The organism is Endozoicomonas sp. Z74 (assembly GCF_057680865.1).
This window is the reverse complement of record NZ_JBLYZI010000020.1, coordinates 1-56,985: the sequence shown is the minus strand read 5'-3', so window position 1 is coordinate 56,985 and position 56,985 is coordinate 1. Positions and strand designations below refer to the sequence as shown.

General features: G+C 50.0%; 56 protein-coding genes (1 of these 56 only partly in view). 32 read left to right on the top strand and 24 right to left on the bottom strand.

What is annotated here, in order from left to right:
- The 7 genes from ACNRUY_RS08260 to ACNRUY_RS08230 form a co-directional block, all read left to right on the top strand.
- On the top strand, window positions 1–681 hold the 3' portion of the coding sequence (locus ACNRUY_RS08260; protein ID WP_488111177.1) for a glycerophosphoryl diester phosphodiesterase. Its footprint begins 42 nt before the window's first position; only the last 681 of its 723 coding nucleotides appear in the window; its start codon lies off the left edge, out of view; the stop codon is at window positions 679–681.
- Window positions 682–747: 66 nt separating this feature from the next.
- Window positions 748–2,058, top strand: a complete 1,311-nt coding sequence (locus tag ACNRUY_RS08255) for an MFS transporter (protein ID WP_488111176.1) — start codon at window positions 748–750, stop codon at window positions 2,056–2,058.
- 305 nt (window positions 2,059–2,363) lie between these two features.
- Window positions 2,364–3,275 carry a glycine--tRNA ligase subunit alpha gene (gene glyQ, locus ACNRUY_RS08250; RefSeq protein WP_488111189.1) on the top strand — a complete coding sequence of 304 codons (912 nt, stop codon included), beginning with the start codon at window positions 2,364–2,366 and terminating at the stop codon, window positions 3,273–3,275.
- Entirely contained in the window at window positions 3,275–5,377 is a 2,103-nt protein-coding gene (gene glyS / locus ACNRUY_RS08245) for a glycine--tRNA ligase subunit beta (protein WP_488111175.1), read from the top strand. Before glyQ ends, glyS begins: the two co-directional genes overlap by 1 nt.
- A 92-nt stretch (window positions 5,378–5,469) precedes the next feature.
- Window positions 5,470–6,072 (top strand): D-glycero-beta-D-manno-heptose 1,7-bisphosphate 7-phosphatase, encoded by a 603-nt coding sequence (gene gmhB / locus ACNRUY_RS08240; RefSeq protein WP_488111174.1) that lies wholly within the window; start codon window positions 5,470–5,472, stop codon window positions 6,070–6,072.
- Window positions 6,072–6,830, top strand: coding sequence for a lysophospholipid acyltransferase family protein (locus ACNRUY_RS08235; protein ID WP_488111173.1), 759 nt, complete (start codon window positions 6,072–6,074; stop codon window positions 6,828–6,830). Before gmhB ends, ACNRUY_RS08235 begins: the two co-directional genes overlap by 1 nt.
- A 138-nt stretch (window positions 6,831–6,968) precedes the next feature.
- Window positions 6,969–7,187, top strand: coding sequence for a FitA-like ribbon-helix-helix domain-containing protein (locus ACNRUY_RS08230; protein ID WP_488111172.1), 219 nt, complete (start codon window positions 6,969–6,971; stop codon window positions 7,185–7,187).
- Between the two features lie 22 nt (window positions 7,188–7,209).
- Here ACNRUY_RS08230 and lpcA read toward each other — a convergent pair whose 3' ends face one another.
- The 5 genes from lpcA to dnaA form a co-directional block, all read right to left on the bottom strand.
- Window positions 7,210–7,800, bottom strand: coding sequence for a D-sedoheptulose 7-phosphate isomerase (lpcA, locus tag ACNRUY_RS08225; protein WP_488111171.1), 591 nt, complete (start codon window positions 7,798–7,800; stop codon window positions 7,210–7,212).
- Between the two features lie 164 nt (window positions 7,801–7,964).
- Window positions 7,965–10,379 carry a DNA topoisomerase (ATP-hydrolyzing) subunit B gene (gyrB, locus tag ACNRUY_RS08220; protein WP_488111170.1) on the bottom strand — a complete coding sequence of 805 codons (2,415 nt, stop codon included), beginning with the start codon at window positions 10,377–10,379 and terminating at the stop codon, window positions 7,965–7,967.
- Entirely contained in the window at window positions 10,372–11,589 is a 1,218-nt protein-coding gene (gene recF, locus ACNRUY_RS08215) for a DNA replication/repair protein RecF (protein WP_488111169.1), read from the bottom strand. The genes gyrB and recF overlap by 8 nt, the downstream gene beginning before the upstream one ends.
- A gap of 17 nt (window positions 11,590–11,606) precedes the next feature.
- Window positions 11,607–12,710 (bottom strand): DNA polymerase III subunit beta, encoded by a 1,104-nt coding sequence (gene dnaN / locus ACNRUY_RS08210; protein WP_488111168.1) that lies wholly within the window; start codon window positions 12,708–12,710, stop codon window positions 11,607–11,609.
- A 69-nt stretch (window positions 12,711–12,779) separates the two neighbouring features.
- Window positions 12,780–14,435, bottom strand: coding sequence for a chromosomal replication initiator protein DnaA (gene dnaA, locus ACNRUY_RS08205; RefSeq protein WP_488111167.1), 1,656 nt, complete (start codon window positions 14,433–14,435; stop codon window positions 12,780–12,782).
- 744 nt (window positions 14,436–15,179) lie between these two features.
- On the opposite strand from dnaA, the gene rpmH reads away from it, so the two are divergent.
- The 8 genes from rpmH (at window position 15,180) to ACNRUY_RS08165 (ending at window position 22,101) form a co-directional block, all read left to right on the top strand.
- Window positions 15,180–15,314, top strand: a complete 135-nt coding sequence (gene rpmH / locus ACNRUY_RS08200) for a 50S ribosomal protein L34 (protein ID WP_081622094.1) — start codon at window positions 15,180–15,182, stop codon at window positions 15,312–15,314.
- 14 nt (window positions 15,315–15,328) lie between these two features.
- On the top strand, window positions 15,329–15,700 hold the full coding sequence (rnpA, locus tag ACNRUY_RS08195) for a ribonuclease P protein component (RefSeq protein ID WP_488111166.1): 372 nt from the start codon (window positions 15,329–15,331) through the stop codon (window positions 15,698–15,700).
- Window positions 15,701–15,875: 175 nt separating this feature from the next.
- Window positions 15,876–16,202, top strand: a complete 327-nt coding sequence (yidD, locus tag ACNRUY_RS08190; RefSeq protein ID WP_488111165.1) for a membrane protein insertion efficiency factor YidD — start codon at window positions 15,876–15,878, stop codon at window positions 16,200–16,202.
- Window positions 16,178–17,845 carry a membrane protein insertase YidC gene (gene yidC, locus ACNRUY_RS08185; protein WP_488111164.1) on the top strand — a complete coding sequence of 556 codons (1,668 nt, stop codon included), beginning with the start codon at window positions 16,178–16,180 and terminating at the stop codon, window positions 17,843–17,845. The genes yidD and yidC overlap by 25 nt, the downstream gene beginning before the upstream one ends.
- 211 nt (window positions 17,846–18,056) lie before the next feature.
- Window positions 18,057–19,655, top strand: coding sequence for a FimV/HubP-related protein (locus ACNRUY_RS08180; RefSeq protein WP_488111163.1), 1,599 nt, complete (start codon window positions 18,057–18,059; stop codon window positions 19,653–19,655).
- Between the two features lie 164 nt (window positions 19,656–19,819).
- Window positions 19,820–21,196 carry a tRNA uridine-5-carboxymethylaminomethyl(34) synthesis GTPase MnmE gene (gene mnmE, locus ACNRUY_RS08175; protein ID WP_488111162.1) on the top strand — a complete coding sequence of 459 codons (1,377 nt, stop codon included), beginning with the start codon at window positions 19,820–19,822 and terminating at the stop codon, window positions 21,194–21,196.
- 84 nt (window positions 21,197–21,280) lie between these two features.
- Window positions 21,281–21,478, top strand: coding sequence for a YgdI/YgdR family lipoprotein (locus ACNRUY_RS08170; protein WP_488111161.1), 198 nt, complete (start codon window positions 21,281–21,283; stop codon window positions 21,476–21,478).
- A 128-nt stretch (window positions 21,479–21,606) separates the two neighbouring features.
- Window positions 21,607–22,101, top strand: coding sequence for a hypothetical protein (locus tag ACNRUY_RS08165; RefSeq protein WP_488111160.1), 495 nt, complete (start codon window positions 21,607–21,609; stop codon window positions 22,099–22,101).
- Between the two features lie 89 nt (window positions 22,102–22,190).
- On the opposite strand, the gene ACNRUY_RS08160 is transcribed toward ACNRUY_RS08165, so the two are convergent.
- From ACNRUY_RS08160 to ACNRUY_RS08145, 4 genes are all read right to left on the bottom strand, one after another.
- A complete protein-coding gene (locus tag ACNRUY_RS08160) occupies window positions 22,191–23,591 on the bottom strand; it encodes a tryptophanase (protein ID WP_488111159.1) in 1,401 nt (466 codons plus the stop codon).
- Window positions 23,592–23,918: 327 nt separating this feature from the next.
- A complete protein-coding gene (locus ACNRUY_RS08155) occupies window positions 23,919–25,076 on the bottom strand; it encodes an ABC transporter ATP-binding protein (RefSeq protein ID WP_488111158.1) in 1,158 nt (385 codons plus the stop codon).
- Window positions 25,073–26,671, bottom strand: coding sequence for an ABC transporter permease (locus tag ACNRUY_RS08150; RefSeq protein ID WP_488111157.1), 1,599 nt, complete (start codon window positions 26,669–26,671; stop codon window positions 25,073–25,075). Before ACNRUY_RS08150 ends, ACNRUY_RS08155 begins: the two co-directional genes overlap by 4 nt.
- Before the next feature lie 39 nt (window positions 26,672–26,710).
- On the bottom strand, window positions 26,711–27,724 hold the full coding sequence (locus ACNRUY_RS08145) for a Fe(3+) ABC transporter substrate-binding protein (protein ID WP_488111188.1): 1,014 nt from the start codon (window positions 27,722–27,724) through the stop codon (window positions 26,711–26,713).
- Between the two features lie 812 nt (window positions 27,725–28,536).
- On the opposite strand from ACNRUY_RS08145, the gene mnmG reads away from it, so the two are divergent.
- On the top strand, window positions 28,537–30,417 hold the full coding sequence (mnmG, locus tag ACNRUY_RS08140) for a tRNA uridine-5-carboxymethylaminomethyl(34) synthesis enzyme MnmG (protein ID WP_488111187.1): 1,881 nt from the start codon (window positions 28,537–28,539) through the stop codon (window positions 30,415–30,417).
- Between the two features lie 83 nt (window positions 30,418–30,500).
- On the opposite strand, the gene ACNRUY_RS08135 is transcribed toward mnmG, so the two are convergent.
- From ACNRUY_RS08135 to ACNRUY_RS08105, 7 genes are all read right to left on the bottom strand, one after another.
- Entirely contained in the window at window positions 30,501–31,091 is a 591-nt protein-coding gene (locus tag ACNRUY_RS08135; RefSeq protein ID WP_488111156.1) for a YhgN family NAAT transporter, read from the bottom strand.
- 92 nt (window positions 31,092–31,183) lie between these two features.
- Window positions 31,184–31,420: a hypothetical protein gene (locus ACNRUY_RS08130; RefSeq protein WP_488111155.1), complete on the bottom strand. Its 237-nt coding sequence runs from the start codon at window positions 31,418–31,420 to the stop codon at window positions 31,184–31,186.
- A gap of 133 nt (window positions 31,421–31,553) precedes the next feature.
- A complete protein-coding gene (locus tag ACNRUY_RS08125; RefSeq protein WP_488111154.1) occupies window positions 31,554–33,266 on the bottom strand; it encodes a GAF domain-containing protein in 1,713 nt (570 codons plus the stop codon).
- A 147-nt stretch (window positions 33,267–33,413) separates the two neighbouring features.
- Window positions 33,414–34,145 carry an OmpW family outer membrane protein gene (locus ACNRUY_RS08120; RefSeq protein WP_488111153.1) on the bottom strand — a complete coding sequence of 244 codons (732 nt, stop codon included), beginning with the start codon at window positions 34,143–34,145 and terminating at the stop codon, window positions 33,414–33,416.
- Between the two features lie 72 nt (window positions 34,146–34,217).
- Window positions 34,218–34,766 carry a gamma carbonic anhydrase family protein gene (locus ACNRUY_RS08115; RefSeq protein WP_488111152.1) on the bottom strand — a complete coding sequence of 183 codons (549 nt, stop codon included), beginning with the start codon at window positions 34,764–34,766 and terminating at the stop codon, window positions 34,218–34,220.
- Between the two features lie 213 nt (window positions 34,767–34,979).
- Window positions 34,980–35,261 carry a type II toxin-antitoxin system RelE/ParE family toxin gene (locus ACNRUY_RS08110; RefSeq protein ID WP_488111151.1) on the bottom strand — a complete coding sequence of 94 codons (282 nt, stop codon included), beginning with the start codon at window positions 35,259–35,261 and terminating at the stop codon, window positions 34,980–34,982.
- Window positions 35,258–35,509, bottom strand: coding sequence for a CopG family ribbon-helix-helix protein (locus ACNRUY_RS08105; protein ID WP_488111150.1), 252 nt, complete (start codon window positions 35,507–35,509; stop codon window positions 35,258–35,260). The genes ACNRUY_RS08110 and ACNRUY_RS08105 overlap by 4 nt, the downstream gene beginning before the upstream one ends.
- A gap of 251 nt (window positions 35,510–35,760) precedes the next feature.
- On the opposite strand from ACNRUY_RS08105, the gene prlC reads away from it, so the two are divergent.
- Window positions 35,761–37,788, top strand: a complete 2,028-nt coding sequence (prlC, locus tag ACNRUY_RS08100) for an oligopeptidase A (RefSeq protein ID WP_488111149.1) — start codon at window positions 35,761–35,763, stop codon at window positions 37,786–37,788.
- Window positions 37,789–37,882: 94 nt separating this feature from the next.
- Entirely contained in the window at window positions 37,883–38,137 is a 255-nt protein-coding gene (locus ACNRUY_RS08095) for a YheV family putative zinc ribbon protein (protein WP_488111148.1), read from the top strand.
- A 30-nt stretch (window positions 38,138–38,167) separates the two neighbouring features.
- Here ACNRUY_RS08095 and ACNRUY_RS08090 read toward each other — a convergent pair whose 3' ends face one another.
- Window positions 38,168–38,818: a hypothetical protein gene (locus tag ACNRUY_RS08090; protein WP_488111147.1), complete on the bottom strand. Its 651-nt coding sequence runs from the start codon at window positions 38,816–38,818 to the stop codon at window positions 38,168–38,170.
- A 1,122-nt stretch (window positions 38,819–39,940) separates the two neighbouring features.
- On the opposite strand from ACNRUY_RS08090, the gene coxB reads away from it, so the two are divergent.
- From coxB to ACNRUY_RS08070, 4 genes are all read left to right on the top strand, one after another.
- Window positions 39,941–41,131, top strand: coding sequence for a cytochrome c oxidase subunit II (gene coxB / locus ACNRUY_RS08085; RefSeq protein WP_488111146.1), 1,191 nt, complete (start codon window positions 39,941–39,943; stop codon window positions 41,129–41,131).
- An 11-nt stretch (window positions 41,132–41,142) separates the two neighbouring features.
- On the top strand, window positions 41,143–42,738 hold the full coding sequence (gene ctaD / locus ACNRUY_RS08080) for a cytochrome c oxidase subunit I (RefSeq protein ID WP_488111145.1): 1,596 nt from the start codon (window positions 41,143–41,145) through the stop codon (window positions 42,736–42,738).
- Between the two features lie 40 nt (window positions 42,739–42,778).
- Window positions 42,779–43,357, top strand: a complete 579-nt coding sequence (locus tag ACNRUY_RS08075) for a cytochrome c oxidase assembly protein (protein WP_488111144.1) — start codon at window positions 42,779–42,781, stop codon at window positions 43,355–43,357.
- A gap of 78 nt (window positions 43,358–43,435) precedes the next feature.
- Window positions 43,436–44,326 (top strand): cytochrome c oxidase subunit 3, encoded by an 891-nt coding sequence (locus tag ACNRUY_RS08070; RefSeq protein ID WP_488111143.1) that lies wholly within the window; start codon window positions 43,436–43,438, stop codon window positions 44,324–44,326.
- Window positions 44,327–44,332: 6 nt separating this feature from the next.
- Here ACNRUY_RS08070 and ACNRUY_RS08065 read toward each other — a convergent pair whose 3' ends face one another.
- Window positions 44,333–44,548: a DUF2909 domain-containing protein gene (locus ACNRUY_RS08065; protein WP_488111142.1), complete on the bottom strand. Its 216-nt coding sequence runs from the start codon at window positions 44,546–44,548 to the stop codon at window positions 44,333–44,335.
- Window positions 44,549–44,611: 63 nt separating this feature from the next.
- Between ACNRUY_RS08065 and ACNRUY_RS08060 the strand changes: the two genes are divergently transcribed.
- The 5 genes from ACNRUY_RS08060 to ACNRUY_RS08040 all read left to right on the top strand — a co-directional run bounded on the left by ACNRUY_RS08060 (window position 44,612) and on the right by ACNRUY_RS08040 (window position 48,799).
- Entirely contained in the window at window positions 44,612–45,355 is a 744-nt protein-coding gene (locus ACNRUY_RS08060) for an SURF1 family protein (protein WP_488111141.1), read from the top strand.
- A complete protein-coding gene (locus ACNRUY_RS08055; protein ID WP_488111140.1) occupies window positions 45,348–45,944 on the top strand; it encodes a hypothetical protein in 597 nt (198 codons plus the stop codon). Before ACNRUY_RS08060 ends, ACNRUY_RS08055 begins: the two co-directional genes overlap by 8 nt.
- 138 nt (window positions 45,945–46,082) lie before the next feature.
- On the top strand, window positions 46,083–47,153 hold the full coding sequence (locus ACNRUY_RS08050) for a COX15/CtaA family protein (RefSeq protein WP_488111139.1): 1,071 nt from the start codon (window positions 46,083–46,085) through the stop codon (window positions 47,151–47,153).
- A 21-nt stretch (window positions 47,154–47,174) separates the two neighbouring features.
- Entirely contained in the window at window positions 47,175–48,131 is a 957-nt protein-coding gene (gene cyoE / locus ACNRUY_RS08045) for a heme o synthase (protein ID WP_488111138.1), read from the top strand.
- Window positions 48,132–48,166: 35 nt separating this feature from the next.
- Entirely contained in the window at window positions 48,167–48,799 is a 633-nt protein-coding gene (locus ACNRUY_RS08040; RefSeq protein WP_488111137.1) for an SCO family protein, read from the top strand.
- A 64-nt stretch (window positions 48,800–48,863) separates the two neighbouring features.
- On the opposite strand, the gene ACNRUY_RS08035 is transcribed toward ACNRUY_RS08040, so the two are convergent.
- The 5 genes from ACNRUY_RS08035 to ACNRUY_RS08015 all read right to left on the bottom strand — a co-directional run bounded on the left by ACNRUY_RS08035 (window position 48,864) and on the right by ACNRUY_RS08015 (window position 53,718).
- Window positions 48,864–50,294 carry a hypothetical protein gene (locus ACNRUY_RS08035; protein ID WP_488111136.1) on the bottom strand — a complete coding sequence of 477 codons (1,431 nt, stop codon included), beginning with the start codon at window positions 50,292–50,294 and terminating at the stop codon, window positions 48,864–48,866.
- A 204-nt stretch (window positions 50,295–50,498) separates the two neighbouring features.
- Window positions 50,499–51,284 carry a zinc ABC transporter permease subunit ZnuB gene (gene znuB / locus ACNRUY_RS08030; RefSeq protein ID WP_488111135.1) on the bottom strand — a complete coding sequence of 262 codons (786 nt, stop codon included), beginning with the start codon at window positions 51,282–51,284 and terminating at the stop codon, window positions 50,499–50,501.
- Window positions 51,284–52,114, bottom strand: a complete 831-nt coding sequence (znuC, locus tag ACNRUY_RS08025) for a zinc ABC transporter ATP-binding protein ZnuC (protein ID WP_488111134.1) — start codon at window positions 52,112–52,114, stop codon at window positions 51,284–51,286. The genes znuB and znuC overlap by 1 nt, the downstream gene beginning before the upstream one ends.
- A gap of 15 nt (window positions 52,115–52,129) precedes the next feature.
- Window positions 52,130–52,612: a transcriptional repressor gene (locus ACNRUY_RS08020; protein WP_488111133.1), complete on the bottom strand. Its 483-nt coding sequence runs from the start codon at window positions 52,610–52,612 to the stop codon at window positions 52,130–52,132.
- Between the two features lie 116 nt (window positions 52,613–52,728).
- Entirely contained in the window at window positions 52,729–53,718 is a 990-nt protein-coding gene (locus ACNRUY_RS08015; protein ID WP_488111132.1) for a homoserine kinase, read from the bottom strand.
- A 39-nt stretch (window positions 53,719–53,757) separates the two neighbouring features.
- Here ACNRUY_RS08015 and ACNRUY_RS08010 point away from each other — a divergent pair, with 39 nt between their 5' ends.
- Entirely contained in the window at window positions 53,758–53,904 is a 147-nt protein-coding gene (locus ACNRUY_RS08010; RefSeq protein WP_488111131.1) for a hypothetical protein, read from the top strand.
- On the opposite strand, the gene ACNRUY_RS08005 is transcribed toward ACNRUY_RS08010, so the two are convergent.
- The gene (locus ACNRUY_RS08005; RefSeq protein WP_488111130.1) at window positions 53,878–54,282 is read right to left on the bottom strand and encodes a DUF2782 domain-containing protein; all 405 of its coding nucleotides are present in this window, start codon (window positions 54,280–54,282) and stop codon (window positions 53,878–53,880) included. The two genes, ACNRUY_RS08010 and ACNRUY_RS08005, sit on opposite strands and share 27 nt — an antisense overlap.
- 466 nt (window positions 54,283–54,748) lie before the next feature.
- Here ACNRUY_RS08005 and ACNRUY_RS08000 point away from each other — a divergent pair, with 466 nt between their 5' ends.
- The 4 genes from ACNRUY_RS08000 to ACNRUY_RS07985 form a co-directional block, all read left to right on the top strand.
- Entirely contained in the window at window positions 54,749–54,988 is a 240-nt protein-coding gene (locus ACNRUY_RS08000) for a type II toxin-antitoxin system CcdA family antitoxin (RefSeq protein WP_488111129.1), read from the top strand.
- Window positions 54,975–55,265 (top strand): CcdB family protein, encoded by a 291-nt coding sequence (locus tag ACNRUY_RS07995; RefSeq protein ID WP_488111128.1) that lies wholly within the window; start codon window positions 54,975–54,977, stop codon window positions 55,263–55,265. Before ACNRUY_RS08000 ends, ACNRUY_RS07995 begins: the two co-directional genes overlap by 14 nt.
- 411 nt (window positions 55,266–55,676) lie before the next feature.
- Window positions 55,677–56,243, top strand: a complete 567-nt coding sequence (locus tag ACNRUY_RS07990) for a hypothetical protein (RefSeq protein ID WP_488111127.1) — start codon at window positions 55,677–55,679, stop codon at window positions 56,241–56,243.
- Window positions 56,244–56,346: 103 nt separating this feature from the next.
- Window positions 56,347–56,985: transposase (locus ACNRUY_RS07985; RefSeq protein ID WP_488111126.1), on the top strand; the 639-nt coding region annotated here is incomplete at its 3' end.

Here is a 56,985-nt window from a genome sequence, read left to right as displayed (position 1 = left end):
AAGTGCCGTGACTATGGCATTAAGTGGCTGGAGTGTGATGTCGATATTCTCGCAGACGACACCATTGTGATCTCCCATGACGACACACTTGACCGGTGTACTGACAGAAGCGGAAGCCTCTACCACCTCACCAGAAAGGATCTTGCGGACATTGACGCAGGCAGCTGGTTCAGCGGTGAATACACCAACGAGCGGATACCGACGTTTGAAGCGTTCATTGACCTGGTTAATGAACATGAATTGAACGTCAATATCGAAATCAAGTCCTGCTCCAACGGCTGGAGCAAAACCCTTAAGCTCATCGAAGGGGTTATCAAAGGACTGGAAAAACTCAATATTGACCGGAAAGTGATTGTTTCCAGCTTTAACCATATTGCCCTCTATGAATTTAAACGGCGATGCCCTGATATCCCCGTAGCCTGCCTGTTTGTTCATGAAAATCTGTGGGGTGACTGGGAGTCCATCTTGCAGGCCTGCCAGGCAGAGTACATCCACCCCGAAGACAAGGGGCTGACCAGAGAGATGGTTCAGGGCTTCAGGGAAAAGGGTTACAAAGTCAATGTATACACCGTCAATGACCGAGCTCGTATCAATGAGCTGTTCAACTGGGGCGTCGACGGAATATTTACCGATATAGCCCAGCAATTACCCGAACATTATAACCACCAGCACAGTGGCTGACGGCTCAGCCTCAGGCACTTCATTTGACTCGAACACAGCATCATCGAAGGGCGACAGGTTAACTTTATGGAAAAGTTGATTGGCAAAATAGGGTTCAGCAGCAGAAACCAGTTTTATGGTTTTTTGTCTGTTGTCTTCTCCGGACAAATCATTTATTCCGCTTTTGAAGCATTTAAGGGGACTTTCTACAACTTATTGCTGGACGTTCTCAGCATTGATAACACCCAGATGGGGATCCTGTTCACCCTGATCGGTTCGGCCATGTTTTTCTACATACCGGCAGGCTGGGTCAACAATCGCTTCTCTGTTCGATCCATCCTGATGTGCAGCCTGATGGTGCGGTTTGTCAGCATGATGGTCATTGTCCTGTTCCAGCCCGACTTTATGGTGCTTGCCGTGATTGCCGGAATCTGGGGACTGACGGATGCCGTATTCTGGCCTGCGGTGGTCAACGGCGTGAGCCTGATGTCCGGTGAACACAATAAAGGAATGGCGTTCGGGTTGCTGGAGTCTATTCGCCGCGCAATGGAAATGAGCATGAATGCCGCCATTGTGGGTGTTATGGCCTTGCTGGGTGGTTCCATCCTGATCTTCAAAGGCTCCATACTGGTTTATACGTTGCTGATTCTTCCCATGATTTTCATGGTCTGGAAGTTTGTTCCTGAAAATAATATTGAACCCACCCAGGGCGAATCCAAAAACACAGCCGCTCTCAAAGGCTTGATCCAGGTCCTGAAAATGCCCACCGTCTGGCTGGCCGCCTTGACCTCACTCACCGTCTATTGGGTCTATATCACTCTTATCTACACCGTTCCTTACCTGCAGGCTGTGTTTGGGCTGTCCACTTCCCAGGCAGCTCTTTTCGGGATTATCAATACCGGTGCAATGGGCGTCGTCGCAGGCCTTATCGCAGGCTCTCTGTCTGATTTCCTGTTCAAGTCATCCATCAAGATGATGATGTTTGCCATGGCTCTGACAGCCATCTGCCTTGGGGTCACCATTTTGCTGCCCAAAGGTCCGTCAATGTTGTATGCCAACATGGCCCTTCTGATGGCATTCTCCTTCTCCATATTCCTTGCCAAAGGCATTATTCTGGCGCCGGTCGCGGAAGCAGGGGTTCCAAAACAGTTCAGTGGTGCCGCCATGAGTGTTGGCTCATTTGCTGCCTACGCCTCCGTCTTCTGGGCTTACGCCCTCAATGGCTGGATCATTGATAACTTTGAACCTGTACAGGCCTATCAAACCATTTTCGGAATCGGCCTGGCCGTTGCTCTGACCGGTATGGTCTGTGCTTTACTGCTGATCTCCCTGAAAAAACGGCAGCAGAAAAACAGTCCCGCAACCCACTTTTCTGATGCACAACAGACCCCAGCCTGACCCCTGACCGCCTTCTTGAGTGGCAGAACTCCCTGAGAGTCTGCCACTCTTTCCCTTCCCATTAATTCACCCGTTTCTCACAAGTTATCCACAGCCTTATACTTAGCCGCGCAAACCGGTATAATCCCCCTTCTATTTTCGACCCTGAGTGAAGGCCCACCCTCAAATCAGGGAAACCATGCCAAGAGCGCTGACAGCCCGCCTCTCTGAATTCAAATAGAGGGACTGGCCTGTTGGCATTTGAGCCTCCAAGAGGTAGTACAGTGACTTCCCAGAGCACGCCAGACATCAATACTTTTCAGGGGATGATCCTTGCCCTGCAGAACTTCTGGGCCCGGCAGGGCTGTGTCATCCTGCAACCACTGGATATGGAAGTGGGTGCAGGCACCTTTCACCCTGCCACTTTCCTCCGCGCCATCGGTCCCGAGAACTGGAACTCCGCCTATGTGCAGCCAAGCCGTCGCCCCACCGACGGTCGCTATGGCGAGAACCCCAACCGGCTGCAACATTACTACCAGTTTCAGGTGGTCATGAAGCCTTCTCCGGACAACATTCAGGAACTGTATCTGGACTCCCTGCGGGAAATGGGCGTCGATCCTCTGGTGCACGACATCCGCTTTGTGGAGGATAACTGGGAATCTCCCACCCTTGGCGCCTGGGGCCTGGGCTGGGAAGTCTGGATGAACGGCATGGAAGTTACCCAGTTCACCTACTTCCAGCAGGTGGGCGGCCTGGAATGCTATCCGGTGACCGGCGAGATCACTTACGGTCTTGAGCGTCTGGCCATGTACATCCAGGGTGTGGATAACGTTTATGACCTGGTATGGACGGTTGGCCCACAAGGCTCTGTCACCTACGGTGATGTGTTCCATCAGCAGGAAGTGGAGATGTCCACGTTCAACTTTGAGCACGCCGATACCGAAGAGCTGTTCAAACAGTTCGACTTCTTTGAGCGTGAGTCTCATAAACTGGTGGAAACCGGCCTTCCCCTGCCTGCCTACGAATACGTACTAAAGGCTTCCCATACCTTTAACCTGCTGGATGCCCGACACGCGATTTCCGTCACCGAGCGTCAACGCTTTATCCTGCGCGTCAGGACCCTGGCCAGAGCGGTAGCCAGAGCCTACTTTGATAAACGACACGAACTGGGCTTCCCGCTGGCGGACGACCGTATCCGCAACGATGTTCTGGCACAACTGGCTCAGGAGGAGAAGTAATGAGCGCGACGATTTCCAGAGAAGATTTCCTCGTTGAGCTGGGTACGGAAGAACTGCCACCCAAAGCATTGAAAAGTCTGTCTGAAGCCTTCACCCAGGGCATTATCAGTGGCCTCGAAAAAGCCCAGGTGGCCTTCTCTGAGTACCAGGCATTTGCCGCCCCCCGCCGTCTGGCCCTGCTGATCAAAGGGCTGGAAACCGCCCAGCCAGACCAGAACCTGGAACGCCGGGGGCCAGCGGTCAAGGCAGCCTTTGATGCAGAGGGCAACCCCAGCAAAGCCGCCCTTGGCTTTGCCCGTTCCAATGGCGTTGAATTTGATGCCCTGGAGCAACTGGAAACCCCGAAGGGTGCCTGGCTGGTCTACCGCTCCATTAAAAAAGGAGAGCAGACCTCATCCCTGCTGCCAGAGATTGTCTCCCAGTCCCTGGCTGGACTACCAATCCCCAAACGGATGCGCTGGGGAGCAAGCCGCACCGAGTTTGTCCGTCCGGTACACTGGCTGCTGATGATGCTGGGTAATGATGTCATTGACTGCGAAGTGCTTGGCCTTAAATCCGGTAACACCACCCGTGGCCACCGTTTCCATGCCAACCGTGAACTGCCTGTTTCCGCTCCTGCTGATTACGAAAAATGCCTTCAGGAGCAGGGAAAAGTCATGGCCGGTTTTGAAGCCCGCCGTGAAACCATCAGGGAGCAGGTGCAGGCTGTAGCCGCCAATATAGGTGGCACTGCCGTTATTGATGAAGACCTGCTGAATGAAGTCACCGCTCTTAATGAATGGCCAGTCGCTCTGTCCGGTCGCTTTGATGATGAGTTTCTGGCGGTACCGTCCGAAGCCCTGATTTCCTCCATGAAAGGCCATCAGAAGTACTTTCATGTGGTGGATGGAGAAGGCGCCCTGTTGCCTCACTTCATCACGGTTTCCAATATTGAAAGCTCTGAACCACGCCATGTGGTTGAAGGCAACGAAAAAGTCATTCGTCCCCGTCTGGCCGATGCCAAGTTCTTCTACGACACTGATAAAAAACAGACTCAGGAAGCCCGCCGGGAAAAACTCAAACCGATCGTTTTTCAGGCGCAGCTGGGTTCTGTCTTCCATAAAACAGAGCGTGTTGCCCGACTGGCGGCGTATATTTCAGCCACCGAGGGTGGTGATGCAGAGACCCCAAAACGTGCGGGCCAGCTCTGCAAGTCTGACCTGGTTTCAGAAATGGTGCTGGAATTCCCTGAGCTTCAGGGGATCATGGGTCAGTACTACGCCGAAAATGATGGTGAACCGGCAGACGTATGTAAAACCCTGAATGAGCAGTACATGCCCCGCTTTGCCGGTGACGAGCTGCCTTCCACCCTGACAGGGTGCGCTGTCGCCATTGCCGACAAAATTGACACCATTGCCGGTATCTTTGGCATTGGGCAGCTGCCCACTGGCAGCAAGGATCCTTTTGCCCTGCGCCGTGCCAGCATCGGGGTCCTGAGAATCATTGTTGAGAAAAAACTGAACCTGGACCTTGAGGCTCTGGTGGCTGAAGCCATGGCAGGCTATCAGGAACAGGGCGTTGAGCTGCCGGAAGCGGACCAGCTGAATACGACGGCCGTCAATTACATGCTGGAACGGTTTGACGCCGCTTACCAGGAAGAAGGGGTCTCTGCTGAAATCATCAATTCAGTTAAGGCTCTTCGTCCCACAAGGCCTTTGGACTTTGACCTTCGGATCAAGGCTATCAGCCGCTTTAACCTTCTGGATGAAGCCGATGCCCTCTCTTCTGCCAACAAGCGGGTATCCAATATTCTGGCCAAAGCCGGGGATATCATCATTCCGGACAGCGTGGATGAAACTCTGTTAACGGAAGCCGCAGAAGTTGAGCTGGCCAAGGTGTTATTCGCCAAGAAAACGGAGGTGGCTCCCGCTCTGAATGAAGGTCTGTATGCCATGGCGATGGAAAGCCTGGCAGCCCTGAAAGAGCCGGTGGACCGCTTTTTCGACCAGGTGCTGGTGAACGCTGAGGATGAATCCGTACGCCTGAACCGCTATGCCCTGCTGAAGCAGCTGCGCAGCCTGTTCCTGCATGTGGCGGATATCTCGTTGCTGCAGAAGTCCTGAGCCTGACTTTCTGGCCGGTGCTTTGCTGAGTCCCGGCCAGAAGTCGCTCCAGCCATTTCTCTGGACCGATCGATTCGAGAATGGAAAGCGCTATGGAACCCCGTACGCAAATTCGAACAAAACAGCAAAAACTCATTATTCTTGACCGGGACGGTGTCATCAATGAGGATTCGGACAACTATATCCGATCCGTTGACCAGTGGATTCCGATTCCTGGCAGTATTGAGGCCATCGCCAGGCTTTCCCGTGCCGGTTTTCAGGTGGCAGTGGCTACCAATCAGTCAGGTCTGGCCCGTGGCTATTTCACCATGAATGACCTGAAGGCAATGCACGACAAGATGATCCGCCTGGTTGTAGAACAAGGAGGACAGCTGAGTGACATTTACTTTTGCCCTCATGGCCCGGACGACCATTGCCGCTGCCGAAAACCCAGTCCCGGCATGCTGGAGCAGATCCTGGAGCAAACCCAGGCTGAGCCTTCAGATACCTGGGTGGTGGGGGACTCACTGAGAGACCTTGAGGCGGGTCAATCTGCCCGGTGCAAAACAGCTCTGGTTTTGACCGGAAAGGGTGGGATAACACAATCAATACTTAATGAAAAAAGGCAATGTGGTAACGTAACCAGGGTTGGGAACACTCCGGTTTTTGAAAATCTGGCCCACTTCACAGAAGAACTACTTTCAGAGGGAATTTAATGTCGTCGGTTGCCAGCCCTTCTTCTTTTTCTCGCACTTTCTCAAAACTGTTCTGGCCTGCCAGAACCCTGGTCTTTTACCTTGCCCTGGCCTTATGGACTGTTATCTGGACACCATTGATGATGGTGCTGATCTACCTGACGCCTTTCCGGAAACGCCATTTTTTCGTAAAAACCTGGTCTATTGTTGCCATCACACTCTGTCGCCTGATCTGCGGCATTCGCTGGCAATTAAAAGGAACTGAAAACATCCCGGACAACGCCTGCGTGATCATCAGTAACCACCAGAGCACCTGGGAAACGTTTTTTATTCAGACTCTGGTCACCCCACAGACCCAGGTGCTCAAGCAGGAACTGCTGAAGATTCCCTTTTTTGGCTGGGCACTGGCGGCTACCCGGCCCATCGCCATTAACCGAAATGATGTCAGACTGTCCCTGCAACAGGTTCGGGACCAGGGTAAACAATCCCTGGATCGAAATATCCGGGTACTTATTTTTCCTGAAGGTACAAGAACTGCACCGGGCACATTAGGTAAGTTCTCAAGGGGGGGAGCAGGGCTTGCCAAAGCTGCCGAAGTGGGCATTCTTCCCATCGCCCACAATGCCGGAAGCTACTGGCCCAGCACTTCATGGATCAAGAAACCCGGAACCATAAATGTTGAAATAGGCCCGGTTATAGATACGGAAAACCTTACCCCGGCACAAGCCAATGACCAGGCAAGGGCCTGGATCGCCCAGTCGATTGAGCGTATGACATAGTTCATCTTTCCAGGCTGGTCATCCCTGGCCAGCTTAACTGTCCAGACAATTCCTTAAAGCCCTGACTTATTCTGTTTTCTTGTATCAGATGATATCAATGCCATCATTCAAACTAATCATCACTGGGAGAGCGGAATAATGGCAAACCTTATCGTTAGGAATATTGACGAACGTATTGTCGCGGCCCTGAAACAAAGGGCAGGTAAAAATGGTCGTAGCGCCGAGACCGAACATCGAGAAATCCTCACATCAGCCCTTCTGAAACCTCAAAAAAGAAGTTTTGGGGAGTTTTTGCAAGACATTCCAGATGTTGGCCGTGATGAGGATTTTTCAAGGTCGGAAGACACAAGCCTGTAAATGCCTGGGCAGTAAGCTATTCTCACTGCCCTTCCATATACTTTTCCACCAGTTGAATCATGATATGGATGGCTTTGATATGCACTTCCTGGATACGGTCCGCATACCCGAAATGGGGGACCCGGATTTCCACATCCGCCATGCCAGCCATTTTTCCACCGTCTTTGCCTGACAGCAGGATCACCTTCATCCCTTTGGCTCTGGCCGCCTCTACCGCCTTTAGGATATTCCCTGAGTTGCCACTGGTACTAATCCCCAGAAGGACATCCCCTTCACTGCCAACAGCCTCAACATAGCGGGAAAAAATAAATTCATAGCCAAAGTCGTTTGATACACACGACATATGACTTGGATCGGAAATCGCGATAGCAGGATAGCCAGGACGATTTTCTCGAAACCGGCCGGTCAGCTCTTCGGCAAAATGCATTGCATCACAGTGGGAGCCACCATTTCCACAGGAAAGAACTTTTCCACCCTGCTTGAAAGAATCAGTCAATAGTCGTGCAGCGCTATCGATCGCTTCAAGATTATTTTCATTATCCAGAAAACGGTTTAAAACACTTACTGCTTCTTCCAGCTCTGCTCTGACAATGGACGTAAACTCAGAAGACATACGACACCTGAATTATAATAAAGCTAAGATTAAGTACTTTACCGAGAAAAAGAGGTTGCCTCTGGTTTAAAAAAAAACAACGCAAAATCTTTTTCTTTCGCTATGGACATTCGAATAGCACAGACAGCAACCACTCTGTTACTGCCTGCACTTTGAGCCAGAGATTAGATGTCGAGGTTTGCAACCTGAAGAGCGTTGCTCTCAATAAACTCTCTTCGAGGCTCCACATGATCCCCCATCAGGGTATTGAAGATCTGATCAGCCGCAATGGCATCGTCGATGGTCACCTTGAGCATCCTCCGGACATCGGGATCCATAGTGGTCTCCCAGAGCTGGTCCGGGTTCATCTCCCCAAGTCCCTTATAACGCTGAATGTAATGGCGCTTGGTGGATTCACTCATCAGCCAGTCCAGGGCTTCTTCAAAGGAAGTAACTTCCCGTTTGCGCTCCCCTTTCTGGATAAACGCCCCCTCTTCAATCAGGCCCTGAAGCTGCTGGCCAAGCCCGGTAATACGGCTGTAGTTAACAGAAGAGAAGAAATCAGCGTTCCAACTGTATTCGCTGGGAATACCATGGGCAATGATGGTCACTTTCGGAAGCCAGGCATTCAGCTCCTTATCTTCCGTTAATTCAAAGGACATCGTACTGCCAGACACCTTCAGCTCTTCTATCCTTTTGGCCAGCTCTTCAACCCACTGTTGCATGGTGTCACGATCCGTCAGGCTCTGCTCTGTAAGCGCAGGCATGTAGATCATCTCACGAAGTACCTCAACGGGGTAAACCCTGGAAAGCCGGTCTGCAATGGCATGCACTTCCCGGAAATCCTTCACCAGCTCTTCCAGAGCCTGGTCGGCAATGCCCGGAGCATTTTCATTCACATGCAGGCTGGCATTTTCCAGTGCTGACTGAGTCAGGTATTCATCCAGGGCCGGATCATCCTTGAGGTATTGCTCCTGCTTACCCCGCTTCACCTTATAGAGTGGAGGCTGAGCGATGTAGATATAGCCCCGCTCAATCAGTTCAGGCATCTGCCGGAAGAAGAACGTCAGCAGCAGCGTACGAATGTGAGAACCGTCCACATCCGCATCAGTCATAATAATGATGTTGTGATAGCGAAGCTTATCGATATTAAATTCTGTCCGGCCAATCCCGCAGCCCAGCGCAGTGATCAAAGTACCCACTTCCTGGGAAGACAGCATCTTGTCAAAGCGGGCTTTTTCCACATTCAGGATTTTACCCTTCAGGGGCAGAATGGCCTGGGTTTTCCGGTTTCGCCCTTGCTTGGCAGAACCTCCTGCAGAGTCACCCTCCACTATGTAGAGTTCAGACAGGGCTGGGTCTTTCTCCTGGCAATCAGCCAGCTTTCCAGGCAACCCGGCAATATCCAGTGCACCTTTACGACGGGTCATTTCCCTCGCCTTACGAGCAGCTTCCCTGGCCCTGGCAGCGTCCAGCATTTTGCCGACAACCGCTTTGGCTTCCTGAGGATTTTCAATCAGGTAATCACCCAGGTACTTACTCATTTCCTGCTCTACCGCCGACTTCACTTCCGAGGAAACCAGCTTGTCCTTGGTCTGGGAAGAGAACTTGGGATCCGGCACTTTGACCGAAATAATGGCCGTTAACCCTTCCCGGGCATCATCTCCGGAAGTAGCCACTTTGGCGTTTTTCTGGAAGCCTTCCCTTTCAATGTAAGTGTTCAGGTTTCGGGTCAGCGCCGCCCTGAAACCTGCCAGGTGGGTTCCACCATCACGCTGGGGAATGTTGTTGGTGAAGCAGAAAATGCCTTCCTGAAACCCGTCATTCCACTGCATCGCCACTTCAACACCGATCCCGTCTTCACGGGTCATATTGAAATGAAACACCTTATTGATCGTAGTTTTGTTCTGGTTCAGGTGCTCAACAAAGGCTTTCAATCCCCCATCATACTTAAAGTCATCCACCTTTCCAGTTCGCTCATCGGTGAGCTGGATATAAACACCGGAGTTCAGGAAAGAAAGCTCCCTCAGCCGCTTGGCCAGGATCTCGTAGCTGAACTGGATATTGGAAAAAGTATCAGGAGAGGGGATGAAATGGACCTCGGTACCGGATACATCGGTCTCTCCAATGACCTTCATGGGCTCCTGAGGGACACCCTGTTGATAAATCTGCTGGTGTACCTGCCCATTACGACGAATCGTCAGCTTTAACTGACTGGACAGTGCGTTAACCACAGAGACGCCAACCCCGTGAAGCCCGCCGGAAACTTTATAGGTGTTGTCATCAAATTTACCGCCTGCATGAAGCACGGTCATGATCACTTCCGCTGCAGATACCCCTTCCTCTTCATGGATATCCACGGGAATGCCCCGGCCATTATCTTTAACGGTAATGGACTCATCCGGATGAATGATTACAGAAATCTTGTTACAGAACCCCGCAAGCGCCTCATCAATGGAGTTATCCACCACTTCAAATACCATGTGGTGCAGGCCGGTGCCATCGTCGGTATCGCCGATATACATCCCCGGGCGCTTGCGAACCGCATCCAGGCCCTTCAGGACCTTGATATTGGAAGCGTTGTAATTTTGTTCACTCATGCTCTATCTCCAAAGATTCAGCCTGGCGAAACGTCTGCTGACCAGGGTTTTCATCCAATTCAATTTGCCCATGTTTCACGTGAAACACTTTTACCTCTGTTTCGGGCAACCAGCAATTTTCCAGTGCCGCCTTCTCAACACAGGTGATGAAGGTCTGACATTTCATTTTTTGAAACAGTCGACAAAGCGCCTGCCTGTGGGGAATATCAAGCTCAGATGGCAGGTCATCAACAAGAAAGACACATTGCCTGCCGCTCAGTTCCCGGTACAAAAAGCCTTGAGCCAGTTTCAGTGCGCAAACCACCAGTTTCAACTGCCCACGGGATAAAATATCCACCGCATTGGCTTTCCCCAATCGAACTCTCAAATCAGCCCTTTGTGGACCTGAATGGGTGTAGCCCGATTGAACATCCCGAGAAAGGCCATCCTGCAAAACATCCAGCAGGTCTCGCTCTCGATCCCAGCCTCGATAGTAACTAAGTGATAAGTCACCTGGATCGCAGAGCTCGGATAGTACTTCATGGAATACCGGGAGCAGCTGCTTCATGTAGTTGTCACGCAACTGATCAATCGCACTGGCCGATTTTACAAACTCCAGATTCCACGAAGGCAATTCAGAACCGTTTATTCTACCATGTCGAAGCAAACTGTTCCGCTGTTTCAGTGCTTTCTGCATTCTTTTCCAGAGAGGGAAAAAATCCTGATGTTTCACGTGAAACACTCCCCAGTCGATAAAATTTCTCCTCGACTTTGGGGATCCTTCAAGCAACTTGAACGTATCAGGATTCACAACCTGAAGCGGCAACAACCGGGCAAGTTCAGAGGTGGACCGGAGACTTTCCCCGGAAACCCGAATTTGCAATGACTCATCCCTCAGGTTTCGAGAGACCCCTACAGGTATAACCCCACCGGACTGCTGAGTCACTTTGGCAAAAACCGTGCACTGCTCAGAGTCACGATTAATCACCGGTTTGATTTTTGTTGTTCGAAAGGATCGGGCAACGCCCAACAAGTGTATGGACTCAAGCACACTGGTCTTGCCACTGCCATTAAAACCATAGAGAACATTTACCGAAGGAGATGGAGCCAGAGAAGCGGAAGATAAATTGCGAATATTGGAAATGGTAAGCTGCTGAATCATAAGGGTATTGAATGTCGACTCGGGTCGCCCTGCCAGTAAGCCCAAAAACAGGGAAGCCCGGCTTTGCACCGGGCTTCTCTGTTTACTTAGAGGCGCATAGGCATAACAACATAAGTGGAATCTCCCGATTCAGACTCTTCCAGCAGGGCACTGCTATTCGGATCTGAAAGGGTGATTTTCACTGACTCACCGGAAAGCACTGAGAGAACGTCCAGCAGGTAGCTGACATTGAAACCCACTTCCATAGAATCGCCATGGTAAGCCAGATTTAACTCTTCTTCTGCTTCTTCTTGTTCCGGGTTGTTGGCGATCACTTTCAATTGCCCATCGGAAAGGATCAAGCGAATGCCCCGGTACTTTTCATTAGAGAGAATCGATGCCCTCTGAAAAGCCTGACGGAGCTCCTGTCGATCACCAATGATGATTTTATCCCCGCCTCTGGGAAGCACTCTTTCATAGTCAGGAAACTTGCCGTCCACCAGCTTTGAGGTAAACATGAAATCACCGGTTTTGGCCCGTATATGATTGGCTCCCAGGGTGATGTGTACGCTCTCTTCTCCCTCTGTCAGCAAGCGGGCCATTTCCAGAATTCCCTTCCGTGGCACGATCACCTGATGAGTATCCTGCTGATTGATATCCGCATCCACACTGCACATGGCAAGACGATGGCCATCAGTAGCCACTGCTCGCAAACAGTTCTGGCTGACCTCGATCAACATACCATTAAGGTAATAGCGGACGTCCTGCTGCGCCATAGCAAAGCCCGTGCGATCAATCAGACGGCGAAGACGGGACTGGCCAATGGTAAAGTTCATTGAGCCCGCTTCTTCTTCGATGCTGGGGAATTCATTGGCAGGAAGCGTCGACAGTGTGAACCGGGAACGCCCGGCTTTCAGCTTGACCCGCTGGTCATCCTGATGAACCTCAATCATTGTGTTTTCAGGCAATGACTTGCAGATATCCATCAGCTTTCTGGCAGGAACCGTAATCTCACCGGACTCGGACACTTCTTCCAGGGCTACACGCCCCACCAGTTCAACCTCCAGATCGGTACCGGTCAGAGATAACTGGTTGCCATCTACAACCATAAGCACGTTCGACAGAACAGGCAGGGTCTGCCTGCGTTCAACCACGCCGGCAACAAGCTGCAGTGGCTTAAGCAATGCTTCCCGATTGATGGTAAATTTCATCGCTTTCCTTTCTCTTGGCTAGCCGAAAGGCCTGTAATGCCCTTCTCGATAAACTTGAATACAGCGTAATTAACTGGTCAGGGACCGCAATAAATTTTTGTAGTCACCACGGATTTCACCATCCGCTTCCACCAGCTCCTTCACCTTACGGCAGGCATGAAGAACCGTAGTATGATCGCGGCCTCCATAAGCATCCCCTATTTCGGGCAGGCTGTGGCTGGTCAGCTCTTTGGAAAGGGCCATGGCGATCTGGCGAGGACGGGCAACAGAGCGGCTGCGTCGCTTGGACAAAATATCAGCTACTTTGATTTTGTAATACTCTGCAACAGTCCTCTGGATATTATCTATACTGACCTGTTTATCCTGCAAAGCCAACAGGTCTTTCAGGGATTCCCGGATCAGGTCAATATCAATGCGTCTGCCCATAAAGTGCGCACTGGCAATCACCCGCTTCAATGCCCCTTCCAGTTCACGAACATTGGAGCGAATTCTCTGGGCAATAAAAAATGCCGCTTCATGGGGCAGCTCAACTTTCTGCTGCTCCGCTTTCTTCATCAGAATGGCTACCCGGGTCTCCAGTTCAGGAGGCTCAACGGCAACCGTCAGCCCCCAGCCAAAACGGGACTTGAGGCGCTCTTCAACCCCATTGATCTCTTTGGGGTAACGATCACAGGTCAGAATCATCTGCTGACCCCCTTCAAGAAGCGCATTAAAGGTATGAAAGAACTCTTCCTGGGAGCGCTCTTTTCCGGCAAAAAACTGGATGTCATCAATCAGCAGGGCATCAACAGATCGATAGTACTTTTTAAAATCATTGATGGCATTCAGCTGTAAAGCCTTGACCATATCAGCCACAAATCGCTCTGAATGCAAATAAACGACTCTGGCATTTCGATTCTGTTTGACCAGGAAGTTACCCACTGCGTGCATCAAGTGAGTTTTACCCAGGCCAACCCCGCCGTATAGAAACAAAGGGTTATAAGAAGCCCCGGGATTTTCAGCCACCTGACGTGCTGCCGCCAGAGCAAGCTGGTTGGATTTACCTTCTACAAAGGTTTCAAAGGTAAACCCGGTATTCAGGGAGCCATGGTGCTTTATGGATCCCTCAACCTCAACCTGGCGCCCCCCGGGCGCGGGCTGCTCCTCAGGAGTCCTGGCGGAGTCAACCTCTTTCAATGGATTGACTTTTACAGGGACTTTTTCCTCAACCAGCCTCTCCTGCTCAGGCCTTACTTTGGCAAGCTCCGATACCAGATCCGGTTCCGGGGTTTTGTCTGTGGCCACAGGCAGCGTGGAGACCAGCTCATGGGTCACCCTTGATGTCTCAACAGACTTGCGTCTCAGGGGGTTTCCACTGACTTTTGGTTTTTCAACCGCTTTACTTTGCTCAGCCATTGCTACAGGCGCTGCATCCGGCTCGGAGAACCGGCTTGGTCTTGCAGGAGCAGGACCTCGCTTACTTAACGACGGAGGACGTCTATTTGAAACCGCCAGCGCCACAGCTGGGGAGTCGCCCTGAGAGAGGTCATCAAGAATCTCCTCTATTCGAGGCAGAAACTTTTCCTTGACCCAGTCCGCCACAAACCGGTTGGGGGCCAGCAGACACAAATCATGTTCATCCCCCATCACTTTCAGGGGACGAATCCAGGTATTGAACTGCTGTGAGGACAGCTCATCCTGCAACATATCAACGCATTTCTGCCAGAGCTCAAGGGGCACAGGCACTCTCCTGATACAGATCCGATGGCGGATAGCACTGAAGCCGGTCAGACAGCCTGCTGAAGACCTTCAGGGTGCAAATTCAGAATGGATAAACAAACCCAAATTGTATCCTGTTCAGAAAAAGTTATCCACACCTCCCAAAAATCGACACTATCAGTTAGACACTGATATTTTACTTTAATATCAATATGTTAAAAGAAATTCCCAGGGAAATATTACCCCTGATTTTATGGTTTTCAATTGTGGGCAGGGTTGTTCATCAAAGCCATGGAAGTACCTGTTCATCCTGTGAGTAAATAAGGATTGTTTTGAGTTGTGGATAAGGCAGCCAGTTATCCACACCCTGTCAGCAACAAAAAAACAGGGTAACTTCTGGATTTATACAACCTGATCAACAAGCCGCAACCCAGTATTTTCAAGGGCAAATGCAACTTATCCACACCTTGCGTGCCCCCTAATAGTTATATCTAAAACTAAACACACACAAGTAAAGAGATACTATTTCATATTTATTTGATAGAGGTAGTGCTCAAAACAGCACAGTCTCATTGAGCTTCCTTTGTGAATCCTGACCTGACTTTTCAGGTGAGCAGGTCTTCCTGTAACCACCTATATATAGATGCGAAGAAGACTAGTTAGAACGACGGATAGAAATGTGGCTGTTCTTGACAAATGCAAATTGACGCTAATCCAGCAATTACTTAGAATGCCCGTCTTTTGTAAGTCCATTAAAGACGAGTAACCAAGATGAAAAGAACATTTCAGCCAAGCAACCTGAAGCGCAAGCGTAACCACGGCTTCCGTGCACGCATGGCTACCAAGAATGGCCGTGCGGTTATCAACCGTCGCAGAGCAAAGGGTCGTAAGCGCCTGTCAGCCTGATTGAGGCTATCAGTGTGAGCTACTCTTTCGGTCGTGAATTGCGACTATGCTCCGCGGCTGATTTCAAGCAGGTGTTCGATACAACGGATATCAAGGTGTCCAGCCGGCAGCTCCTGATCCTGGCAAAGGTTAATGAGCGGCCTCACCCCAGACTGGGGCTGGTTGTTGCCAAAAAGAATATTCGTACTGCCGCAGGCCGAAACAGGGCCAAGCGCCATATCCGGGAAACCTTTCGTCTACAGCAGGATGAAATAGGTAACCTGGATATTGTTGTGCTGGTCCGAAAAGGCTTTGGTGAACTGCAAGACAGTGAACTGAACCAGATTCTGGCCAGGCAGTGGGCTAAGTTGAAACGGCGGCACAGTGAGTGGCAAGCCCCGGCGTAATTTTCTGACTTCCCTGATATCCTCAAACCTGAACGAATCAGCCAACTGAGTAGCAGGAAAAGCAGGCTTCACCTTTCCTGTTTTACTCTTCCAGGTTTTTTCACCCTGTATTACTCAGAAGCTTCTGTTGCCAACAGGTTCTTTTGAGAGACTCTGACACGCTACAGGCATTGACATGGTCAGACTGGCAAGTATCCCCCGGCACCTGGCAACCGGGTTGATCAAGGTATACCGCTATGCGCTGAGCCCTCTGCTGCCCAGCCGTTGTCGCTTTTATCCTTCCTGCTCTGCCTATGGCCTGGAAGCTCTAGATCGTCATGGTTTTCTGACAGGCAGCAAGCTTATCTTGCTCCGACTACTCCGCTGCCATCCCTGGCATCCAGGAGGCTTTGACCCGGTACCGGAAAAGCACTCCGGTGATCATCGGACACAATCAGACAATCATATTCATTCACCTGAATGTGTGGCCCGGAACTCATGGATTTCCAAAGAACACTCTTGATCGGCGCCATTGCTGTAGTTGGTGTAGTAACACTAAAGCAATGGAATGAAGACTACCCCAGCACGGCAAAGTCGGCACCGGTAGTTCAATCCGTATCCAGCAGCAGTGCTGGTACTGACATGCCTGCCCTGGGCGAATCCTCTTCTGTTCCTGTAACAGAGGCTGGCGCCTCAAAACCTTCCGCCCAGCTAATCAGTGTCAAAACCGATACCATTGATGCACTGATTGACCCGGCCGGTGGCGATATTATCAACCTGACCCTGCCCAAATACCCCAGCTGGCTTCCTGAAGAAGGTGAAACTTCTGTGCCCTTCCAGCTTCTGGTGAATAATCCGGACTGCAATACAGAAGCCACTTGTGTTTTCACCGCCCAGAGCGCTCTGGCAAGAACCGATGGGCCGGATGCCGATAATCAGCGGGGCCTGTACCGTTCCAGTCAATCAAGCTACACCCTTGTTCAGGGGGAGAAGCAGTTGGTGGTTGACCTGCACAAGAGCAAGGACGGTATTGATATCACCAAACGCTATACCTTTGACCGTGGCAGTTATGGCATCCAGGTGGATTATCTGATTGCCAACAACAGCGACAAAGAGTGGAAAGACCAGTTTTACGCCCAGTTAAAGCGGGATAACTCTGAAGACCCCAGCCAGGCGAATTCAAAAGCGCCCATGAATACTTTCCTGGGGGCTGCTGTCCGCTCTAATGATGAGCCTTACAGCAAGCATTCGTTTGACGATATTGCCAAGAAACCTTTTGGAGAAAAGGTCGAGGCTGGTTATGCCGCGATGCTTCAGCACTACTTTGTCAGTGCATGGGTACCCAACCAGAATGAATCTCATCAGTTTTACACCAAAAAAAGCAGAGACGGTGCCTATAACTTTGTGGGGTTCTATGACCAGCCGTTTTCTCTGAAGCCCGGTGAGACGGCGAAATTGGGAGCCACTCTTTATGCGGGGCCCAAGAATCAGGAGACGTTGAAATCCCTGGCCAGTGGCCTGGAGCTTACCGTGGATTACGGTATGTTGTGGTTCCTGGCACAGCCTCTGTTCAGCATCCTGAAGTGGATTCACTCTGTGGTTGGCAACTGGGGCTGGTCCATTATTCTGCTGACGGTGCTGGTGAAAGGGGTATTCTACCCCCTGAATGCTACCAGCTTCCGGTCCATGGCCAAGATGCGCAAACTGGGGCCAAGGCTTCAGCAAATGAAAGAGCAGTTTGGTGATGACCGTCAGAAAATGTCCCAGGCGATGATGGAGCTCTACAAGAAAGAGAAGGTTAACCCCATGGGGGGCTGCCTGCCCATTCTTGTGCAGATGCCGGTGTTTATTGCCCTGTACTGGACGCTGCTTGAGTCGGTTGAGTTGAGGCAGGCTCCCTGGCTGGGATGGATTCAGGATCTGTCCCAGATGGACCCCTACTTCATCCTGCCGTTGATCATGGGGGCGTCCATGTTTGCCCAGCAACTGCTGAACCCGACACCTCCTGATCCCGTTCAGGCCAAGGTGATGAAGATGATGCCAGTGATATTCACCTTCTTCTTCCTCTGGTTCCCTGCCGGGCTGGTTCTGTACTGGGTGACCAACAACGTTCTGTCGATTATCCAGCAGTACATCATTACCAAAAAAATAGAAAAAGAGAGTTGATCAGGAAAGGGCGGTAATACTACCGCCCTTTTTCTTTTTCCCTCCTTTACCGGCTTTTCTGCCACTTTTCTGACATTTTTACCATCCGGTATACCGTCTGTCGTCTCCTTCAGAAGGCTGGGTTCTTTTGCCTGCAGCAGGCAGTTGAAGGCCCGATACCCCTCAATAGCAAAATACGCCTTTAAAGAGCTAACCAATACAGACCAGAGCCATGCTGAAAAAACTGATAGTACCCATCGCCTTCAGTTACAGCCTGATCAATGCCGGGCATGCCGCAGAGCTGGGGCCACTGCAACTGAACTCCGTCAGGAACTCTCCCTTTGATGCGATTATTCCTATTGGCGCACTGAGCAGGGATCAGGCCAATGAGAAAATGAAAGTAAAGCTGGGGTCGATCACTGACTTCTATCGATATCAGGTAGATTACATGCCGGAAGCCGCCAGGCTTCATTTCCGGATGGCAAGAAATGCCCGTGGAGAGCCCTATATCAAGGTGAGCTCTGATAAGGAAGTCGATGTTCGAAGGCTGAAGTTGGTGGTGAAGCTGTCCGTTGGCAGGGAGAAAGTATATGGAACCTATGATTTTTCTCTCCCCGTCAAGAAAATGGAGAACAGCATCGCCTATAACCTGATCAACACTGAACGACCAGAACCCGGAGAAGAGGAACTGGCAGAAACCTCACACTCAATGGTTTCCAGTCAGGACAGCTACTTTCAGGATATGAAGTCCAGGGTCAGAAAGAAGCAACGCAGAGACGATGATCTTCAGCAAAGCACGGATGCCATTGAACAGTCACTGATGGGGCGATACCCGGTCCGGCCTGGCCACTCAATCAGCCAGATCGCTATGGAAGTGCTATCCCACTATCCTGAATTTGGCAGCTGGCGAATCATGATGAGGGAACTGGTTGCCCTCAATCCTCAAGCGTTTATCGATGGAGATATCAACCGGCTCCGTTCTGGTGTCATGCTGACCCTTCCAGAAAAAGAAGGGGAGATACAGCCCATATGGGCCAGAAAAGAGGAAGAGGAAGAGGATGGGGATGATCACCCTTCTGTGATGGCTTATCGTCGTGATGATGATGAAGACAGAGGCAATAGTGAAATCAACTCAGCACTTGCCCGCTTTTCCAGTCAGGGGGCCATACCTTCCAATCATTTTTATGATGTTCGTGAAGGTGACTGCCTCAGTATGATTGCCTACGACATGATGCCTGACTTTCCTGAGATGGGAAGTTGGAGGGTGCTCATGGCGCAGTTGGCTGAGCTGAACCCCCATGCTTTTATCAATGGTGATATTGATCTGCTGCGTGCTGATGTTAAGTTAAGGCTTCCTTCGAAAGAGGGTTTACTGCCTGCTGCAGGCATTCCCGATAAGCCAGTATCAGAAGTCGTTACCGAGCAGTCTGTAACTGAGGTTGCGACGGTTGCTGAGAGGATTGAGATAGCGGAAGTGGCTGATAGCCAATCTTCTGTCGAGAATACTCCTGTCTGGGGTAAGAATGGTCAATCTGCCCTCAGTTATGACATGGAACAGGTTAAAGCTCGATCCTACGATAAGATCAGTAAAACTCTGGAAGCCAGGGCAAACCCTTCCAGGTATGAAGATCAAAGCACCTTTTATGAGGTGCCCCAGGGGCGTTCTATCAGCCTTGTAGCCATTGAGCTGCTTCCAGCGTACCCCGAGTACGGTAGCTGGCCTGCCCTGATGAGAACCCTGTACGTCATGAATCCTGACGCGTTTGTTGATAACGATATTAACCAGCTTCGAGCCAATGCCAGGTTACGGCTCCCTGACCCCAAAATCTAGCGTTTCTCTTTGTCGTCTGAACCGGCCGGTGACGCTCTGTTACCTGCCGGTTTTCTTTTGTCAGAGAGACCCTTTTTATTGCTTCAGGGACCTTTATTTTTCAGTGTACTGACGTCACATCCAAGCTAGACTATGCCCTCGTTTTAACCTGAATGTAAAAAGACATGTCTGACCTCAGTGCTCTCCATCAAGATACCATCGCTGCTCAAGCCACAGCACCGGGAAGAGGTGGTGTCGGCATCATTCGGGTTTCCGGGCCTGGAGCCCTGGGGATTGCCAGAGATGTACTGAACATCGAACCAAAGCCCCGTCATGCCCATTACGGGCCTTTCCATGACCGTGATGGGCAAACTCTGGATGAAGGTATCGCTCTTTATTTTCCCAACCCCCACTCATTTACCGGGGAGGATGTTATTGAGTTTCAGGGGCACGGTGGTCCGGTTATTCTTGATCTGTTACTGAAACGAATCATTGAGCTGGGGGCCCGTCAGGCTAACCCGGGTGAGTTTTCAGAACGGGCCTTTTTAAACGACAAAATGGATCTTGCCCAGGCAGAGGCCATTGCTGACCTGATTGATAGCACCTCGGAACAGGCCGCCCGTTCCGCTTTGAGGTCACTCCAGGGGGCATTTTCTCTGCGTGTTAACGCTTTGGTTGAAGCGTTGATTGAGTTAAGAATTTACGTGGAAGCGGCCATCGACTTTCCGGAAGAAGAAATCGACTTTCTGGGGGATGGAAAAGTAACAGGGGATCTACAGAGCCTGTCATCGTTACTGCAGGAGGTGATTCACGAAGCCAGCCAGGGGGCCATTCTCAGGGAAGGGATGACCGTGGTGATTGCCGGTCGGCCCAATGCCGGTAAGTCGAGCCTGATGAATGTATTGGCGGGTAAAGAGACAGCCATCGTCACTGATATTGCCGGAACCACAAGGGATGTGCTCAAAGAGCATATTCATATTGATGGCATGCCGCTTCATGTGATTGATACTGCTGGTCTGAGAGAAACCGAAGACCGCGTAGAGCAGATCGGTGTAGAAAGGGCATTTCAGGCCATAGGCGAGGCTGATCGCGTGTTATTGATGGTGGATGGGGCGGCCACCTCAGCTACTCAGCCTGATGACATATGGCCTGAGTTTGTGAGTCGACTGCCTGAGAAAAATAAGCTGACCATCATTCGTAATAAAATTGATCTAACGGGCGAACAGCCTGGGTTAAGCCAGGAAGAAGGCGTCCCCGTGATCAGAGTGTGTGCAAGAAGCCAGTCGGGGCTGGATGCTCTGAGGGATCATCTCAAAACCTGCATGGGTTACGAGGGGGCTATGGAGGGGGGCTTTTCGGCGCGTCGTCGTCATATGGATGCACTGCGGCGAGCCGGAGAATTCCTGGAGAATGGCCGGTTACAACTGGAGCATATGGGAGCGGGAGAACTCCTGGCAGAAGACCTTCGCCAGGCTCAGAAAGCCTTGGGAGAGATCACCGGGGCCTTCACCAGCGATGACCTGCTGGGACGGATATTCTCATCCTTCTGTATTGGGAAATAACGGAAAAGAAGCGGTTTACTGGTAACTTTTTCAGGGTTGCTATACTTGCTCAGGTCATGAGTCGTTGACAATAAAGAGGTTGTTATGAAAGAAGTAATCGGCAGTTGTCTTGCAGCTCTAGCGGTTGTTCTGCTTTCAGGCTGCTCCTCCGACACCGCTGTAACAGAGAGCCCTGATATCAGTTGGCGAACTGAGACATCGGGTCATACTTCCCAGGCTTTGCCTGCAAGAGAAACGCTTTTTACTTTGGGTAAGAACGTTTCAGTAACCGAAGTTTCTTAAAGGCTGGCTCTACGTATTGTATTGATAGATCTATCTGGCATCAGGGCTGGTTTTTAAATGCTTTTGAGAAGCCAGCCTTGATTATTGATATTTTCCTCCTGTTTTTATGATCAGTAAAGGAGGTCAATATGAAAGGTCAGAGTGCTTTTTTATTTATTGTCATCCTGTCGGGTTGTGCTTTTGATCCTGGGGATGATGATGAATGTCGTTTAGGTTGCCGGTACCCTGAGAGCAGTGAACCCAGAGAAGAAACCCCATCAGAGAGGCATAACCGGGAAAACTCAGAGCGACGAAGAGAGCGAATCGCCAGGGAAAGAAACGAGAAAGGAGGTTATTTTCCTGGGTGTCCTCCCTTTCCAGAAAAGTGTACTGATGATGGAGGGTATCCAAAGTACATGAATCAAGTTATTCCTGTACAACAAAGCGATCCAACGCCAGAAGTAAGAAAGAAGGGTTTTAACAGCACTGATGACTATCAGCAGAAACGAATCATTTTCCGTATGAGCAGCGGGAGTAATCACAGAAAAAAAGAGGTTTCAGGCTCTCTTTCCCCCTTATCGCCTCCTATGTTGCTACCTGGCGATAAATCAACTGTGCTTAAGAGCGTTTCTATCGAAAATTAAGAAGTGCGATTTATCTTTATCAGAATGGTTGAAAGCATCTTCTTATTTGATGGAAGAAAGGAGGTGCAGGAGCACCTCCAGCATTTACTTTACTCCACTGGCTTTAACCGGGCGGTAAAGTGCCTGAGAACCGGTGGTTCATAGTCAAAGGTCAGCCCCCGGATAGTGTCAGCCCGGTCCTGAACGGAAATCAGAGCATCCGCTATGTAATCCATATGGTCATTGGTATAGACCCGGCGGGGAATCGTCAGGCGCATCAATTCAAGGGGAGACGCTTTCTGTTGCCCTGTCTCAGGATCCCTTCCAAGCAGGAGTGAACCGATCTCCACTGCACGCACTCCGGACTCCAGATAGAGTTCATTACACAGCGCATGGGCCGGGAACTGGTCTCCCGGGATATGGGGAAGCATTTTTCTGGCATCCACAAACACCGCATGGCCTCCAGTAGGGTACTGAATGGGAACACCGCCCTGACGCAGCCGTTCCCCCAGGTATTCCACCTGGCTGATCCGGTAATGCAGGAAGTTTTCATCCGCTCCTTCATACAGCCCTCTGGCCAGTGCTTCCATATCCCGCCCCGCCAGTCCGCCATAAGTGACAAAACCTTCCATGGGAACGCACCGGGTACGAACGGCCTGGAAGAGTTCCTCATGGTTGCGAATGCAACAAAGACCACCAATATTCACCATTGGGTCTTTTTTGGCAGACATGGTCAGCATATCGCCATAACTGTACATTTCCCGAATGATGTCCAGAATGGATTTGTCACCGTAGCCCGGCTCACGTTTCTTAATAAAGTACGCATTTTCGCAATACCGTGCGGAATCAATTACCACCGGAATGTCATAACGACTGGCGATTTCGTAAACACTGCGAATATTCTCCATTGAGAGTGGCTGCCCCCCGGAGCTGTTGCAGGTGATTGTGGTAATAATGGCCGCAATGTTTTTAGAACCGTACTCCAGAATAGTGTGTTCCAGTTTTTCCAGATCGAAGTTGCCTTTCCAGTCATAATAAGCTGTGGTGTCGAACGCTTTTTCGGTGACCACATTGATGGCTTTACCGCCATTAAGCTCTATGTGTCCTGCCGTAGTATCGAAATGGTAATTGGAAATAAAGACCGGTGTCTCCCCTCCCCTGACTTTTCTCATTCGTTCAATCAGGCAGGGAAATAAAATTTGTTCAGCGCCTCGACCCTGGTGAGTGGGAACGGTCAGATCGTAATTGAAAATATCTTTTACCGCCTCACTGAGGTTGTAGTAATTCCGGCTGCCGGCATAGGATTCATCCCCCATCATTAATCCAGCCCACTGGACATCACTCATGGCGCCGGTTCCAGAGTCGGTGAGCAGGTCGATATAAACGTCTTCACTTTTTAGCAGAAAGGGGTTGTACCCAGCCTCCTTCAGGGCTTTCTGACGGTCTTCTTCCGTGGTCATACGAATGGGTTCAACCATTTTGATACGGAAAGGTTCTGGAATTCGCTTCATGCTGATGATCCTTAATTCAATCGATTGTTATTCATTTTTCAATATCCATAGAAAACACAGTCAGTACCCTTTGATTTAACGGTATGCGGTATCAGACTCGATGGGTATTGAAAAAAAACAGAAAATAAAAAAATTCTGTTATCTGGAATCAGGCAGAGGGAAAGTCGTGGGAGAGGCGAAAGTCCTGGTTATACCAGGACGGCAATACAAGTTTGATATCAAGCAAAGCCAACTGGCTGCTCATGGTATCATCCTTCCGATGCTGTTGTTTATTGATGTCCCGATCATATCCATTCTGAAAAAAATAAAGATGATTTACATCAACATTCAATCACCAGTGGCAGCCCCTTCGGCATCAAACAGAATCAGAGAGTGAGGTTTCACGTTGATGATTACCCGGGAGCCCTCCCTGACTGGGTTCGTGTGCTCGGCTACCAGACGAATGGGTTGCAGTGGGCCAGTCACCTCCACCTCACTGCGGATTTTGTCTCCCATAAACTGTTGCTTGACGATGGTTGCCTGTGGATAACCTGAGTTCTCCTGCCGGGCTTCATGTAATTCGATCATTGCAGGGCGGACAAAGAGTTCAACGGTATTTTCCTGAAAAGCATTCTCCTGAAAAGAATGATCCCCCCTCTGCTTCTCAATGGGCAGAGGGGTTGTGGACAGTATTTTGCCCAGGGGGGTTGTTAGTTGTTGATGGTCGTCGATGCGGGCAGGAAGGTAGTTTCCCGCGCCCATAAAGTCAGCAATAAACCGTGAGCCGGGCTGGTGATAAACCTCAAAAGCAGAACCCTGCTGCAGAATACTTCCCTGCCCCATCACTGCAATGGTGTCGGCAAAAGCAAAGCCTTCATCCCGGCTGTGAGTCACAAACAACCCCGCCACCTTTTGCTGCTTCAGGATATCCCGAATTTCCCTGACCAGATGCTGGCGAACCTGGCTGTCAATATTGGAAAAAGGCTCATCCAGTAACAACAGTGAAGGTTTGTTGGCCAGGGCTCGGGCAATGGCGACCCGCTGCTGCTGCCCCCCTGAGAGTTCATGGGGATACCGTTTTTCCAGCCCATGGAGATTGACCAGGTCCAGCATTTCCTTAACCCGCTCCCCAGCGGCGCTTCCTGAGCGTTTTTTCAACCCAAAAGCCACGTTATCAAAGACGTTCAAATGGGGAAACAGAGCGTAGTCCTGGAAAATCATGCCAATGCCCCGTTGTTCTGGAGGAGTGACACTGTCAGCGGTACTCACAACCTTGCCATGGAGGTCAATGGCGCCTGCAGCGGGTTGAATCAGGCCGGCAATGGCTTTCAGCAGAGTGGATTTTCCACACCCGCTTCGTCCAAGAAGACAGACGATTTCCCCCTCTTCAATAGACAGGTTGATGTTTGAAAGCACCTGCCCTTCACTGGCTGTCTGGGCAGCGCCTGAATTGGGACGGGGTTCTCCATAGCCACAGGCCAGTCCAATGATGTGAAGGGCGGTCATTGCTGCTCCTGCCTGTCGAGTGAGCGGTTTAAGAGAATCAGAGGGATCAGGCCTACCAGCACCAGCACCAGGGCCGCAGGCGCTGCATACTCCAGCTTTTCATCGGAAACGTACTGAAAGACCCAGGTGGCCAGGGTTTCAAAATTGAAGGGACGAAGCAGTAATGCAGCCGGCAGCTCTTTCATGCTTTCAATAAAGACCAGCAGAACGCCTGCCAGTAGACCCTTTCTTACCAGGGGGATATGGACACGGCGGATCATCCCCCGGGTATTGCAGCCAAGGGATCGGCTGGCCATATCCAGGGAGGGTGAGACCCTGCCCAGGCTGGACTCAACACTGCCAACGGCGATGGCTGAAAAGCGGACAACATACGCAAAGATGATGGCAAAAATGGAGCCACTGAATATCAGTCCAACCGGGGGATAACCAAAATGAATGAGCAGATAGTTGATTCCGTGATCGGACAGGGTCAGAGGGATTAATACCCCGATCGCAAGTACATTTCCTGGCAGCGCATAACCGGAGGAAACCAGCCTGGAGGGCAGTTTTGCCAGAGTAGTATTCCTGAACCGCTGATAGAGCCCCAGAAACAGGGCTACCAGGCTGGCCAGCACTGCAGCTGAACCGGAAACCACCAGACTGTTTATGCCATATTGGAACAGTTCAGCACTCCAGGATTCCCTGAAGTACACCAGCAGGTAGTCCACCAGAACCAGGGATGGCAGCAGAAACCCCAGTGTGACCAGTAGCCAGCACCACCAGAGGCAAAACCCTTTAAGCCAGCCTGTAAGTTCAATGGGAGATGGGTGATCCTGTCCTGTGCTTTTCTGATAAAGCTGTTGCCTGCGACGGCTGATTTTTTCAGCGCTGATCAACAGCATGACCACCAGCAACATCACGGCTGATATTTTTGCGGCAGCATTCAGGCTTCCATACCCAAGCCAGGTGTCGTAGACCGCCGTCGTCAGAGACGGAACCGAGAAATAACTGACGGTGGCAAAGTCCCCCAGGGTTTCCATCGCCATTAACGCCAGGCCGGTGATAATAGCCGGGCGTGCCATGGGCAGCGAGACTCGGAAAAAACTTTGCAGAGGAGTACATCCCAGTAGCCGGCTGGCAAGAGCCTGACTTTTGGAATGCTCCAGAAAAGCCGTTCTCGCCATCAGGTAAAGGTAAGGATAAAGCACCAGGGACAGGATGATGATGGCACCGCCCAGGCTTCGTATTTCCGGAAAATAGTAATCCGCAGCAGATTGCCATCCGGTCAGGGCCCTGATCCCCCTCTGGACTGGCCCGGCAAATTCCAGGAGGTCAGTATAGATATAGGCGACGACGTAGGATGGCATCGCCAGGGGCAGTACCAGCAGCCATTGCAGCTGACGTTTTCCGGGAATCTGGCAGTTGGCCATGATCCAGGCGGCAGGGATGGCAAGGGTGGCACCCAGGACTCCCACGCCTCCGATCAACAGAATCGTATTGAGAATATAACTGCCAAGAACGGTATTCCACAGATGGACAAAAAGCGCTTCCGCAGGAGCGAGCGCTTCTATCACCAGAGACAGGATGGGAGAAAACAGCAGAAGGGCAAGCAGCAAGCTGCCGGCCCTCCAGAAGATTGATAAGTGGTGTTTCATTTACAGGTCGAACTTGACTTCATCCAGCAGGTGCAACGCTTTCGTCCGGTTGGCTGCAATCTCTGCAATGGGCAGTGGGTCCGCCTTGAACTCACCCCAGGAAGCCACTGTGTCAGAAACAGCGACGTTTGGATTCACCGGATACTCCATGTTGTCCTTTGCGTAGATGGACTGGGCCTTTTCGCCGGACAGGTACTCCATGAGTTTCAGGGCATTGGCCTGGTTAGGGGCGTATCTGGCCATCACCATGCCGCTGACATTAACATGAGAGCCTTCTGTCTTCTGGTTCGGGAAGTTGATGTAAACGGCATCCGCCCATTCTTTCTGGGTTTTATCCTGCATCATCTTGCCAAAGTAGTAACTGTTCCCCAGGGAAACATCACAGACGCCTTCCTTGATGGCTTTCACCTGGGCCCGGTCATTGCCCTGTGGACGACGGGCCAGGTTGGCCTTGACCCCTTCCAGCCATTTTTTAGTCTCTGCTTCACCCTTGTGGGCGATCATGGAAGATACCAGGCCGATGTTATAGGGGTGCTTGCCGCTGCGGGTACAGATTTTCCCCTTGAACTGAGCGCTGGCCAGGTCTTCGTAGCTGATGCCTTCAGGTTTCTCACTTCGCTTGGAGCTGTATATGCTGCGTACCCGCATGGTCAGGGCAAACCACTGATTATCCGGCGAGCGATATTGCTCCGGAATGTTCTGGTTGATGGCTTTGCTGTCAACGGGTTGTACCAGTTTTCTTTCAACCAGCTCGAACAGGCGGCTGGTGTCTGAAGTTAATACGACATCCGCCGGACTGAATTTGCCCTCCCGCTCAATTCTCTCTTCAAGGCCTTTCTTGGCAAAGACCACATTGACTTTAACGCCGGTCTGTTCCTGAAAATCATTCAGCATAGGTTCTATCAGGAAAGGCTGACGGTAGGAGTAGACATTCACTTCTTCAGTGGCCTGAACCGCCTGGGCCAGGAAAAGAGAGCAAGTGAAGGCAGCTGCAGAAATAATCCGTTTTTTTATCGAGCTAGTCATAGGTCATCAACACTGGTCGCAAATGATAATAATTCTTGTTTGCGAATTCTACCTATTTTTAGTGACGCCGCAACTCATTTTTACCGTTGTGGATAAACTTTTTCCTTCCTGAGTTTTTAATGTCTCCATAACCCTTGATGGCCCTAGGTTTCAGCGAGTTAATGTTCGGTATACAGGGTGTGTGGACATATACACAGACAAACTATTAACAAGCCCATGAATAAGATATTCATAAAATTTAGCTGTGGATAAAAAGCCTTTTTTCCACAGCTAAGACACAGTTTAATGAGGGCTTTTACCCGGTTAATGGACAGAGTTGTTCAAATTATATCTATCTGTAAGATAAGGAGTTTTTGTGCTTATCCACAGTTTTTATCAACACTAATATCAATAAAAAATATAAAAAAGCACTATGAAACAGCTAATCGCTGTTATTACTGTTAATTTGCTACAGAAATACGGATTCCGGGTGTGGGTAATGAAAGTCTTTAGCTGAAAAGGAAAGTACTGTTTGACCACACTCTTCCCTGTGAACAAAACCTACCGCTACAGAAGAAGTGGAGTGGTGGAAGATATCCACTGATGGGAAAGACGAAAAAAGCGTTCGCTTGATGGGTTTTTCTCGCTCTGAGCTGTGGATATATCCTGTCCTGGCTTCAGAGGACTCTTATAACCGGGAAGGTCACAGCCAGATGGATCCTGTGTATAATTGCCCGCTTTACAATGATCGTTTGTTGAGTGATGGCCTTAATAAAGGCATACCACTTGAATAGCTCTTGAACAGGTGACTGACTTTGGCAGTGGATTTCCCGACACAGTTTGATGTAATCGTCATTGGTGGTGGTCATGCAGGCACTGAGGCTGCCCTGGCTTCTGCACGCATGGGGGTAAAAACCCTGCTGTTGACCCATAACATCGAAACCCTGGGGATGATGTCATGCAACCCGGCCATTGGTGGAATCGGTAAGAGCCACCTGGTCAAGGAAGTGGATGCCCTGGGTGGTGCCATGGCCAGGGCCACTGACCTGGCGGGTATCCAGTTCCGGGTATTGAATGCCCGTAAAGGACCTGCCGTCAGGGCAACCCGTGCCCAGGCAGACCGTGCCTTATACAAAGCGGCTATCCGACATATCCTGGAAAACCAGGATAACCTGTGGATTTTCCAGCAGGCTGCAGATGATCTGGTTATGGATGAAGGCTCTGGTCAGGTTCGCGGTGTCGTCACCAATATGGGCGTTCGATTTCTGGCACCCAATGTTGTGCTTACAGCGGGTACTTTCCTGGGTGGTCGTATTCATATTGGTCTGGAAAACCACAGTGGTGGACGGGCCGGGGATCCGCCTTCCATTGCCCTGGCAAACCGGCTTCGGGAGCTGCCACTGACGGTCGAACGGCTGAAAACAGGGACTCCCGCCAGGATTGATGCCCGCAGTGTTGATTTTTCAGTGATGGAGCAGCAGCCTGGTGACACTCCTGTGCCGGTGATGTCATACCTGGGGTCAGTAGAGCAGCACCCGGAGCAGGTAGCCTGTTACATTACCCATACCAACGAAAACACCCACGATATTATCCGTGGCGGTCTGGATCGCTCCCCTATGTTTACCGGGGTGATTGAAGGGGTTGGCCCAAGGTACTGCCCTTCCATTGAAGACAAGATTACCCGTTTTGCGGATAAAAATTCTCACCAGGTATTTCTTGAGCCAGAGGGTTTGAATACCCACGAGCTTTACCCGAACGGAATTTCCACCAGTCTTCCCTTCGATGTCCAGATTAATCTGGTCCGTTCGATCCGGGGCCTGGAAAATGCCCACATTACCCGTCCGGGTTATGCCATTGAGTATGACTATTTTGACCCAAGAGGACTGAAGTACTCACTGGAAACCAAAGCCATTGATGGACTGTTTTTTGCCGGGCAGATCAACGGTACCACCGGGTATGAAGAAGCCGCTGCCCAGGGGCTATTGGCCGGGTTGAATGCCGCCCTGAGATCACAGGAGAAAGAAGCCTGGTGCCCAAGACGGGATGAAGCTTACATCGGGGTTATGGTGGATGACCTGATTACCAATGGTACCAGCGAACCTTACCGGATGTTCACCAGCCGTGCCGAATACCGTTTGATTCTCCGTGAAGACAATGCCGACCTGCGCTTGACTGAGAAAGGCCGGGAGCTGGGACTGGTGGATGATGAGCGCTGGGGTGCCTTCTGTGACAAGAAAGAACGGATTGAGAAGGAAGCTGAGCGCCTTGCTGGCACTTTTGTCCATCCGGGCAGTCCTGCCTCCCAGGTGCTTGAAAACAAGCTCACAAAGCCTATTAGTCGCGAATACAGCCTGATTGAACTGCTCCGTCGCCCTGAACTGGGTTACGGGGATGTAGCCGGGCTCGTGGGTGAGGCTGAATCCAGTGCCCAGGTGGCTGAGCAGGTTGAGATCCAGACCAAATATCAGGGGTATATTGATCGCCAGACGGAGGAGATTGACCGGTTAAGGCGATACGAGAGCACCTCTATTCCAGAAGGAGTGGATTACGACCGGATAGAAGGACTTTCTAATGAGATCAAACAGAAGCTGAAGGATGCCAGACCAGAAACCCTTGGCAGAGCATCTCGCATTCAGGGCATGACTCCTGCGGCTGTTTCCCTGCTTCTTGTGCACTTGAAGAAGCGCTCATTGGTTGCGTGAAGAGGTTGCTTAAAACAGGTCACTTGAAGAGAGTTGCCTTTAAGAAGACGGGGACCGGGTTACGATCCCCTGGCGCGGCATTCTCACAGTAAATAGTGAGCGATGCCGTCCATAAACATTTGCACTGAAAGCATCACCAGAATCATCCCCATCAGCCGCTCAATGGCGAAAATTCCCCGTTCCCCCAACAGCTTCATCAGTTTTCCGGAGCACATCAGAATAGCCGCGGTGACACCCCAGGAAAGCAGGACCGATGCGGCTAAATCCAGTTGATGCCCGGGATTCTGGCTGGAGACCAGAATCAGGGTAGCTAGGATGGAAGGCCCGGCGATCAGTGGGATCGCCAGAGGGACGATGAAAGGCTCTCCTTCCGGGGTACTGCCCATGATACTGCCACCCCTTCCCGGTGGAAAAATCATTCGAATGGCAATAATGAAAAGGATAATGGCGCCTGCGATACTGACCGACTCCTGCCTCAGGTTCAGGGAAAGCAACAGGTATTCCCCGACAAACAGAAACACCAGCAAAATAATCAGGGCGATCAGCAGTTCACGGAGCAGAATTTTGCTTCGGCGTCGTTCTGGCACACTTTTCAGGATCGAAATGAAAACGGGCATATTGCCCAGGGGGTCCATAATCAGGAACAGCAGTATTGCTGTTGAGTAAATATCCATGAAGTAGAAAGCCTGCGGAAAAAAATCAGCGCAGGCTTATATCATAATCGGGTGTCAGGAGAGAAGCTTTCGGAGTGTTTCCGTTTGGTTGTTTAGATGGTTCCGTGTCTGGCCAGTAGCTCAGCAAGTTTGGATTCTTTGCTTCGTGGCCCGTTACCTGGCTCTTCGTACAGAATTCGCTCATGAAACTCCGCTGTTTCTTTGTCCCGGGCGATTTGTTCTTCCTTGTCCAGTTTGGCGTCCATGATTTCAGCTCGGCTGGCGGCGCTGAAAGGATTATCGAGGTTGTAAGGACTATTATCGTGATTAATTTGAGTAGTGCTGCTCATAGGGCTCTCTCCCAAAACAAATGATCGTTACGAGTTATAAACTTTGATACTTGCAGACTAGTTACGAGGACAATGAGTTGTCTGTAGGACAAAAGGGTTATATTTATATTAGAAATTAAAATTAATTTTTATATTAATTTAAAGCATGAATTGCCCCGGAAATGGGGGCTTTGGACTTTTCTATCAATTCTCTATGAATATCAGAGGTTTGGTTGAAGTAGGCCATAACCAGAACGCCCTTCACCTGGTTGTTGAATAAAAAAGGCGTAATCAGAGCCCCATTGGGGTGGGTATTTAAGTGGGCAGAGCGGATTCGAAAAAAATATTCTGGTAACTGGTTGATTTCTATGGTTTTCATGCCTTGAGCGGCCTCCTCAATCAGCCCTCCATTTCCCTCTTCTGTTTCATTAAGGCAGTCGTCGGTATGGTGGCCAAACCGTCCCATCAGTTTTAGCCCTCCGGAAGCTTCTTTAATATACAGGGCTGCAGCCGGGGAACCCGTCGATCTGGCCAGATAGCTGGTGACTGACTGACAGAGTTCTTCCAGGGCCAGAACCCCATTCATCACTTCATACAACCCGGACATCCCCTCCTCCAGCCATTGACGCTTCTCAGTGGATTTACGCTGTTCTGTCAGCATGGTGTTCAGGGTAACCACGCACTCACTTAACGCTTCCACATCCCGGTTACCTTTGATAACTCGAACATCTGTACTTTCATTACGGGCTATTTTTTGAATCCACTGGGTAATGGAGCGAACCGGATGCGTTAACCGATGAGAAATAAAGCCGGCAAACAGAATGATGCCCACTATGGTGATCACCAGAACCAGCAGGAAGCGTTGTTTCAACTGGGTTATGGAGGTAATCGCCTGACTTTCTGGCAGCTCTGCGACCAGCAACATTTCACTACCGGCGATATCCAGGGGCTGATAGGCACCAATCATTTTTTCTTCGGTGCTGTTTCGGTACTGACCCGCTTTAATGGAGGCTGTACCTGTTTCGTCGTAATCCAGGTTGTCAGTAAATACGCCGTTTTGCCATTGGGTATATGGAACTCCTGAGTGCTGGACAAGAGGTTTCTGGTTTGGTCCGGAATAGTGCTCAACCTTTCCTTCTGTATCGATCAGATAAAGATGAATGAATGGATTTTCTTCCGACAGCACCTGAAGAATATCGGGAATCCCATAATCCAGCCTTAACTGTATGGCTATAAAACCAAGAGCGCGTCCCCTGGCATCGAATAAAGGGCCAACAAAAAAACTTTCTGGTGTTGAGTGGTGTGGCCAGTATTGGCCTATACCGGAATAAACCGTGGTTTGTTCGTTCATGGCAATATGGACTGCAGATGCCAGTGGGGTTTTGGAAATCCAGCCCTTGTAAACATTCAAGCCAGTCTCTTCAGACCCTTTGCCATTGAATAGAATATTGCCCTGTTTGTCGCCAATGATGACGTTTTCGTAGTTGAAATAGCGAAAGTAACTGATTAATGGCAATGAGTAGTGACTGGTTATGATGCTGTAATTTTCGCTGAGCAGCCATTGATCAAGAGGCATGTTCAACTGTTTTCTGGAAGTGACCAGTTCGTTCAGGTAAACCTCTGCATTTTCAGAGACAAACACCAGGTTAGTGACGATGGCATCATAAAAGGCATTGATCTGATTACCCAGTTGTCGATTGTAGTGCCTCAGCTCTGTCTCAGCTTTGCTACGGAGCTGGTCGTTGGTTTGTGACTGGTGTAGGTATGCCAGGACACTCAGTGGAATCAAGGCAACCAGAACCAGCCAGAAAAAAAGCTGAAAAGAAAGTTGTTGATAAAACCGGGGCTGGAAGCGAGTCTTGTTCATGATTAATCAGGCTATTTTGGAACCTGATGGGGTTATCGGCAAGACAGACTTAATGATGATTTTAGAACTGGGTCATGAGAATAAAGAGGGGAAGCTATTTGGAATAGAGCATGAACTTCATGCACCATGCTCTGTCGGGTAGCAGGATCAGAACTTCCAGCTGGCACCCAGGGTGAAAATGATGGGGTTCATCTCCAGCTTTAATTCATCTCTGGCCTGATCACGGGTAGGACCTGCCTGGTAAGTTGAAAACTGGTAGGCAGCATCTGTTTTCAGGTGCATATAACTGATAGAGCCAGTAAGTGAAAAGTTTTCTGTCATATCGTAGCTGGTGCCAGCCGTGACATACCAGGTTAGTTTATTATCAATCTCAAAGTCTTCAACAGCATGGCCCTTATAGTTTAAAAGTGTATCTGTACCACCATCATAAAAATAAGCGAAGGCGAGCCCTCCTCCTATAAATGGATGAAAATTTCCATCCAAAGGTAAAACATACTCACCACCAAACTTGGCAAGCAACATAGTAAACTTCCCGGCAACACCGTATGGATCATCTTGTTGGGCGGGACCTCCACCACCACTTAAATCCGCGTTTGATAAAATAACTTTTGGTGACATAACGCCTTTCATTGGAGTGTAAAAACTACCAATAAAAGAAATATGCTCATTCCATGGTTTTACTACAGAAAATTTAAGGGCTTCCATGGTATCCATTTCTTGATCGATAGTATCTCCACTTCTTGGAGTATCTCCAATGAAAGCTCCAACGTTACTTTTTGGCTTTAAGAAAGCACCTTCAAGTCGGAACTCAACCTCATTGGTATAAGCGGTACCAGACATACACAGCAAAAAAGCTAACGATAAAATCCTTTTTATCATTTTATTTCCCTTATGGTTCAGATTGGCTACTCCAGATTACAGAGTAATCTTTTTTGGAGCAATAATGCTTTTCTATCCGTCCAGGTATTTATCTTTAAGGTTGACATAGTTATTGGCAGCGTATTGAAAATACTTTCGCTCTTTTTCTGTCAGGGCCCGGGTTTGTTGAGCCGGGTTTCCTTTGTAAACATAACCGCTTTCCAGTCGCTTTCCGGGAGGAACAAGGCAGCCGGCGCCTACAATAACCTCTTCTTCGATCACTGCTCCATCAAGAACAATGGCACCAATACCGATCAGACAGCGATCATGAATGGTGCAGCCATGTAACACCGCCTTGTGACCAACGGTGACATCACTGCCAATGTTGAGGGGGTAACCCCCGGGGTTGTAATCACTTGAGTGGGTTATATGGAGAACCGCACCATCCTGAATGCTGGTTCTTCTGCCAATACGAATGGAGTGCATATCTCCCCGGACGACCGCAAATGGCCAGACAGAGCTGTCATCACCAATAGTGACATCCCCCAATACGACGGCGGAGTCATCCACGAAGACGTTCTGGCCCAGCTCTGGGGTTTTACCGTTAAAGGGCCTTATTGCATTGCTTATGGTGTTATTCATGGAAAGACCGGGCTGATGGTTACTGTTTTCATGGTGTTTTTTATGGAGCGTGGGCTCTCACCCTGACACTGGCAAGCGATTCTGACAAGTACTTTTAAAAAGTGATAACAGGCTCTCAACCAAAGCAGGTTGCCTTGTTGGTGTGTTCGCAACATACATAGAGTCTGACTGTGTATTTCAGTATCCGGAAAATAATAGACACTTCACCTTTTTTCACCAAGTTGGCCATTGTTGTCTATGGTGGGGCACAAAAAGAACTGTGACCAACTCATCACTAACACAGTACACAACTGTCAAAGGGGTATCTGGCACAACAAGCTCCCTTGTGCCATGTATTTTCCCCTGCTTTCCCTCCAGCGGGTTATCTGCAAGGGATAAAGCGGAGGCCTTAACCTGGTTAATCATTCTTTTTCCTGCGGAAGGGTTGCGGTGTGCCATATACTCCTTGAAGCTCTGCAGATCGCCCATGGCCGCTTTTGCAAAAACAACCTTCAATGTTCTTCTCCCAAAAGTCGGGCAAATTCCCTTTCTGCTTTCTCATCGCTGAGTATTTCCAGTTTTCCCGCTCTGGCAAGATCAAGTCTTCTTTGAGTCTCTTCCAGTATCCAGCTATGGTGGGCTATATATTCCTCCACAGCCTCTTTCATAATGAAATTTGCATCGCGCTTGCAGATTTCCGCCAGCCGATTAACGGCTTCGCTTGTTTCTTCTTCAAGCCTGATAGATCGTGATTTTGTGGGCATTTTTCCCTCTGAATACAATAGGTTTTTTTGTTTTCAAAATATGCTGAGATGGGGGGGCTGTCAAATTCCGCTACCCGTCTACCACTGCCTGAAAGCCATGGACTGCATGGAGGTGAGGAATTCTTCCTGTCCTACGAAGGCCATGGAAAACAATCAATTACGCTTGAATTCATCGGCGGCTGCACCCACCATAACGACTGTGCCTACTAAAAAAGTAGAATGCCCCGTCAAAAGCAAGAAGAGTCTTTATTATGAGCAATCCCCTGCTGGAATCCAGTGAGCTGCCCCCCTTTTCAACCATTCTGCCCGAGCACGTCAAGCCTGCGGTTGAGGCGATCATTCACGATAATGAAAATGCCGTTGCCGACCTTCTGGCTTCGGGGGGGGATTACCAGTGGAGCAACCTGCAGGAAGTTCTGGACTCACTGGATGACCGGCTCAGTCAGGCCTGGTCTCCTGTCAGCCATATGAACGCAGTGGTTAATAGCGACGCCTTGAGAGAGGCCTATAACAGTTGTCTACCCATTCTCTCGGAGTACAGTACCCGTCTGGGACAAAACCGTGAACTCTATGAAGCCTATCAGGCACTGGCGGACTCACCGGCGTTTCAGGGCTTGGAACAGGCCCAGAAAAAGGTGATTTCAGATTGCCTCCGTGACTTCAAACTGGCCGGTGTCGCCCTGGAAGATGAAAAGAAAGTCCGTTTTGGTGACATTAAAAAGCAGCTATCGGAATTAACCAGCCAGTTCTCCGATAATGTACTGGATGCCACCATGGCCTGGAGCAAACTGATCACCGACGAGTCCGAGCTTTCAGGCCTGCCTGAAACCGCTCTGGCTGGGGCAAAACAGTTGGCAGAATCAAAAGAGCAGCAGGGCTGGCTACTTAACCTGGACTTTCCCAGCTACTTTCCGGTCATGACATATTGTGATAACCGTGAACTTCGTCAAGAGGTGTACACCGCGTTCTCCACAAGAGCGTCCGACCAGGGGCCCAATGCAGGAGAGTTTGATAACTCTGAGCGTATCAACGAGATTCTGAAGCTGCGCCATGAGCTGGCTCTGCTGCTGGATTTTAACAATTATGCGGAGTACTCCCTGGCCACCAAAATGGCGGAGTCACCGGATCAGGTGGTGAGCTTTCTGGAAGACCTGGCTACACGGAGTAAACCTCAGGCAGAAAGAGAGCTTGAGGAACTGAAAGCCTTTGCCCGTGATGAGTATGAAGTGGAGACACTGGAAGCCTGGGATATCGGTTACTATGCAGAAAAGCTGCGACAGCAACGCTATTCCATCTCTCAGGAAGAGCTGCGCCCCTGGTTCCCGGCAGAAAACGTCATCAATGGTATGTTTGAGGTGGTCAACCGTCTCTACGGGGTCACGTTTGAAGTGGTTGAAGGTGTCAATACCTGGCACCAGGACGTTCGTTTTTTCAATATTACCCGCCAGGGAGAAGTGATAGGTCGCTTTTATCTTGACCTGTATGCCCGGGAGCATAAGCGGGGCGGCGCCTGGATGGATGTCTGCCGGACCCGCTGGAAGATGGATGACAAAACACAGTTGCCCGTGGCCTACCTGACCTGCAACTTTACCCCGCCCGTGGGCGAAAAACCTGCCCTGTTGACCCACGATGAGGTGGTTACCCTGTTCCATGAGTTTGGTCATGGCTTACACCATATGCTCACCCGGGTGGATTATGCGGCGGTATCCGGTATTGGCGGCGTAGCATGGGATGCCGTTGAGCTGCCCAGCCAGTTCATGGAGAACTGGTGCTGGGAAAAAGAAGGGCTGGCGATGATCTCCAGTCATTTTGAAACCGGTGAACCCCTGCCAGAAGCCATGCTGGATAAACTACTGGCGGCAAAAAACTTTCAATCAGCCATGATGATGGTCCGGCAACTGGAGTTTTCACTGTTTGATTTCAGGCTGCATAAAGAATACCGGGAGGGCATTGAGGTTCAGGCCACGCTGGATGAGGTCCGAAAGCAGGTTGCAGTGGTGATCCCGCCTGCCTTCAATCGGTTCCAGAACAGCTTCAGCCATATTTTCGCGGGCGGGTACGCTGCGGGTTATTACAGTTACAAATGGGCGGAAGTGCTGTCGGCGGATGCATTCTCCCGCTTTGAGGAGGAGGGGATTTTCAACCAGGAAACCGGTCGTTCTTTCCTGCAGGAGATACTGGAAAAAGGCGGCTCGGCAGAGCCCATGGAACTGTTTGTTAACTTCCGGGGCAGAGAGCCACAGATCGACGCTCTTCTCCGTCACAGCGGGATAGCCTGAGCTTTTATATTGGCTATGGGCATTTTGCTCTTAAGCCAAAATAGACAGGGGAGCCAGAGTTTTCCCTGTCTGATTGAATAATCTGGATGCCATCATGAAAACCAAACGTTTTATAGCCGGAGCCGTTTGCCCTGCCTGTGGTGAAATGGATACGGTTCGAATGTTCCGCAGTGAAACCGGGCGTGATTACCGTGAGTGTGTTGAGTGTGGCTTCAGCGATGCCATGGAGGTGGATCCCAGACTGGAAGGGGCGTTGCCTGAAGCCAGAATTGACCGGGAAGAAACCGTTATGGAAGACCATGTGGATGTGGTTCGCATGGTCGATTTTTCAGAAAACAAGAAGCACTGACTGAGCTCTGCACCTCTGCACCTCTGCAGCTCAGGCTGCAGAGGTGAATTTCAGTTCAATGCCCAGGTTGTTGGAGAGGCAGTGCCAGCGGGACCAGATGGTCACCCACTCCTCCGGGCTGCGGTGACAGACAAAGTCCCTGAAGTTTTTCTCATTGTAAATGGCTTGGGATCGCATCATCTGCTGGACGGTTTTTTCCACAATGGTATCCAGCTCATTGGCGAAAGGTTCTCCCAGAATGGAATGAATGATCAGGTTGGCCCAGGTCATGCTCATGGGAATCAGGGTCGACCCGGTTTTTATAAGATATTGGTCGTTTACTTCCTCAATCAGCCGGTGAGCGAAGTAGGCTTTATCCAGCAGGACATCCAGCCCATTTAAAGGTTGCTCCTGAAGCAGTGGCGCCAGGAAGTTCTCTTCTGCTATATCCAGAAACGGATGGATAAAACTCAGTATTCCTGCTTCGTCGGAGGCCTGATAAAGCGCTTCCAGAAAATCAGGCACATGGTCAATATATTCAACAACAAATTTCAGCAGCGTATCACAGGCGTTCTCTTCGGGAAGCTCAATGGTGTGATGCAACAGCTCCATCTGGTCATTTATCAGCTTGCGAAGGTGCCCGCTTTCCGCTTCGAGCCTGCTGGCCCGCTCAATTAAATCGCGGATTGCCTGCACATCCATCAGATATCCCCCTATCAATCCCTAGGCATGGGCTAGATGCATACGAGACCATAGTGCAAAAAATAAAACAAGGCTGTTTAAATACTCCTTTTTCATAATTTTATTTTTTTTTATAAATAAAAATTTTTTGCAGAAAGACTCTGTGGGGGGCGCTTTGTTGGTATTTCGGCAGGGCTTGTGTGGTCAAAAAAATGGCACACAATATGTGCTGTGCCAACTCCATTTCTGAAGGAAGGTTGTGGTGAACCGTGGCGTATTTCTGGCATGAAAAATGACAGTGAAAATAAATGGGTAGCGATAAAACCGATCCTCACTCCAGGAGGTTTGGACCTTAGCAGGCACGGGAGAAGAGGTATCGATAGCAGGGATTTTGCAAAGTAGCAGAGGCTATCACACCTGTTGGTAATTGCCGGTTCAGGGCTGGTTGAATTACTTTTATTGCCCTTGCTGCGTCATGAGGGGTGTCAACATTAATCAAACAATAAATGTCGTTTGATTACAGGCTGTTATAAGCATTGATAGCAAATGATTTATAAATATTTTAAACGACTTCAGTTGTTTTTTTCAAATGATGATTTCCTTTTTCTTCTGCATGTTGTTTAATGGGGTTCTGAAACTATACTCTATGAACGATTATTGTCAGACTTTGAGTGCTGTTTCAGTGCATTAACTTCGGGGTTTTCCTCTTATGGGGCCAAGCTTGGGAGTTGAGTTACGGGGTGTTCCTGTACGTTTGGGGTATCGGATTTACAGGCAGGTGTTTGAAAGGTGTTTGGCTTTGTCTCAATACTTCTCGCACATTTGCACTTGATTAGATGTAGTGGGGTTTTTCAGGTCAGATCGTTCGCTGGATAACTTCTCTCACAGACTCTATTGCCTGCTTCCCGAAGTGTGGAAGTGCTGAGGTTGGAGGTGTCTGGAGTGACAGGTTATTCGGCAGTTGCAAGTAAAAAGACCAGTGGACAGGTCAACAAAACATGGCGTTATTCAGCCGGGGGAGCCCGCTTTCAGCAAGAGCCTTCCTGTCTGTTTAAACACCTCTGAAATGCAGCAAAAAAAGTCTGCACAATAATAATAAGAAGTTTCCGCTGAGATCAGCGGACAGTCAGGGGATGTAAGGGAATGATGCAGCACGCGAAAACTCTCTTTCTTCTTATTGCGGGATGGGCTGTGACAGGCAGTAGCCGTGCTGCATGGGAAGTTAATATGACCGAAGGTGTTACGGCGGTCAGCCGTAATATTTACGGGCTTCACATGACCATATTCTGGATCTGCGCCGTGATCGGCCTGATCGTCTTTGGGGTCATGTTCTACTCTATTTTCGTTCACCGGAAGTCCAGAGGCGCCAAGCCTCACCCGTTCCACGAGAGTACGCTTGTGGAGATTATCTGGACGACCATTCCATTTTTAATTCTTGTGCTGATGGCCATCCCGGCCACCAAAACCCTGGTTGAGATTTATAACTCCGATGAAGCGGATATTGATATCAAAATTACCGGCTATCAGTGGAAATGGCAGTACGAGTATGTGGGCGAAGGGGTCTCCTTTTTCAGTAATTTAAGTACACCCAAAGAGCAGATTTATAACCGCCGTAACAAGGATACTAATTACCTGCTTGAGGTGGATGAGCCTCTGGTGATTCCGGTGGGCAAAAAAGTGCGTTTTCTGGTGACGGCTGCGGATGTTATTCACTCCTGGTGGGTCCCGGCTCTGGCGGTGAAAAGAGATGCTATTCCCGGTTTTATCAATGAGGCCTGGACCAATATTGAGGTTCCTGGAACCTATCGAGGCCAGTGTGCAGAGCTTTGTGGGAAAGACCACGGTTATATGCCCATTGTTGTGGAAGCAAAAAGTGAAGCGGACTATCAGGCCTGGTTGAACGATAAAAAAGCCCTGGCTGCCAAAGAACGGGAGCTGACCAGTAAACAGTGGACCATGGATGAGCTGATGGATCGGGGTAAACAGACTTATCTGAAAGTCTGTGCTGCCTGTCACCAGCCTACGGGTCAGGGCATGCCGCCGGTATTCCCGTCTCTGGTGAAGACGCCAATGATCACATCCCGTGACCAGATTGGCGCTCATGTGGATATTGTTATGAACGGCAAAAAAGGTTCCGCCATGCAGGCTTTTGCAGGCCAGCTCAGTGAAGTGGACCTGGCGGCGGTGATCACCTATGAGCGTAACGCCTGGGGGAACAACACCGGCGATATGATCACCCCCAAAGAAATTGTGGAGTACAAGAAGACCGGCAAGTATGTAGAAGACCCGGGTAAGAAGCAGGCTATGCCTGACATCAAACAGGCCAGCCTGTAAGGAGCATTGCCATGACTGCTGTGACAGACCCTCATTCCCAAGATCATCACGACGAGCACCACCATGGCCCTGCAAAGGGGATCATGCGCTGGGTGCTGACCACCAACCACAAAGACATTGGCAGTATGTATCTGTGGTTCAGTTTCATCATGTTTCTGACCGGTGGCGCTATGGCCATGATTATCCGGGCTGAGCTGTTCCAGCCTGGACTTCAGATCGTCGAGCCGGCGTTTTTTAACCAGATGACCACCATGCACGGCCTGATTATGGTCTTCGGTGCGGTGATGCCGGCTTTTGTGGGACTGGCTAACTGGATGATCCCCATGATGATTGGCGCACCGGATATGGCCATGCCCAGGATGAACAACTGGAGCTTCTGGATTCTGCCCTTTGCGGCCCTGATGCTGGTTAGTACCCTGTTTATGGAAGGGGGCGGGCCGAACTTTGGCTGGACTTTCTATGCTCCGTTGTCCACGGACTATGCTCCGCCTTCAACGACGTTCTTTATCTTTGCCATCCATATGCTCGGGGTGTCATCCATCATGGGGGCGATCAATATTATTGCCACCATTTTGAACCTGCGGGCACCGGGCATGACCATGATGAAAATGCCGCTGTTTGTCTGGACCTGGTTGATTACGGCTTACCTGCTGATTGCCGTAATGCCGGTTCTGGCCGGTGCCGTCACCATGATGCTGATGGACATCCACTTTGGCACCAGTTTCTTTAATGCCGGTGGTGGTGGCGACCCGGTACTGTTCCAGCATATCTTCTGGTTCTTCGGGCACCCGGAAGTCTACATCATGATTCTCCCCTCCTTTGGGATCGTATCGGCGATTATTCCAGCCTTTGCCCGTAAACCCCTGTTTGGCTATACGTCCATGGTTTACGCCACCGCCAGCATTGCTTTTCTGTCGTTTATTGTCTGGGCGCACCATATGTTTACGGTTGGCCTGCCGCTGGTGGGTGAGCTGTTCTTCATGTACGCCACTATGCTGATTGCCGTACCCACGGGGGTGAAAGTATTTAACTGGGTGACCACCATGTTCCGGGGTTCCATGACCTTTGAAACGCCGATGTTGTACTCTGTGGCTTTTGTGGTTCTGTTTACCATCGGGGGCTTTTCAGGGCTTATGCTGTCTATTGCCCCGGCTGACTTCCAGTACCACGACACCTATTTTGTGGTGGCCCATTTTCACTATGTGCTGGTGCCTGGAGCGATCTTTGCCATCTTTGCTGCCACTTATTACTGGCTGCCAAAATGGACTGGCCATATGTACGACGAAACCCTGGCCAAGGTGCATTTCTGGATGTCGTTTATCGGTATGAACCTGACTTTCTTCCCAATGCACTTTGTGGGGTTGGCGGGCATGCCGCGAAGGATTCCGGACTACGCGCTGCAGTTCGCCAACTTCAATGAAATCTCCAGTATCGGCGGCTTTATGTTTGGAACCACGCAGCTGCTGTTCCTGTTCATTGTGATCAAGTGCATCAAGGGTGGGGCAAAGGCTGAAGCAAAAAGCTGGGAAGGGGCTGAAGGTCTGGAGTGGAGCGTGCCTTCTCCGGCACCCTATCATACCTTCAGTACCCCACCGGATGTGAAGTGAGCGACTGATAAGAAAAATAAAAAGTCCCGGGAGCCGTTCTATGAGCGATGGCAACATGGATAAGAGCAAGGAAAAAAAAGACTCGTCTCTGGAGAGCTCAACCCGGAGAACCTTGATCCGTTCAACTTTGGTGGCGGGGGGCATGTTTGGCTTTGGCTTTGCCATGGTGCCGCTCTACAACGTGTTTTGTAAGGTGACCGGTCTCAATGGCAAGACCGATCCGGATCCTTACCAGTACAACGCTACCCAGGCGAAAGTGGACACTACCCGTGAGATCAAGGTGCAGTTTGTCGCCACCAAAAACTCAGGAATGACTTGGGATTTTGAGCCCAGCATTCCCCAGGTGACGGTTCATCCAGGGGAAGTGGGAGAGCTGAGTTTTCTGGCGAGAAACCCCACGGACCGCCGGATCATCGGGCAGGCTATTCCCAGCGTCACCCCTTTTGAGGCGACCAACTTCCTCCACAAGGTTGAGTGTTTCTGCTTCACCACTCAGACCCTGGAGGCCGGGGAAGAGAAGGTGATGCCGTTGAGGATTATTGTGGACCAGGCGCTGCCAAAGCATTTAAAAAAGCTAACCTTGTCCTACACACTGTTTGATGTAACCCATTTGAGCTGATCGCTGATCTGTTAAGACAAGACGGCAATCTATCTTCAGGGAGAGAGGGTGTACTCCCCGCCAAACCAGGAGAGGATGATGGCTAACGAAGGTTCCTATTACGTTCCGGCCCAGAGCAAATGGCCGATTATTGCTTCCATTGGCCTGTTTCTGACACTGGCCGGTGCCGGCATGATGATGAATGACATGAGTGCCGGGGTGAAAGACTCCAGTGCCCACTATGTCTTCTATGCCGGTGGCCTGATCATGGCCTGGATGCTGTTTGGCTGGTTCGGCAATGTGATCCAGGAGTCCCGCTCGGGCCTCTACAGCCAACAGATGGATCGTACGTTTCGCTGGGGCATGTTCTGGTTTATTTTTTCAGAAGTGATGTTCTTTGCCGCACTGTTTGGCACTTTATTTTATGTGCGTACCTTTGCCGTGCCCTGGCTGGCCGGGGAAGGTGATGGCGCAATGACCCACGAAATGCTCTGGCCAGACTTTGTAGCGGACTGGCCATTGATGCTGAACCCGGATAATGAACGCTTTATGGGGGCTGCGGGCACTGTTGACCCCTTTCACCTGCCACTGCTGAATACCCTTTTGCTGGTGGCTTCCAGTATTACCCTGACGCTGGCACATCATGCCCTTCGCAAGAATGAGCGTTACAAGCTGAAGCTCTGGATGATTATCACCCTGGTGCTGGGCTTTGCCTTCTTGTTTTTTCAGGCAGAGGAATACATTGAGGCTTACAACGAACTTGGATTGACATTAAGTGCCGGCATCTATGGCTCCACCTTTTTCCTGCTGACCGGGTTCCATGGTGCCCATGTCACCCTGGGAGCCATTATGCTGGCGGTGATGCTGGCGAGAATCTACAAAGGGCACTTCGAGGCGGACGATCATTTCGCCTTTGAAGCTTCCAGTTGGTACTGGCACTTTGTGGATGTGGTGTGGGTTGGCCTGTTTATTTTTGTCTACCTGTTCTGACCGGGGTTATCGGTAAAGCCAGGGCGCCTGGCTGTGGATATCTCCATGGAGCCAGGCGATGACAATCAGCGCCATAATCAGGGCCGTAAGGCTGATTCGTACAATCAGGGAGCGCAGCAGGTTAGGCGAGTTGCTGCGGCCGGTCAGGAGAAAATAGAAACCGGCTGCCAGGCTCACCACTACTGCCAGAAAAAGAATAAGAACAGCGACTTTTATCCACATATGGGTACCCCGCTTTTATTGTAAGCACAGTATGACATAGCAAACCGTTGGATGGTTCACTGGATGTCTGGATTCAGATTGAAGTTGACTCTATTAGTGACAGCCCTCTTCCCCCTGCTGACCGGCCTTGGGGTCTGGCAGCTGTCCCGCTTTCAGGAAAAGCGGAATATTGAACAGATCTATGAGTCCCGTCAGTCCATGAGTCCCGTGTCCATTGCGGTAGCCGGACAGTATGAAGACCCCCTGTACCTTCCTGTAAACGTCAGCGGTCACTTTGTGGCGGATCAATACTTCCTTCTGGATAACCAGGTGTTTCAGGGACATGCAGGCTATGAACTGATCATGCCTTTTGTCACCGATGAAGGGCAATGGTTATGGGTTAACCGGGGTTGGTTGCCAGCCGGTAACCGGGAACAAATGCCTGTTGTTCATACTGACTCAGAGCGCCTGACACTCAGTGGAATCCTATATCAGCCGTTGGGCAAAGCCTTTCTATTATCCGATGAGCTATGGCTTGAGCAATCGGATCAGGAGTGGCCAAAAAGAATTCAGACCATCGATTTTGCCCGGATGGCGCTGGCATTGAACAGAGATGTCAAAAAACACGTAAAGACAGAGATGCCCTTTTTTATGGTGGTTCTGAATAAACCCCAGCCCGGGGCGGAGCAGTACCGTCCTGTCATGGTGAACATGAGGTCGGAAAAACACCTGGGGTACGCTTTTCAATGGTTTGCCATGGCGCTGGTTTTGGCAGGGCTCTATGGGTATCACATGGTTCGTTCTGGAAAAGGAGGTGGGCATGCCTGAAATGATGGATAAACATCGGGATCGTCGAGGCAAATGGCAACTGGCGCTGGTTATCCTGATCCCCTCTCTGGCCATGGGGCTGGCCTGGGTGATGTATTTTACCGGATTGTGGCTTCCTGAAGGCAGAACCAATAAAGGGGAGTTACTGCTGCCTCCTGCCCAGCTGGGGGATTTGCAACTGATGAGGGGGTTGGAACGAATCGAACCTGAGGCGACGGAAGGGGTATGGCGACTGGTGGTGTTTGGAAGCCCCGGCTGTGAGGAGCAGGAGTGTCAGGACAGCCTCTATAAAACACGACAGGTGCATATTGCATTGGGGAAAGAGGCCGAGCGTGTGGTTCGACTGTATGTGGCTCCGGCTACGCCCATGCTTGACCCCCACCTGGAACAGCAGCATCCGGGGGTTTTATGGCTGAGCGCTTCAGAAGCCATGGTCAGGAAAACCATTGGCGTGGATCACTGGCCCCAAAACCGGTTCTTCGTCATTGACCCCCTGGGCAATGTCATTATGGGCTATCAGGCCAAACAGCCGGGGGGGGATTTGTTGAAAGACCTCCGGAAATTGCTTAAAGCATCCAATATTGGCTAGCACCCATTTATTGGGTACTAAATGATTATTTTACGGCTGTGGTGGTTTTTATCCGGTAGTTATTGGGTAAAGACTGACCGGTCGGTGAGTGGAACCACATCCACCCTTTTCATGGTAAACAGACCCCGGGAGTTTGAGATGAAAAAAAGAGGGTTTTACCTGGCTTTACTGGCAACGCTACTGGCCAGTCTTGTTGTTGGTCTTGGAGCTTATACCCGGCTGGTTCATGCAGGTCTTGGTTGCCCCGACTGGCCGGGCTGTTATGGTTTTTTGACGGTACCGGAAACAGAGCATGAGATTGCCCGGGCAGAAATGCTGTTTCCCGAAGCGCCGGTGGAGTCTGATAAAGGCTGGGCGGAAATGATTCACCGCTATGTGGCGGGTTCGCTGATGCTGCTGGTGATGGGGATTGTTTTTCAGGCACTCAGACATCGTGGTTTGCCTGGGCAGCCCATAAAACTTCCATTGTTTATTCTGGCGCTGATCATTCTTCAGGCCGCCTTTGGTATGTGGACAGTGACGCTTAAATTGTGGCCACAGGTGGTGACGGCGCATTTACTGGGTGGTTTTGCCACTTTCAGTCTATTGTTTTTACTGACACTGAGACTCTCCGGTGTGCAGTGGTCAGAGCTTTCAAGTCATGCTTCCAGAAACGGCTCCGGGCTGAAGGGGTTACGGTTTCTGGCGGCTGCTGGTCTTCTGGTGGTGGTGGCTCAAATCAGTCTGGGCGGCTGGACCAGTTCCAACTATGCGGCACTGGCTTGCCCTGACCTCCCTTACTGTCAGGGGCAGTGGTTTCCCTCAATGAATTTTACCGAGGGTTTTGATATCGGCCAGTCCATCGGACCGAACTATCTGGGTGGGCAGCTCCATGCTGAGGCGAGAACCGCCATTCATTTTTCGCACCGTCTGGGGGCTCTGATTACGACGCTGGTTCTGGTGTTGCTGGTTATCTCTTCATTTCGCACCGCCAATGCTATTAGTACTGATAAAGCAATGGCCCCGGCGGAAAGTGTCAGCCTGAAAAGGTTGGCAGTGCTGATTCTGCTGGCATTGCTGATTCAGGTAACCCTTGGGTTGAGCAATATTATCTGGAGTTTGCCCCTGGCCGTGGCTGTGGCCCACAACCTGGGAGGAGCCTTGCTGCTACTTACCCTGGTGGCAATGAACTATCGGCTGCACATTAAGCCAGTGGCTTCGAATCCGTAGCGGTAAAAGGAGGATGGAACGATGAGTCAGAGTAACTCTCAACTACACCGCAGAACCGAGTTGGCAGGAAGTGCCCGTTTAAATGCCCATAGTGAGAGAAAAAGAGCAAACGCCAAAGATTATCTTGAGCTGACCAAACCCAAAGTGGTTGCCCTGATGATTCTGACCTCGGTGATCGGCATGTGTCTGGCCACTCCGGGCTGGGTTCCAATGCAGGTGATGGTGTTTGGTAATCTCGGGATTGCCCTTTGTGCCGGGGCTGCAGCGGTCATCAATCATGTAGTGGACCGACAGATTGACACCATCATGGCCAGAACCCATAAGCGACCTGTGGCTACCGGCCGGGTTGAACCTCTGCAGGCGATAGCCTTTTCGGTACTGCTCGGGGTGATCGGGATGACACTTTTGATCACCCTGGTGAACCCGTTGACCGCCTGGCTCACGCTGGCCTCCCTGGTGGGGTATGCGGTGATCTATACCCTTATTCTCAAGCGGGCCACTCCCCAGAATATCGTGATTGGCGGTCTTGCCGGTGCGGCTCCTCCGTTACTGGGGTGGACGGCAGTGACCGGACAATTTGACGGTCACGGTTTATTGCTGGTGCTGATCATTTTTGCCTGGACGCCACCCCACTTCTGGGCGCTGGCAATACATCGCAAGGATGAATATGCCAAAGCAGATGTACCCATGCTTCCGGTTACCCACGGCGAGGCCTACACCAAGCTGCATATTCTGCTGTATACCCTGGTGATGGTGATTGTCTCTGTGCTGCCTTTTCTGACCGGAATGAGTGGTGTGATTTACCTGGCTGGGGCGCTGACACTGGGGGGACGTTTCCTGTTCTGGTCCATCGTTCTTTTGCGCAACAGTCGTCCTCATGCCGCCATCAAGACGTTTAAATACTCCATTACTTATTTAATGTTGCTGTTTGTGGTCCTGCTGGTGGATCATTATTCGTTCTATCTCTGGGTGGATTAATGGAGAGTGCTGTGGGAAGTCAAAGGAGTAAGGCTGTGAGGAAAACTGCATATCTGTTGCTGGCGGCGGTGGCTGTTGTTCTGGGTTTGACCTTCAACAAGTTTCTGAATAAACCGGCTTTATCAAAAGAACAGTTGCAGCAAATGGGGGCGGTCCTGTTTGATGCGCCCCGTTCATTTACCCTGGAGGGATTGGTGGATCATACCGGGGCTTCTTTCAGCGCCGGGCGGTTGAAGGATCAATGGACACTGGTCTATTTTGGCTACACGTTCTGCCCGGACATCTGCCCCGCTACGCTCAGCCAGTTGAACAAGCTGGATGGGCTATTGAAAGAAAAAGACCCGAAGCTGGCGAAGAAAATGCAATATGTCATGGTCTCTGTGGATCCGCGGCGTGATACGGTGGAAAAACTGAAAGGGTACGTGCCCTACTTCAACAAAGACTTTATCGGAGTGACGGGTGGGGTAAAAAGTATCCACAGCCTGGCGGTTCAAATGAATGTTCCCTATACCCCGATAGTGGACCCGGAAGATGAATTTTATTTGGTGGATCATGGCGCCAATCTGGCTCTGATCAATCCTAAAGGGGATTACCACGGCTTTATTCGCCCACCATTGGAGCCTTCCAAGTTATTGAAAGTGATGGAAGCGGTTGATCAGAGGTTTTGAAGTGGGTGGAAAGGGACACTCCCACACAACCGTGTGGGAGTAATGAGGCTAGTTTTGCTTCATACTAGCTAGACTGCTTACTTGAGAACCACTCTTGAAGTTGTTTTGCCAGATCCTCCTTTCCGTCTTTTCTCAGCATGTCTACCACTCTTCCAGTGGCGGCCTCATTTTTCATTTGCTCTAAATACTCTTTTGATAATGCTCCTTTCATTATTTCCAAGTACTGTGCCTCAGTGTTCACGACGACCTGGTTTCGCTCCTCTCTAGTTACGTCGTGCTCATCAAACGCCTTATTTATCAGCATCTCATTTCTTAAAATATACTCCGAAGCACTTTTTTGAATGCCATATTTTTTCCTGATTAAAGAGCATAGGGCTTCTTTATGCCCTACTTTGTCTTCAGGTATAGACTTGCTTAGTTTTTTAATAATTTGATCAATAAAATTTGTAACAACTAATTGTTTATCAAATAGTGTGTTATTTTCCTGCCTGAAGTTTTTTACTGTTTGCCATTGTGGAGTTCTTTTTGTTGCTTTTTTATAAGCATCTTTTGCGAATAAGAAAAACTCTTGATTCAGATCTTGAAATCTATCTTCGTCTGAAAAAACTAAAGTCTTCAATTCATTTCTTAGAAAAGACTCGGTACATCCCCAATATGTTTCTTGGAGAAATTGATCAACAGTCATATCTTTTATGTCATTAGCATCCATCCAGTTGGTCACTGCGGATACAGCTTTTCCAGGGCTGGATGGTTTTGAGTGATCTCTTCCTGAATGGTTTGTCTTTTCTGAAGATGTTGAGGCTTGCGTTTCGCTTTTACTTTCTGATTTTATGATTTTGTTTTCCTTTATTCTTGCCTCTTGCATTTTTTTGTTTGTTTCGGCTTCAATTTGATCAAGTGTTAGACCCCTACCTTTTTTAAGAGCGACACCATTTTGTTTAAAACGTGCTAATAAAATGTCATTCAAAGATGTCGTAGCTGGTGCCTTAGCGCTTGTCGGGCGTGGGGCAGAGCCACGGTGCACTGACTGGTAATCAGGACCAGGCGGTGGTGGCGGTGGGGGGGCTGACGGAGCCATTGGCGGTGGTGGAGCAGCTGGGGCCACTGGCGGTGGAGGTGGTGCAGCTGGTGGCTGTTTAGGTGGTGCTGGCGGTGGAGGTGGTGCCGCCAGTGGTTGTTCAGGCGATATAAAAGAAGGCTTATGGTCTTGGTCGCTTGCAGTAGAAGGGGGATCTGTTTTATCAGCAGTTCTATCCGACACTTTCCGGTTTGTACCAGATTTACCTAGGTGAGGCTCCATGTCAAAATCTGAATCAGCTTTTGGGGTGGATATGGCAACCTTAATTCCTGAGCGTGTTGAACCGTTCTGATTTTTTAGTTCATTTGTGAAAGCTTTTTTTTGAGCTTTATTCAATTTACCATAAATCGCTTTTTGCTCAGGATTCATATCTTTATACGGTATATATGGAAGTTGGATTCCAGGCCCAATATTCATAACTAACTCCTCTTACAATCTTGGAATCAAAAGTTTTATTACTGATTAGTATTGTCCATAGTATGGCCATTGACTCTATTAGACGTTGGTTGATAAGGCTGTAAACGGTGTTTTTATAATATAAAACCGACTTTACGCAGCCCTTTGATGAAATGAGCGAGTCAAATAATTGACCCGCTTATTCAAATCATTAAAAACTCTAGCCTAGGAATGCCTGGGTATCAGCTGGCTGAATAAAAACAGCAGAAAGCTGGTCACCACTACGGAAGGCCCGGCTGGAGTATCCAGCTGCCAGGAAGCCGCCAGTCCCCCGGAAACCCCAAGCAGACCCAGAACTCCGGCAAATACCGCCATTTGCTCCGGGGTTCGGGCCAGTCGTTGGGCGGTGGCTGCGGGAATAATCATCAGTGATGTGATCAGCAGAACCCCGACAATCTTCATGGCGACGGCAATCACCAGTGCCATTAGCAGTGTCAATGTCAGCCGTAACCGCTTGACAGGAACGCCCTCCACCTGGGCCAGCTCAGCATGGACCGACATGGACAGCAGAGGTTTCCAGAGCCCTATCAGCACCGAAAGCACCAGCAGGCCCCCGCCGTAGATCCAGTAAAGGTCAGTGGGGCCAGTGGCCAGAAGGTCGCCAAACAGATAAGCCATCATATCCACCCGGACATTGTCCGCAAAGCTGACAGCAACCAGCCCCAGAGACAGACTGCTGTGGGCCAGAATACCCAGCAGGGTATCGGAGGCAACCCTTTGTTTTTCCTGAAAACTCACCAGGGCCAGCGCCAGAATCAGGGAGCATAGAATCACCGCAAGATTGAGGTTGATATCCAATAGCAGTCCCAGGGAAACCCCCAGCAAAGCCGAGTGTGAAAGGGTGTCGCCAAAATAGGCCATTCGTCGCCAGACCACAAAACAGCCGAGAGGGGCAGCCAGAATAGCGACGCCATAACCGGCCAGTAAGGCATACAGCAGCAGGTCAGACATTACCGGGCTCCTTCTTTGTCAGGAGAAGGGCTGTTAGAAGGGCTATGGGGATGGTTATGGGTGTGTTCAGCATCTGAGCCGGGCGCTTCAATGATGTGTCCGTCCACGCCATGATGGTGGTCGTGGTGGTGGGTATAAATGGCCAGTTCGTCAGACTCTCCCCCAAACAGCCGCAGATAGGCCGGGTGTTTCCTCACCTGATGAGGGTGCCCTGAACAGCAGACATGCTGGTTGATGCAGATCACTTTGTCGGTAGAAGCCATGACCAGGTGCAGATCGTGGGAGACCATCAGCACTGAGCAGTTTTCCTGGTGTCGGGATTCATCCCGAAGGTCGGTGATCAGTTGATACAGCTCTCTCTGGCCGTTGACATCCACGCCCTGGACCGGCTCATCCAGCACCAGCAGATGGGGCTTATGCAGAAGTGCCCGTGCCAGAAGCACCCTTTGTTGCTCCCCGCCGGACAGTGATTGCAGAGGAGAGTGAATGACATGAGCCACTCCGGTTCGTTCCAGGGCATCCCGGATGGCCACCAGGCGGCAACCGGTCAGGGAGAGAAAGCGCTTCACCGTCAGGGGCATGTTGTGGTCAACATGCAGTTTCTGGGGCATGTAACCAATACGGAGTCCTTTCCGGATCTGCCTGGATCCGGATGAGGGTTCCTGGAGTCCAAGGGCTATGCGCACCAGGGTGGTTTTTCCGGCACCGTTAGGGCCGATCAGGGTGACGATTTCGCCAGGATCCACCTGAAGCGAGACGCCCGTGAGCACCTCCCGACCCCGGTATTGCATCCGGATATCAGTGAGGGTTAGCAGGGGGGACGGAGTCATGATCAATAGTTTCCCTCAGGATGCCCGGCAGTTGGTGCACAGGCCCGTCAGCTCAATAGCCGCTTCTTTAATGGCAAATCCATGGTCGCTGGCACAGGTTTGAATGGCCTGATTAATGCCAGGATGCTCCACCTCCAGGGTGGTCCGGCAGTGCTCACAGATAAGAAAGCAGCCCCGGTGTGGCTCTCCGGGGTGGGGGCAGCCCATATAGGCGTTGATGGATGATATCCTGTGAACCAGCCCCTGCTCCTGTAAAAAATCCAGGGCGCGATAGACCGTTGGAGGTTGTGCCGTTCTGGACTCCTCCCTGGCGAGGGAAGCAAGAATGTCATAAGCCCCCACCGGCTGATGATTCTGCCATACCAGTTCCAGCACCTTTTCTCTCAGTGCCGTCAGCCTCACCCCCCGGTGCTGGCAAAGGCGCCGGGCCTTATTCAGAGCATCCTGTATACAATGCTCATGGTTATGGGAGCGATAGGGATCGGTGTGTTGAGTCATTGGTCTCGGGATCAGGCATTACACAAATAACGTTATATCATAACATCTGAACCCGGACTGAACCTGCTTTTATTTAGCCATTACCTTTGCGTTACTTTCCGAACTTATACCTGGCCTTATGGCAGCGCCGGGACTACTGATTCGGTGCGCAGTTTCAGCATATCCCGGAATTCATCCGGATCCAGGAACGCTCTGACCAGGCTCTCTTGATGTTCATCATCCGTGGGCTTTTCAGGATGAACAAAGGTGATGATTCTGGATATCCAGAACCGGAACGCGGCGAGCCTCAGTATCAGCGGCCATGCGGCTTTCTCCTCCTCAGTAAAGGGGCGAACCTGGCGGTAGGCGTTTACAAGGGCGTTAAACCGGTCAGGGTCCAGCTGCAGACCGTCGGTAAGACACCAGTCGTTAACGGTGACAGCCAGGTCGTAGATTAGCCAGTCGTGACAGGCCTGGTAGAAGTCAATCACCGCTGAGATTTTTCCCTGCTCCAGAAGCACGTTGTCATGGAACAGATCGCCATGAATCAATCCTTCCGGGAGATGGGTAAATGGGCGGAGAGACTGTGAAATGTCCTGCCACTGCGCCTTCATGTATTTGGCATCTTCCGGGCTCAGCAAAGGTTGCAGGCGTTTCTGCTGTTCATCGAGCCACAGCAGGCCTCGCTGGTTTTTCTGGTGCAGATGGGATTTTTCACTCACGGCGTGAATCCGGGCCAGCATCGTACCCACCTGGGCGCAGTGATCGGTTGTTAAAGCGGTTGGGTCTGGATGCTTTCCCCTGAAGCACTGAACGATCAGAGCCGGTTTGTTTTTCAGGGTATGCAGTGCCCTGCCCCTGATATCCCGAACCGGGTTGGGAACCGGTAATCCATCCGCCTTCAGCTCATCCGTATACGCGATGAAAAAAGGAAGGGTCTCTGCCGGCAGGTACTCAAAAAGCGTCAGGACATAACGGGTCCGGGTGCCCTCTTTGACCACATCAAGGAAGTAGTTGGTGTTTTCCACCCCGCCCTCAATGCCGGTGAAATGCTCCAGCTGGCCAATATCATAAAGGGTCAGAAACTGTTCTATATCCTGCTGGCTTAAATGGGTGTAGACCGACATATTATCTCTACTGTATCCCTGCTCAGGTTGGTAAAAGCCATGAGCCGTTATTTGTACCAGGCGCTTATGGCTGTTTATTATCGCTGTATTATCATGACTGACGACAAAATAGAAAGCGTCTCTGAAAAACGACAGAAGACGCTGTTCAATAAAGACGCTTTACTTCCATTCAAAGACCGTCCATGAGGGCACCAGCATTCCTCTTTTCGTCGGATCAATGGGGTTTCCCTGGTTGTCTGAGGCCACCAGAAAATAGGGAGGGCCAATTTTCGGGATCACCTGAATCGCATAAAGCTGCCCGCCAATCCGATACTCTTTATAGGTTCTGGTCTTGCCAGCACGGATCACCACCTCAGTATCTGAGCGTCGCTCCAGGGAGTCCGGACGAAGATGCCTGGGGATTGACTGGATATCGTGCTCAGTCATTACTGCTGCTTTATCCGTGGAAACGGCAGCACCCTGATCTGGCTTCTTTCCCTCAGGCGGCTGTTTTCCATCCGGTGCTACGGCACAACCGGCAAGGAATACGGATAACATCATCAGGCCGATAAGATGCTGTTTCATAATGAACCTCAAAATAGCCCTGGGTCTCAAAGTCAGGGGAATTATAGAGTAGCTGGCAGGGATAAAGGAGGAGGAATTGGCTGCGGCGCTTTCTTCTTGAGTTTGTGCTCAAGAGTGCATGGCTTCAAAGAGATGGCTGTGAGAAAGGTCAATATAATGCCCATTTTTCTTATGGTACGATAGGTCAGTTTTATGCAAAAGATGGCCGTGTATACAAGTGAGCCGTCCTTCCTGAGCAGTCTTGAAAATGGAAAGCCGGGCGGTAGCGTTCTCGCTTTTTTCTAAGCAGCCAGAGGTCTGCTTGTTGGCACGATTCAAAAAAAGTTGGATGGGGTTCCAGTTAGTTTCAGGCGGTTGTAAACAAATTTATTCCTTTAAAAGAGAAGGAGCCATTTTTTAGTGTGAAGAATCAAGCATAAAGGTATATATAATATATGCTTACATGAAGTATTCACTGGAGGTAAGCATGACTAAAACACGAACCACCGTCACCATCGATGAAGCATTACTGGAAGACGCAAGAAAGCTGCCAGTGCCACCACTGTCCAATTTGTTTGAGGAGTCTGTCAGGGCTGCGGTAAAAAAAGCCCGGGAGCAGCAATGGCTCGAAGAAAACCGGGAGGCCATTGCAGAGTATAACGAACGAATCCAGCGTGACGGCATGTTGAGCGACTGGTATGGAGTCAATACTGATGACGCAGTTTGATGTATTCAGGGTTGAGAAGCGTTATGTGGTAATGCTCCAGAGCCATTTTTTTCCACTTGAAAGCTGTGTGGTTGCTCACCTTCTGCCCCTGGATTCATTGAAGCTAAAGGTAAGCCGATTAATGCCTGTGGTGAATCTGAATAGTCAGGAATGGGTTGTGGATATACCCACCTTGTCAGCGATTCACAGGCACCGACTCAAGTACCGGGTAGGCAGTATCAAAGAGAGCCGCAGTGATCTGATGACTGCACTGGATGTTTTGTTTACTGGAATATAAACCTGGCCGTACTGTGAGTTTGAAGCTGAAAGCTCTGTTGAAGCTTTTCAGAATGACTAGGTTACAGACTTCCTGACGAAATTCTATATCGATGGCGACCTGCACGTCTTTTATTAGCATCATTTTGAGATGACTGGTTTTCAGCAGACTTTTTACTTGATCATCCATTGATGCAACTACAACGGATGAGTAATATTGGAAAAATATTACTTAAAAAAACCGGAAAGTTATTTTGCATCAAAGAGATTCGGTGTAATGTGAATTTGGCAATATATCTCATTTTGAGTTAATAAGAACGGTATTGGGTGGATATCTCTTAGTTTTAGTTTTTTGTCCCTAGTATTCGATATTGCTCGGTTTGAGATCTAGTAGCTGTTAGGATTCAATACACAAAATACATCAGAGGAGAAAATGGACTTTAAAATTGTAATAAGTATTATTGGCGCATTAGCAAGTATTTTTGCAATCTATAAAGTTATAGTTGATGTCATACTTGCAAAATCTGCAAAAAGAAGGGATGAATATGAATTCTCAAAAAAATTCCTAGATGATCTTAATAATAGTGAAACGCACCCATTTATTATTGAAAAAGGTTTCTTTGCATTAACTGGTTATGATCTTAAAATATCTGAAATTAAATACCTTTTAGAAACTGATTCACCAAGCCTAAATATTAGGCGAAGAAAACTATCAGAAAAATTCATAGAGTTTGATGAGGAAGAAAAAAACTATGTCTGGAAAGGAGTTTATAGAAATAGATTTTTTAATAATAATGCCGTTACCTTATATTTTTACTCTTATTTAATTGCTTGTGGCGTTGGCATATTGCCAATATATATTAAAGGGTTGTCTGTTTTATCAAATATATCCATTACAGCTTTCTGTGCTTCTTTCTTGGTAATAGCGATATCATGTCTAGTAAATATGGAAGACATGAAAGTAGCGAAAAAATTCACCAAAAATCTAGCAGAAGCCTAACCAGGCATTGAGCCTGTAGAAAAACCTCTGGCGAAGCTGCTAACCAAGACATGGCCTGGTAAAATAACGACACACGCCCCTTATAATCATTAAAGCCCAAGCCATGCCTAAGTTTGTGCCGTACAACACTCATCAACACCTGATGATTCCGGTGAATCTCTCTGAACAGCTGGTTTCCGGTACGTTTGAGTACACTCTGAATTACCTGGTCGACCATGAAATAGATACCTCCATCTTTTATGATCATTATCGGAATGACGATGGAGGCCGCCCCGCTTACGATCCGGCCATGCTGTTGAAAGTGGTGCTATTTGCTTATTCCCGTGGTATCACTTCCAGCCGCCAGATTGCCAAAGCGTGTCAGGAGAATGTCGTTTTCATGGCATTGTCTGCAGACAGTCAGCCCCACTTTACGACCATTGCTGACTTTATCAGTCGCCTGCAGGGGCCAGTGAGTTTGCTGTTTCTGCAAATCCTGATGATCTGTGATCAATTTAATCTGATTGGTCGTGAGATGTTTGCTATTGATGGGCGTAAAATGCAGGAGTTACCCACGAATTGTGGACACCCCGCTAAGTTAGATTACAGTCTAACTGGGAGGTGTATCATGAGCCGATATAGAAACCCTGCTTATACCGAAGAGTTCCGAAAAGAAGCTGTTCGTCTGGCAGGCTTACCAGACCACAAAGCTTCTGCTGTTGCTGAACAGCTCGGTATCAGCGTACAGCAGATCTACAATTGG

What these genes read in the sequence shown, in the direction of transcription:
- ACNRUY_RS08230 (WP_488111172.1), top strand. Translation starts at nt 6,969, where the DNA reads ATGGCAAACCTTATCGTTAGGAATATTGACGAACGTATTGTCGCGGCC.
- gyrB (WP_488111170.1), bottom strand. Translation starts at nt 10,379, where the DNA reads ATGAGTGAACAAAATTACAACGCTTCCAATATCAAGGTCCTGAAGGGC.
- ACNRUY_RS08160 (WP_488111159.1), bottom strand. Translation starts at nt 23,591, where the DNA reads ATGAAGCGAATTCCAGAACCTTTCCGTATCAAAATGGTTGAACCCATT.
- yidD (WP_488111165.1), top strand. Translation starts at nt 15,876, where the DNA reads ATGGTCAGACTGGCAAGTATCCCCCGGCACCTGGCAACCGGGTTGATC.
- ACNRUY_RS08165 (WP_488111160.1), top strand. Translation starts at nt 21,607, where the DNA reads ATGAAAGGTCAGAGTGCTTTTTTATTTATTGTCATCCTGTCGGGTTGT.
- gmhB (WP_488111174.1), top strand. Translation starts at nt 5,470, where the DNA reads ATGGAACCCCGTACGCAAATTCGAACAAAACAGCAAAAACTCATTATT.
- lpcA (WP_488111171.1), bottom strand. Translation starts at nt 7,800, where the DNA reads ATGTCTTCTGAGTTTACGTCCATTGTCAGAGCAGAGCTGGAAGAAGCA.
- ACNRUY_RS08170 (WP_488111161.1), top strand. Translation starts at nt 21,281, where the DNA reads ATGAAAGAAGTAATCGGCAGTTGTCTTGCAGCTCTAGCGGTTGTTCTG.
- ACNRUY_RS08035 (WP_488111136.1), bottom strand. Translation starts at nt 50,294, where the DNA reads ATGAATATTGGGCCTGGAATCCAACTTCCATATATACCGTATAAAGAT.
- ACNRUY_RS08135 (WP_488111156.1), bottom strand. Translation starts at nt 31,091, where the DNA reads ATGGATATTTACTCAACAGCAATACTGCTGTTCCTGATTATGGACCCC.
- rpmH (WP_081622094.1), top strand. Translation starts at nt 15,180, where the DNA reads ATGAAAAGAACATTTCAGCCAAGCAACCTGAAGCGCAAGCGTAACCAC.
- ACNRUY_RS08095 (WP_488111148.1), top strand. Translation starts at nt 37,883, where the DNA reads ATGAAAACCAAACGTTTTATAGCCGGAGCCGTTTGCCCTGCCTGTGGT.
- ACNRUY_RS08075 (WP_488111144.1), top strand. Translation starts at nt 42,779, where the DNA reads ATGAGCGATGGCAACATGGATAAGAGCAAGGAAAAAAAAGACTCGTCT.
- ACNRUY_RS08010 (WP_488111131.1), top strand. Translation starts at nt 53,758, where the DNA reads ATGAGCCGTTATTTGTACCAGGCGCTTATGGCTGTTTATTATCGCTGT.
- ACNRUY_RS08255 (WP_488111176.1), top strand. Translation starts at nt 748, where the DNA reads ATGGAAAAGTTGATTGGCAAAATAGGGTTCAGCAGCAGAAACCAGTTT.
- yidC (WP_488111164.1), top strand. Translation starts at nt 16,178, where the DNA reads ATGGATTTCCAAAGAACACTCTTGATCGGCGCCATTGCTGTAGTTGGT.
- ACNRUY_RS08180 (WP_488111163.1), top strand. Translation starts at nt 18,057, where the DNA reads ATGCTGAAAAAACTGATAGTACCCATCGCCTTCAGTTACAGCCTGATC.
- glyQ (WP_488111189.1), top strand. Translation starts at nt 2,364, where the DNA reads ATGATCCTTGCCCTGCAGAACTTCTGGGCCCGGCAGGGCTGTGTCATC.
- znuB (WP_488111135.1), bottom strand. Translation starts at nt 51,284, where the DNA reads ATGTCTGACCTGCTGCTGTATGCCTTACTGGCCGGTTATGGCGTCGCT.
- prlC (WP_488111149.1), top strand. Translation starts at nt 35,761, where the DNA reads ATGAGCAATCCCCTGCTGGAATCCAGTGAGCTGCCCCCCTTTTCAACC.
- ACNRUY_RS08065 (WP_488111142.1), bottom strand. Translation starts at nt 44,548, where the DNA reads ATGTGGATAAAAGTCGCTGTTCTTATTCTTTTTCTGGCAGTAGTGGTG.
- ACNRUY_RS07990 (WP_488111127.1), top strand. Translation starts at nt 55,677, where the DNA reads ATGGACTTTAAAATTGTAATAAGTATTATTGGCGCATTAGCAAGTATT.
- ACNRUY_RS08235 (WP_488111173.1), top strand. Translation starts at nt 6,072, where the DNA reads ATGTCGTCGGTTGCCAGCCCTTCTTCTTTTTCTCGCACTTTCTCAAAA.
- ACNRUY_RS08000 (WP_488111129.1), top strand. Translation starts at nt 54,749, where the DNA reads ATGACTAAAACACGAACCACCGTCACCATCGATGAAGCATTACTGGAA.
- coxB (WP_488111146.1), top strand. Translation starts at nt 39,941, where the DNA reads ATGATGCAGCACGCGAAAACTCTCTTTCTTCTTATTGCGGGATGGGCT.
- ACNRUY_RS08115 (WP_488111152.1), bottom strand. Translation starts at nt 34,766, where the DNA reads ATGAATAACACCATAAGCAATGCAATAAGGCCCTTTAACGGTAAAACC.
- ACNRUY_RS08130 (WP_488111155.1), bottom strand. Translation starts at nt 31,420, where the DNA reads ATGAGCAGCACTACTCAAATTAATCACGATAATAGTCCTTACAACCTC.
- ACNRUY_RS08020 (WP_488111133.1), bottom strand. Translation starts at nt 52,612, where the DNA reads ATGACTCAACACACCGATCCCTATCGCTCCCATAACCATGAGCATTGT.
- glyS (WP_488111175.1), top strand. Translation starts at nt 3,275, where the DNA reads ATGAGCGCGACGATTTCCAGAGAAGATTTCCTCGTTGAGCTGGGTACG.
- ACNRUY_RS08090 (WP_488111147.1), bottom strand. Translation starts at nt 38,818, where the DNA reads ATGGATGTGCAGGCAATCCGCGATTTAATTGAGCGGGCCAGCAGGCTC.
- ACNRUY_RS08120 (WP_488111153.1), bottom strand. Translation starts at nt 34,145, where the DNA reads ATGATAAAAAGGATTTTATCGTTAGCTTTTTTGCTGTGTATGTCTGGT.
- ACNRUY_RS08125 (WP_488111154.1), bottom strand. Translation starts at nt 33,266, where the DNA reads ATGAACAAGACTCGCTTCCAGCCCCGGTTTTATCAACAACTTTCTTTT.
- ACNRUY_RS08050 (WP_488111139.1), top strand. Translation starts at nt 46,083, where the DNA reads ATGAAAAAAAGAGGGTTTTACCTGGCTTTACTGGCAACGCTACTGGCC.
- ctaD (WP_488111145.1), top strand. Translation starts at nt 41,143, where the DNA reads ATGACTGCTGTGACAGACCCTCATTCCCAAGATCATCACGACGAGCAC.
- ACNRUY_RS08105 (WP_488111150.1), bottom strand. Translation starts at nt 35,509, where the DNA reads ATGCCCACAAAATCACGATCTATCAGGCTTGAAGAAGAAACAAGCGAA.
- ACNRUY_RS08015 (WP_488111132.1), bottom strand. Translation starts at nt 53,718, where the DNA reads ATGTCGGTCTACACCCATTTAAGCCAGCAGGATATAGAACAGTTTCTG.
- ACNRUY_RS08070 (WP_488111143.1), top strand. Translation starts at nt 43,436, where the DNA reads ATGGCTAACGAAGGTTCCTATTACGTTCCGGCCCAGAGCAAATGGCCG.
- ACNRUY_RS08155 (WP_488111158.1), bottom strand. Translation starts at nt 25,076, where the DNA reads ATGACCGCCCTTCACATCATTGGACTGGCCTGTGGCTATGGAGAACCC.
- mnmE (WP_488111162.1), top strand. Translation starts at nt 19,820, where the DNA reads ATGTCTGACCTCAGTGCTCTCCATCAAGATACCATCGCTGCTCAAGCC.
- dnaN (WP_488111168.1), bottom strand. Translation starts at nt 12,710, where the DNA reads ATGAAATTTACCATCAATCGGGAAGCATTGCTTAAGCCACTGCAGCTT.
- ACNRUY_RS07995 (WP_488111128.1), top strand. Translation starts at nt 54,975, where the DNA reads ATGACGCAGTTTGATGTATTCAGGGTTGAGAAGCGTTATGTGGTAATG.
- cyoE (WP_488111138.1), top strand. Translation starts at nt 47,175, where the DNA reads ATGAGTCAGAGTAACTCTCAACTACACCGCAGAACCGAGTTGGCAGGA.
- ACNRUY_RS08005 (WP_488111130.1), bottom strand. Translation starts at nt 54,282, where the DNA reads ATGAAACAGCATCTTATCGGCCTGATGATGTTATCCGTATTCCTTGCC.
- ACNRUY_RS08060 (WP_488111141.1), top strand. Translation starts at nt 44,612, where the DNA reads ATGTCTGGATTCAGATTGAAGTTGACTCTATTAGTGACAGCCCTCTTC.
- znuC (WP_488111134.1), bottom strand. Translation starts at nt 52,114, where the DNA reads ATGACTCCGTCCCCCCTGCTAACCCTCACTGATATCCGGATGCAATAC.
- ACNRUY_RS08055 (WP_488111140.1), top strand. Translation starts at nt 45,348, where the DNA reads ATGCCTGAAATGATGGATAAACATCGGGATCGTCGAGGCAAATGGCAA.